Here is a 55,267-nt window from a genome sequence, read left to right as displayed (position 1 = left end):
GCCAGAGCCAGCGCAGCAAACTTACCAAACTTCAGCATTTCCATCGTGAAACTCCTAATGAACCCCAGTGTGTTAAGTAAAACGTGTAGCGCCGCATCAGTTCAGGTAAGGGGACCAGGACGGTTCTCTGACTTCGCCTTGAGCGGTAGGAAGCGGGAGCCTCACGCGTCCGTTGAGAGAGACGAGCATCAAGACTCCCCGGCCCTGCTGGCGGGTGGCGTAGATTAGCATGGTGCCGTTGGGCGCAACAGTGGGTGACTCATCAAGACTGGTCTCTGTGAGAATTTTTACACTGCCACGCTGCAAATCCTGCGCCGCCACTTTGAAGTTGGTGAAACCGTCCTGACGATGAATCATGACCAGGGTCTTTTCATCGGCGGAAAGTTTCGGGTTGGCGTTGTAGTTGCCCACGAACGTCACACGCTCGGCACTGCCGCTGCCAATGGTGGTTTTGTAGATCTGTGGCTTGCCGCCACGGTCCGACGTGAAGTACAGCGTCGAGCCATCCTTACCGAAGAACGGCTCGGTATCGATGGCCGGGCTGTTGGTGACGCGGGTCATCTGACGCGAACCCATGTCCATCACGTAGATCTCGGGGTTGCCGTCGCGCGACAGCACGAAGGCCAGGCGGTTGCCATCCGGCGACCAGGCTGGCGCGCCATTGAGACCTTCGAAGTTGGTGATCTGCTCACGACGCCCCGTATCGATGTGCTGGACGAAGATACGCGGGCGACGCTGCTCGAAGGACACATACGCGATGCGCTTGCCATCCGGTGCAAAACGCGGCGACAGGATCGGCTCGCGCGATTGCAGCAAGGTCACGGCGCGCGCGCCGTCATAGTCAGATCGTTGCAAAGTGTAACGAGTGCTGTTGGTGGAGAAGCGCTCGGCCGTCACATAGAGCATGCGGGTGGAGAATGCGCCCTTGATGCCGGTGAGTTTTTCGAACGACTGGTCGGCGATGTAGTGGGACATATCGCGCAGTTGGTCGACGCTGCCGGAAACGCTGCCGGTCAGCACCTGTTGCTCGGTAGCAACGTTGAACAGCGCATATTGCACCTGCAGGCGACCGCCCGATGGCACGATGCTGCCGACCATCACGTACTGGGCACCCAGCGCTTTCCAGTCACGGAAGATCACTTCGCTGGCCTGACTCGGCTGGCTGATCATGTTCTGGCGCGGGATCGGCGAGTAATAACCTGAGTTGCGCAGGTCGTTACTGATGATGTCAGCCATGTCCTCAGGCAACACGCTACCGCCCTGCAGACCGAAAGGCACCACGGCAATCGGCGTGGCTCGATCGCTGCCACTGGTTACCAGGATGTTCTTTTCTTCTGCATTGGCCATCCCTGCTGCGCAGCAGAGAACGACCAGCAGTCCTCTAAGAAGGTTAATCACAAGGCTAGGTCCTCAGGTGTGAATGTCATCTTGAATGAACGATAAGGATTGAATTCGCTCGGTTTCAAACCCTGCATCTCGGTCAAACGACCAATGTTTTTGACTGCCGCAACCGCGGAAGCGTCGAACGGCCCATCGCCGCTGGAGCGGGCAACGGTGACCGTCGTAACGGTGCCATCCGGCAACATGCCAATCTGCAGGACTACCGTCATGTTCTTGCGCGCCGACGGGGGTCGAGCCCAGCCTTCGGCTGCACGGGCGCGAATCAGGTCGTCGAAGTCGCCGGCCACCTGGTCACCCTGCTCGTCCGCCAGAGCCTGCTGACGCTCGGTAGTGTCGGACAACAGCTCGGCCAGTGCCTGTGCTTTCTTGTCTTCCGCCGCCTTGCGCGCTGCTTCTGTAGCCTTTTTCTTGGCTGCATCGGCGGCTGCTTTCTTCTTGGCGTCCTCTGCTGCTTTTTTCTTCGCTTCTTCAGCGACAGCGGCTTTCTTCTTCGCGTCCTCGGCAGCCTTCTTCTTGGCATCCTCGGCCGCTTGTTTCTTGGCTTCTTCTGCCGCCGCCTTCTTGGCCTCTTCTTCAGCCTTTTTCTTGGCTTCGTCTTCGGCTTTCTTCTTGGCGATATCAGCCAGTTGCTTCTCTTCAGCCTTCTTCGCTTCTTCGGCCTTTTTCGCAGACTCGGCTTTCTTCGCTTCGTCAGCCTTCTTGGCCTCATCGGCTTTCTTGGCCTCTGCGGCCTCGCGCGCCTCTTCGGCTTTTTGAGCAGCCTCTTCTTTCTTTTGTTCCGCAGCTTTCACAGCTTCCTGCTTCAGTTGCTCGACCTTCTTCTGCTCCATCTGCTCTTCTTCGGTCTGGCGCGAAGCCGTTTTCTTCGCTTCCCCGGCAATCTTCTGATTGGTCTGGGTGGTGGCCTGACTCTTCGATTTCAGCTGGTACAGGGTTGCCTGAACGATAGGCTTGGACGGCGGCAACTCAGGCGTGAACGCAAAACTGACGAACAGCATGCCGAACACCAGAACGTGCAGCGCGACGGCCCAGACGCTGGGCCAGAAGTAACTTTCCGAGGCGGATGGCTCTCGCTGTTGCATCAGGGCGCCTCGGTAATCAGGCCAACGTTACCGACACCGGCCTTCTGCAACCCGCCCATGGCGCCCATGACCGCGCCGTAGTCGACGGACTTGTCGCCACGGATGAAGACCTGGGTCTGTTTGCCCTGATCGCGCCCGGCAGCGATGATCTTGGTCACCGCGTCGGTCATTTGCGGCAAGGCCATGGCCTTGTCCATTTGCTTTTCGGTGTCGACTTCGCTGCCAAGGTTCCAGAAGTAGGTCTTGTCAGCCTTGATCGAAATGGTCAGAACCTGAACGTTGTTGTCCTGCGGCAAGGCTTCGCTGGAAACCTTGGGCAGGTCGACCTTCACGCCCTGGTTAAGCATCGGTGCGGTCACCATGAAGATGACCAGCAGTACCAACATCACATCGATGTAGGGCACCACGTTCATCTCGGCGACCGGCTTGCGTTTTTGACGAACTCGAGCCATGGGGTTTTACCTGATCACTCTTCGCTGGTGTGCACTTTACGGTGCAGGATGGCCTGGAACTCGTCGGCGAACGTGTAGTAGCGGCCGATCAGCACTTCACTGCGTGCAGCGAAACGGTTGTAGGCGATAACCGCAGGAATTGCCGCGAACAGGCCGATGGCGGTAGCGATCAGCGCTTCGGCGATACCCGGTGCAACCGTGGCCAGGGTGGCCTGTTGCGCGGTCGCCAGACCGCGGAAGGAGTTCATGATCCCCCAGACGGTACCGAACAGGCCGATGTAGGGGCTGGTCGAACCGACAGTGGCGAGGAATGGCAGGCTCTGCTCGAGCTTCTCTTCCTCACGGGAGATCGCTACGCGCATGGCACGACCGACACCTTCCATTACCGCGTCAGGGTCGACACCAGGCTGCTGACGCAGACGGGAAAACTCCTTGAAGCCGGCACGGAACACCTGCTCGACGCCCGAATCCGGGTCAGGGTTGCTGCCCGCTTGACGATACAGTTTGGACAGGTCGATACCCGACCAGAAGCGCTCTTCGAAGCTTTCCAGGGCACGACGACCGGCGCGCAGCATGGTGCTGCGCTGAAAAATCATGATCCATGAAGTCACCGATGCGGCAACCAGTACCAGCATGACCAGCTGCACCACAATGCTGGCATTGCTGACCAGGCTCCACATGGAGGTATGGTCGACGACGTTAGCTTCCACGCTTAATCTCCTGCATTTGAATGTATACCCGGGGCACCCGCCTCGATGAAAGCTGCGCGCAGCTCGGAGGGAATGGCTCGGGGTTTGAAAGTATCGGCGCGCACACAGGCCACCAGGAACTGCCCTTCGCAGAGCAGCGTTGCGTCACTTTCGCGCCAGACCTGCTGCACGAAGCGCAGGCTGGCACGATTCAATTCAAGCACTTGCGCGGTGACCCGCAACTCGTCGTCCAGACGGGCCGGCGCGTGATAGCGAGCCTCGGCGGAATGGACCACGAACAGCGTGTTCTGCTGCGCCAGCGACGACTGGGCAAAACCCAGATCGCGCAGCCGTTCGGTGCGGGCCCGTTCCATGAATTTCAGATAATTGACGTAATACACCACGCCACCCGCATCGGTGTCTTCGTAATAGACGCGATAACGATGTGCGAACGGCTCAACCCCATTTTGCGCGCGCATACTCTAGTGCTAACTCCTCAGCTTGCCAATCCGCCCCACCAACTGTTTTTGACGGATTATGTCGTATTGCCAGCGCGCCAGGACCCTGTCCGCGGATAGGACCACAAAAGCAGCCGATAAATCTGTCATTCATCGCTCGGATCAGAAAAATCAGTGCTACCGGATGATTCTGTCATTCGCGTAGGAATATTCAGCCCAAAGTGCAGGTATGCATGTCGAGTAACCACCCTGCCCCGAGGCGTGCGCATGATGTAGCCCTGCTGGATCAGATAAGGCTCAAGCACGTCCTCAATGGTGTGTCGCTCCTCGCTGATCGCCGCCGCCAGGCTGTCCACACCGACCGGACCACCGTCGAATTTCTCGATCATGGTCAGCAACAGACGTCGGTCCTGATGATCGAAGCCACGTTCGTCGACATCCAGCAGGTTCAACGCCATGTCCGCGATGGATTTGGTGATATCGCCCTTCGCGCGCACCTCGGCGTAGTCACGCACACGGCGCAACAAGCGGTTGGCGATACGCGGCGTGCCACGAGCCCGGCGAGCGATCTCGAAAGCACCTTCGTCTTCGATCTCCAGGCCGAGAATCCCGCCCGAGCGACTGACGATAGTTGCCAGATCCGCGTTGTTGTAGAACTCCAGACGCTGGACGATACCGAAGCGGTCACGTAGCGGGTTGGTAAGCATGCCGGCCCGGGTGGTAGCGCCAACCAGGGTGAACGGCGGCAGGTCCAGCTTGATCGACCGCGCCGCCGGTCCTTCGCCGATCATGATGTCCAGTTGAAAGTCCTCCATCGCTGGGTACAGGACTTCTTCGACGATCGGCGATAACCGGTGGATCTCGTCGATAAACAACACATCATGGGGCTCAAGGTTGGTGAGCAACGCCGCCAGATCGCCAGGGCGTTCAAGAATGGGGCCGGAAGTACTTTTGATCGAGACGCCCATTTCCTGGGCAATGATGTTGGCAAGGGTGGTCTTGCCCAGCCCCGGAGGACCGAAGATCAGGGTGTGATCCAGGGACTCGTTGCGGCCACGGGCGGCCTGGATGAACAGGGCCATCTGCTCGCGAACCACCGGCTGACCAATGTACTCGGCCAGCCGCAGCGGACGAATCGCCCGGTCCTGGACCTCTTCGCGGTCGCGGCCGGTAGCAGTTATCAAACGGTCGGCTTCGATCACTTAAATCATCCCCTTGAGACTGCGCCGGATCAGTTCTTCGCTGCTCAGGCCCTTGGCATCCACAGCCGCCACTGCGCGACTGGCCTCTTGAGGTTTATAGCCCAAGGAAATCAGGGCGCTGACCGCGTCGGCCTCGGCGGTGGACGCCACAGGAACAGGCGCAGGCCCATTCGGCACCAGCTGGAACATGCTCGGCACGGTTTCCCAGGCCTTGAAGCGATCCTTGAGTTCGACCAGCAGACGCTCGGCGGTCTTCTTGCCAACCCCTGGCACCTTGACCAATGCCGAAGTGTCCTGGGCTTGAACGCATCGAATCAGGTCGTCCACTTCCAGACCCGACATCAAGGCCAGCGCCAGCTTGGGCCCTACACCATTGAGACGGATCAGCTCACGGAACAGCTCGCGCTCACGTTTTTCATGGAAGCCATACAGCAGGTGGGCATCCTCGCGCACTATCAGATGGGTGTGCAAGGTCACCGTTTCGCCGACCTTGGGCAGCCGGTAGAGCGTTGTCATCGGCACTTCCAGCTCATAGCCAAGGCCGTTGATGTCGATAATCAGGTGCGGCGGCTGCTTTTCAGCGAGGGTGCCGCGTAAACGTCCAATCACGTTCAGGTCCTTTCTCATGGGTGCCGGCAGGGCCGGTCCGGCCTTGCGGCGAATCCGCCAGCCAGCTCGCCATCAGGCGGCCGACGGCGGACGGATCACTTTAAAAGCGTGGATGCTATCAGAGACGCAGGCGTCCGTTGCGGCTGCGCGCGACACCCAGCCCATGAGGAATCAGGCTGGAGCGCGTATGGGCATGACACAAGGCGATCGCCAGGGCATCGGAGGCGTCGATTTGCGGCTTCTGCGTCAGTTTGAGCAGGTGCATGACCATCATCTGCACCTGCTCCTTGTTGGCCCCGCCGGTGCCGGCAACGGCCTGCTTGACCTGGCTGGCGCTGTATTCAGCGATTTCCAGCCCTTCCTCCACCGCAGCCACGATGGCCGCACCGCGCGCCTGACCCAGCTTGAGCGCCGAGTCGGCGTTGCGGGCCATGAACACCCGCTCGATACCCATGGTTACCGGGCCATGCTGGCGAATGATTTCGCGCACGCCGCGGAAAACCACCTGCAAGCGCTCAGGCAACTCGCCGCTGCCGGTGCGGATGCAGCCCGACGCCACGTATTCGCAACCGCGCCCGGAATGACGAATCACTCCATAGCCGGTAATCCGCGATCCGGGGTCGATACCAAGAATCAGAGTCATAACGCCTGCGTGATAAATGGCGCATCAACGCGCCGTGTCCAAAAAACAGAAGCCGGCCCCCTCACAAGCGCTACGCGCCTGCTGACGGGGCCGGCCTCCAATAAAGCCAGGCGCAAACCTCAGCCGAGCTTTTCCATGACCTCGTCAGGAATCTCAGCATTGGAGTAGACGTTCTGCACGTCGTCCAGGTCTTCCAGCATATCGATCAGTTTCAACACTTTCTGCGCACCGTCCAGGTCCAGTTCGGCGCTGGTGGTCGGCTGCATGACGATTTCCGCGTCATCCGCCTTGAAACCTGCGGCCTCCAACGCGCTGCGCACGGCATAGAAGCTGGCGAACGAGGTGAACACGTCGAAAGAACCGTCATCATTACTGACCACGTCATCGGCATCCGCCTCCATAGCCGCTTCCATCAGCGCATCTTCATCGACGCCAGGAGCAAAGCTGATCTGCCCCTTGCGCTCGAACAGATAGGCCACGGAACCATCGGTACCGAGGTTGCCGCCGCATTTGCTGAACGCATGACGAACAGCGGCGGCGGTACGGTTGCGGTTGTCGGTCATGGCTTCAACCATGACTGCCACGCCACCCGGACCATAACCTTCATAGCTGAGTTCTTCGACGTTGTCGGCTTCGGCAGTCCCGGCACCGCGGGCAACTGCCCGATCGATGATGTCGCGACTCATGTTTGCACTCAGCGCCTTGTCCAGGGCCAGGCGCAGACGCGGGTTGGAGGACGGATCGCCACCGCCTTGTTTGGCGGCGACGGTCAGTTCACGAATCCACTTGGTGAAGATCTTGCCTCTCTTGGCATCCTGGCGCTCTTTGCGGTGCTTGATATTCGCCCACTTGGAATGACCCGCCATAACTGACTCCAGAAATCCTTGAAACACCATCACTTCTTTCCACGCGAAGGCAGAAAGAAACCACTAAATCATGTGCCGTAACGCAAAGGCGCATCCAATCGGATGCGCCTCGGTGTCCGCTTACTCAGCCTTCGGCTGTTCGCGCAGACGGATATGCAACTCGCGCAGGGCCTTGGCATCGACCAGGCCAGGTGCCTGGGTCATGACGCACGCAGCGCTCTGGGTTTTCGGGAAGGCGATCACTTCACGGATCGACTGAGCGCCGGTCATTAGCATCACCAGGCGATCAAGGCCGAAGGCCAGGCCGCCGTGAGGCGGAGCACCGAACTTCAGAGCGTCGAGCAGGAAGCCAAATTTCTCTTCCTGTTCTGCCGCCTCGATACCCAACAGACGGAAGACCGCCTGCTGCATTTCCTTGCGGTGGATACGGATCGAACCGCCGCCCAGCTCGGTACCGTTGAGGACCATGTCGTAAGCGCGGGACAGAGCGCCGGCCGGGTTGGCTTCCAGCTCTTCTGGAGTGCACTTCGGCGCGGTGAACGGGTGGTGCAGCGCACTGAAGCTGCCGTCTTCGTTCTCGTCGAACATCGGGAAGTCGACGACCCACATTGGCGCCCACTGGGTGGTGTACAGGTTGAAGTCGCCACCCAGCTTGATACGCAGCGCGCCCAGCGCTTCGCTGACGACCTTGGCCTTGTCGGCACCGAAGAAGACGATGTCGCCGTCGACTGCGCCTACGCGATCAAGAATCACGTTCAGGTTGGCTTCAGGGATGTTCTTGACGATCGGCGACTGCAGACCTTCAACACCCTTGGCGCGCTCGTTGACCTTGATGTACGCCAGGCCACGGGCACCGTAGATGCCGACGAACTTGGTGTACTCGTCGATCTTGCTGCGCGGCATGCTGGCGCCGCCTGGCAGACGCAGGGCGGTAACGCGGCATTTCGGATCGTTTGCAGGGCCGGCGAAGACCTTGAAATCGACATCCTTGAGCTGGTCGGCAACGTCTACCAGCTCCAGCGGGATACGCAGGTCCGGCTTGTCGGAACCGTAGCGGCGCATGGCTTCTTCGTAAGTCATGTGCGGGAACTCGCCGAACTCCAGGTCCAGGACTTCCTTGAACAGCTTGCGGATCATGCTTTCGGTCAGGCCGATGATCTCGGACTCGTCGAGGAAGCTGGTCTCGATGTCGATCTGAGTGAATTCAGGCTGACGGTCGGCACGCAGGTCTTCGTCGCGGAAGCACTTGGCGATCTGGTAGTAACGGTCGAAGCCGGCAACCATCAGCAATTGCTTGAACAACTGCGGCGACTGCGGCAGCGCGAAGAAGCTGCCGGCGTGGGTGCGGCTCGGCACCAGGTAGTCACGCGCGCCTTCAGGCGTGGCACGGGTCAGGATCGGGGTTTCGACGTCGAGGAAACCGTTCTCGTCGAGGAAACGACGGATGCTGGAGGTGATGCGCGAACGCAGACGCAGCTTGTCGGCCATTTCCGGGCGACGCAGGTCGATGAAGCGGTAGCGCAGGCGGGTTTCTTCGCCAACGTCGGAGAATTCGTTCAACGGGAACGGCGGGGTTTCGGCTTCGTTCAGGACTTCCAGCTCGTAGCCGAGCACTTCGATCTGGCCAGAGGCCATGTTCGGGTTGACCGCACCGGCCGGACGCAGGCGCACCTTGCCGGTGATTTTCACCACATATTCGCTGCGCACACGGTCGGCGGCGGCGAAGCTGTCTGCGCGATCCGGATCGAAAACAACCTGAGCCAGGCCTTCGCGGTCACGGATATCGAGGAAAATCACCCCGCCGTGGTCGCGACGACGATGGACCCAGCCGCAAAGGGTAATTTCCTGACCTTCCAGGCTCTCGTTCAGTTGGCCGCAATAGTGGCTGCGCATCATGATGGTGGTTTCGCTTCTCGTCATTCGTGAATTCGTAAAGGCCTTGACGACCCGAAAGGGTCAATAGTGCAAGACCCGGGCAGTTCAGTTCAACTCAGTCGCCACTGCCAGCGAGGTTCTTTTTCGCGCCGGTCTTGAAATCGGTTTCGTACCAGCCGTTGCCACCCAGGCGGAAACCGGGGGCGGACAACACCTTCTTGAGTTCAGGTTTCTGGCAGGCCGGGCAGTCAGTCAGCGGCGCGGCGCTGATCTTCTGGAGAACTTCCATCTGGTGGCTGCAGGACGCACATTGATAGTCGTAAAGAGGCATGAGGCGTTTCTCGTTGATCCCTGCGCGGGCCGCGCCGCACAGTAAAAGGCGGGATTATATATGGTTAGCCGGGGCTGTGCAGCCCGACGCAAGCCCTGCTTTCACCAACGGTAGAAGTCCGCGTCGCGCCCCCGCCCATTCATCTAAAACCTCGCAGGCACGCCCTCCTCTTGCGAAACGCCTTCCCCGTCGAGCAGAAACACCACACAGATCACCCGCACAAGGCCGCTGAAATTTTTCACACCGCCGTGACGCAGGTGCACCTCCCGGTCGACATGGGACAGCACGGAATTGACGGTGCAGTGGTTGGCCCGGGCAATACGCTCAAGCACTAACCAGTAAATCGTCTCGAGACGCAAACAGGTGGCAAAGCCGTTCAACCGCACCGAACGCGATAACGGTTGAGCAAGTTTCATATTGAAGTCCGACTCGAAAGGGTCGATACCGATACGCTGGAGTTCGCCCGCCTGGCGCACTCCATAATTCAAGCGTCGAGACATTGCAATACCACGCTTCAAGGCAGGGAAATGAATACATGCACTACAGTTCTGCATGCCCCCGACATGAAGCGCCGATGAATTATTCAGCACCAGCAGACGCCCGCACTATTGCCGTAGGATTACTCGGCAATAACACGCCATTTGAATAACCAGAGACAATACTTCCCTGCCCGGAAAGTTGAAGATCAACACCATGAAAAAGCCCGGCCTCTTTCAGAAAGAGGCCAGGCTCAGTGCGCCGCCGAGCAAGGCCGGCGACGGCGTGAGGCTTACTGGTTTTCCAGCAGCGAACGCAGCATCCACGCGGTTTTCTCGTGAACCTGCATGCGCTGGGTCAGCAGGTCGGCGGTAGGTTCGTCACTGACTTTGTCGAGCAGCGGGAACAGACCGCGAGCAGTACGCACCACGGCTTCCTGACCTTCGACCAATTGCTTGATCATATCGTCCGCCGAAGGAACACCTTCCGGCTCCTTGATCGAAGAAAGTCGGGCGTAAGTCGAATAGGTACCCGGCGCCGGGAAGCCCAGTGCACGAATACGTTCGGCAATGGAATCCACCGCCAATGCCAGTTCGTTATATTGCTCTTCGAACATCAGGTGCAATGTACGGAAGCTCGGACCGGTGACGTTCCAGTGGAAGTTGTGCGTCTTGAGATAAAGCACATAAGTGTCCGAGAGCAGGTGCGACAGGCCGTCGACAATAGACTTGCGATCTTCTTGACTGATTCCGATATCGATTGCCATATAAAAAATTCCTTCCTCTGATTATCGATTCAACAAGCAACCGCCCCACTGTATCAAGAGTTTTCCCCACGCGCAGCCTTCCGCCCGCGACACAGTGTTGCAGCCCGCGATGGCCGGGCATCCCGCTGATTTGAGAAGCCCGGGGCTTTGCTGTTAAATAGACGGCGTGCCGCCATGGCTGACTGTGAACGCCATGGCGCATAGGCTGGTTCCCCCACGCTTTTGCGCCTATTCATGCACCACGCACCGTGGGCCCAGCTCTTCCTGTGATCCGCCTAATAAGATGCGAGCCAAACCACCATGTTCAAGATCGTCCACCTCTTGACGGGCGCAGCTGCTTTGCTGCTGTCCTTCATTCCAAGCCTCAGGGCCGATATCACGCCCTACCTACAACAACCCGATGCCATTTACCTGGGCCTGTTCGGCCTGCTCAACCTGATCCTCGCCCCGGTCGTGCCGCAGTACTACACGGGTGCACGCCATTATCTGCAGATCGCTGCCAGCCTTCTGTTGGTGCTGGCCGTGGCCCTGCAAGCCCTGGCACTCCTGGCGCTTCCGGAACTGGGCAACCTCGCCGGTCTCGCCAGCGCCCTGCTCGCGGTGGTCCTGCACCTGACCGCCGGCCTCATGAAACAGGCCAGGGCACGCAGCAGCGCCGCCCCTGCCAACTACGACATGAGCAACCGCGATACGGGCACTGTGAAGTGGTTCAACACCTCCAAGGGCTTCGGCTTCATCTCCCGCGACTCGGGTGACGATATCTTCGTGCATTTCCGGGCAATCCGCGGTGAAGGCCACCGCGTCCTGGTCGAAGGCCAGCGCGTCGAGTTCTCGGTGATGAATCGCGACAAAGGCCTGCAGGCTGAAGATGTAATCGCAGCACCTCGCCGCTGACCGCGCACAAAAAAGCCGCGACAACCCGCCAAGGGCTGTCGCGGCTTTTTTGTGTCCGATGGCTTCAGTAGTGCGGCGGAGGCGCTTCCTCTTCGCTGACTTCGTACTGCCCCATGACATCTTCATAACGCTTGAGCAAAGCGGCCATCTGCAGTTGCAACCGCTCGACCACCCGCTGCTGGTCTACCAGCACATCATTCAGGGCCAACAAGGTGTCGTCCTGAAAGGCCACACGGCTTTCCAGCTCCATTACCCGCGCTTCAATGCTCATGGCTCATGCCTCCACAAAACGGAAATCATCGCCCAATACTGCGCCGAGGCGCTGACGCACCTCACTCAGTTGATCAGACGAATATTCAATTGCAGGTTTATTCCCCCAGACCGGCGCCGGCCACGCCACATCGTCCCGCCGACGAACAATCACGTGCATATGCAACTGACTGACGACATTTCCCAACGCAGCAACATTCATCTTGTCGGCAGCAAAACAATGCTTGAGTGTTTCACTCAGGAAATTGGTTTCCTTCCAGAGTTGCTCGCGCTCATTGTCATCCAGTTGAAATACTTCGCTGATGTCGGCTCGACGCGGAACAAGAATAAACCAGGGATAGTTAGCATCCTTACTAAGTAAAAGACGGCAAAGAGGAAAATCTCCCAGCGCATAAGTGTCTTGTTCAAGGCGTGGGTCCAAAGCAAACACAGGGGCAATCTCCTCATCGATCATCGCAATCCGCCTACGCGGACAATGGCAGCAGGATACTCCTGATGACGGTGACGGGCACGAACCGGCCAGCAAAGCACCGAAAAAGCACGGGGTGTCTACGTTTGAGAGTGCACGGAAGCCCCTGGTTCCAAGGGCCGGTAACAGAGCGCTACTTTTCGCACCAAAATGGCGCCTACCGAACCGTATCAGAGCGCCGCTTATCCCCAAACTACCCACTCAGAGCGCCGCGACGGTAACGTCCTGACTTCGAGGTCGATTTTTCATTTATATCGAAAAACTATCTGACCAAGAGCCAAGGGATCTTTCGGCCCCGGTTTTTCGGACGTTTCGCAGCCCTCACGAGAAAAAAGTGAAAATTTCGTCAAAGCCCGGCTAATCTGAGCACGCTTGTTGCATTCACCTTGAGCATGGTCGGCACGCCGCCTGCATAGGCAAGTGGACTGCGACAAATAACAACAGCTGCACGGGCGACCAAGGAGTTTGGGCATCAAGGACTTAGCGCTTGAAGCGCAGTCCCTGGTTAATCCGAAACAGCGCTGGAGTTGTACGACCCGTCTGACTCGGGAAGTAATTTGCGACACGGATATAACTATTTGCGACACGACCATAAAGTTCCCGCAAGGTTCGTTTCGCAAGTATCGCCAACGTCAGTCAGCGTGATATACATTCCGCCGACTCAAACAAGAAAGAGCCGCCCCAATAAAAAAACCAGGTGGGGCAGCAGTAATCTTCCTAAAAACCAAAGGAGCAAATCACGATGCGCGTGATGAAGTGGAGCATGATCGCCCTGGCCGTAGCGGCAGGCACCTCGCAATTGGCAGTAGCATCTTCGCAGGAAGAAGCCAAGGGTTTCGTTGAAGACAGCACCGTGAACCTGAAAACCCGCGCCATGTACATGAACCGTGATTTCAAACATGGTACTGGCAACCGGGTAAATCCCAACAAGGCAAGTGGTTACGAAAACGGCTACAACGAAGACAGTGGCGCTTCGCTACTGGGCGTATTCGAATCGGGCTTTACCCAAGGCACAGTAGGTGTCGGTGCCGATGTGATCGCGATGGGCTCCGTTCGCTTCGACGGCGGCAGCGGTCGCACCAGCAGTACCGCAGGTAACGGCCTTTTCCGTAACGATAGCGATGGCCATCCGGAAGATTCGCAAGGCAAAGCCGGCGCAGCGGTCAAATTCCGCATCTCCGATACCGTGCTGAAATATGGTGACCAGTTCGTCGCCAGCCCTGTCTTCGCTACCGACGACAGCCGCCTGCTACCTGAACTGGCTCGCGGCACTCTGATCACCAGCAAGGAAATCAAAGGCCTGGAGCTGAGTGCAGGTCGCTTTACCTCGCTGAGTTCCCAGACAGGCATGGGCCACGACAGCATCAACGGCCGTAACGCGAAAGGCCTGACAGCCGCTAACATCGCTGGTGCGACCTACGCCTTCACTGACACCTTCACCGGTACCATTGCCGCGTCGGATGTCGAAGAATACTTCAAGAAGCAATACGTCAACCTGAACTTGACCGTTCCATTGAGCGACGAACAAGCGCTGAACTTCGACTTCAACGCCTACCGCTCCAAGGATCAAGGTGAAGCACGCTACGGGGAACTGGACAACAAACTGTGGAGCTTCGCTGGTGCTTATAGCTTGGGCGCCCACAAATTCACCTTGGCCTATCAGCGCTCCAGCGGTGACACCGGCTATAACTACGGCGTCGACGGTAACGGCACTATCTTCGTAGCCAACTCCATCCAGATCTCCGACTTCCTTGGCAAGGAAGAGAAATCCATTCAAGCTCGCTACGACCTGAACATGGCGTCCTACGGGGTACCAGGTCTGAGCTTCATGACCCGCTACATCAAGGGCGACAATATCGAGACCTCCTCGAACACCGAGGGCAAGGAACACGAATGGAACTTCGAGACCAAATACGTCTTGCAAGAAGGTCCGGCCAAAGACCTGTCCCTGCGCGTTCGCTACGCCGTTTACCGTGCCAACGATGCATATGAGGCGGACTACGCTCCAGACAACAACGATCTCCGCCTGATCGTCGAGTACCCACTGAGCATCCTGTAAGCCCTCACGGCCAACGGACCTCAGCATGAAAAAGCCCGGCCTCGCCGGGCTTTTTCCTTTCCGGTGATCCACTTACAGCAGTTTCAGTTTCCTGCGTCCTATACGTCTCGGATTCCCCCCCGTACAATGCGGGGTCATTTCAGTTAAGCAACCGACAACGGCCTATCATGCGCACCAGTCAATATTTGCTCGCCACACAAAAAGAAACCCCTTCCGACGCGGTCGTCATCAGCCACCAGCTCATGCTGCGTGCCGGGATGATCCGCAAGCTCGCCTCCGGCCTTTACACCTGGCTGCCGATGGGCCTGCGAGTCATGCGCAAGGTTGAAGCGGTGGTTCGCGAGGAAATGAATGCCGCTGGCGCCCTGGAAGTGCTGATGCCCGCCATCCAGCCAGCCGAGCTGTGGCAGGAATCCGGTCGCTGGGAGCAGTACGGCCCTGAGCTGCTGCGCCTGAAAGACCGTCACAACCGTGAGTTCTGCGTAGGCCCGACCCACGAAGAAGTCATCACCGATCTGGCCCGCAACGAGCTGAGCAGCTATAAACAGTTGCCGCTGAGCATGTACCAGATCCAGACCAAATTCCGCGACGAAATCCGCCCACGCTTCGGCCTGATGCGCGGCCGCGAATTCATCATGAAGGACGCCTACTCCTTCCATGCCGACCAGGCTTCCCTGCAGGAAACCTACGACCGCATGCACCAGGCGTATTGCAACGTGTTCACCCGTCTGGGCCTGAACTTCCGCCCGGTGCAGGCCGACACCGGCTCGATCGGTGGCAGCTACTCCCACGAGTTCCACGTGCTGGCCGAGTCCGGTGAAGACGATGTGATCTTCAGCGACAGCTCCGACTACGCCGCCAACATCGAGAAAGCCGAGGCTGTCCCACGGGAAACCGTGCGCCCGGCGCCAACCGAAGCGCTGCGTCTGGCCGACACCCCTGACACCAAGACCATCGCCGCACTGGTCGAAGGCTTTGGCGTTCCGATCGAGCGCACCATCAAGACCCTGATCGTCCACGCGGCGGAAGAAGGCAAGCTGATCGCGCTGGTCGTTCGTGGCGACCACGAACTCAACGAAATCAAGGCAACCAAACTGCCTCAGGTGGCCGACCCCCTGGTCATGGCCAACGAAGCCGAACTGCGCGACGCCATCGGCGCCGGTGCTGGCTCGCTCGGCCCGCTGAACCTGCCGCTGCCTTGCGTCATCGACCGTTCGGTCGCCCTGATGAGCGACTTCGCCATCGGCGCCAACATCGACGACAAGCACTACTTCGGCGTCAACTGGGAACGCGACCTGCCGGTTCCTGAAGTGGCAGACCTGCGCAACGTGGTCGAAGGCGACCCGAGCCCGGACGGCCAGGGCACCCTGCAGATCAAGCGCGGCATCGAAGTCGGCCATATCTTCCAGCTCGGCACCAAATACAGCGAAGCGCTGAAGTGCCAGGTTCTGGGCGAGAACGGCAAGCCGGTCACCCTGACCATGGGTTGCTATGGCATCGGCGTTTCCCGCGTGGTCGCTGCGGCAATCGAGCAGAACTATGACGACAAAGGCATCATCTGGAGCGACGCCCTTGCGCCGTTCCAGATCGCCCTGGTACCGCTGCGCTATGAGACCGAGGAAGTCCGTGCGGCTACCGACAAGCTCTATGCCGAACTGACCGCCGCCGGTTTCGAAGTGCTGCTGGATGACCGTGACAAGAAGACCAGCCCCGGCATCAAGTTCGCCGACATGGAATTGATCGGCATCCCGCACCGCATCGTCATCAGCGATCGCGGCCTGGCCGAAGGCAACCTGGAGTACAAGCATCGCACTGAAAGCGAAGCCCAATCCTTGCCTGTAGCCGAGGTCGTATCGTTCCTGCAAGCCCGCATTCGTCGCTGATAGCCAACGCAAGAGTAGCCATGTTCAGACGAAGTACCTTAACCCTCGGGGGCGCCGCCTTGTGCGGCGCCGTGCTCCTGAGCGGCTGCGCCAACCAGATGTCCCAGCGCAGCGAGCACGAGGAACGCATCGAGCGCAAGTTGCTCGAGCACAGCCTGCAGATCGATGTGGGGGAACCCGAGGTACTCGAGTTGCCGCAACGCCGTGTGCGCATCCACGAACAGAAGAACTTCGAAGTGACTGAATTCGAAGTGACCCGACGTTACGATCGCTACACGCCGTACCAACCCTGGCGCGAAATCTACGAGATTCCGCTGGGCGCGGTGGCGGTGGTCGCCGGTGTCGGTGCCAACGTGGTGAACGTCTTTGCCCTCGGCAGCCTGCCCGACAGCATCACCCATGACTGGCTCAGCTACGGTTTTGCTGGGCTTAACCCGTTCATGAACACGCAGTCCAACGGCCGCGCCCAGCAAAACCTGGCCGGTATCGACGAAGTGCAGAAGGAAAAGCGCCAGGAATACACCAGCCTGCCTTGGGGCGAACGCCCGGTGGAGGTCAAGGCCGGCAAGATGGTTCATGAGCTGACCACCGACCGTAACGGTGTCCTGCGCCTGAACCTGCTGGACAGCCCGTTCAGCGAGCAGAACCTCACCCATATCGGCACGCTGCATCTGTCGGTGTCCGATGAAGACAATCCGGTTCGCGCCGATGCCAGCTTGCTGGTCAGCAGTACGCTGCGTAGCAAACTGACGGAAGCCCATGACCTGATCTTCGATGACCTCGAAGATGACGACGTCAACCAGTGGGTACACCGCGTCAAGCGGCTCTCCGAGCTGGGGCTGGAAGAAGAAGCCAGCGAACTGGAGCAGAGCCTGATCGAGCTGACCCGCAACGATCCGGAACTGCAACAGGAGTTTCTGCAAGCGCTGACCAAGAACGCCGGCCGCCTGGTTGCGGATCCTGGGGCACATTGATCAGCTCGCCACCTGCAAAAAAGCACCGCAAGTCGGTTATCTCAGTCAGTTAAACCTGTTGAGACCCTTCGCGAGCAAGCTCGCTCCTACACTGTAGGAGCGAGCTTGCTCGCGAAGGGCTGCAAAGCAGCCCCAGTAGGGTTAACTGAATGGCCTTGCCGCAAGTCGGTGCTTTTTTTCATTCAGGGCGCAGGAAACAATTCCAACTGCTCGTGCGCACCGCGCAAATCCTGAAGCCGCACACCAATGCCCAGCAACCTGACAGGCCGCCCGCCCCGGGCAAACGCCTGACTGAGCAACTGCTGGTAACTTTCCAGGTCCCGCCCTGCCCCGGCCTGTTCAAGTGTGGTCTGGCTGAAATCATGGAATTTGACCTTCACGAACGGTTTGCCAGGCCGATAGCTGCTATCGATGCGCGCCATCCGGCCGTTCAGCGACTCGAGCAACTCCGGTAATTTCTCCAGGCAACTGGCCAGATCAGGCAGATCATGGTCGTAGGTGTTTTCCACACTGACAGACTGACGCCGGCTGTCGTTCTGCACCGGCCGCTCATCGAGCCCACGCGCCAGGTTATAAAGCCGCTCGCCAAAACCGCCGAACTCCCGCACCAGCGCCAGGCGCTCCCACTGCCGAAGCTCCTCGCAGGTGACGATGCCCAGGCGGTGCAGCTTGTCGGAGGTGACCTTGCCGACGCCATGCAGCTTGTTCACCGGCAGCACGGAAACGAAATCCTCCACCTCTGCCGGCGTAATGACGAATAGCCCGTTGGGCTTGCGCCAGTCGCTGGCAATCTTGGCGAGGAACTTGTTCGGCGCGACCCCCGCCGAGACGGTGATATGCAGGCGCTGCGAAATCTTGCGGCGGATATCCTGGGCGATCAGCGTGCCCGAACCGGAACAGCGCTGGCTTTCGGTGACATCGAGGTAAGCCTCGTCCAGGGACAAGGGCTCGATCAGGTCGGTGTATTCGCGAAAGACGTTATGGATTTCCCGCGATGCTTCTTTATAAGCATCCATCCGCGGCTTGACGATCAACAGGTCGGGGCAAAGGCTCAAGGCGTGTCGCGACGACATCGCCGAGCGCACCCCGAAAGCGCGCGCCTCATAGTTGCAGGTCGCAATGACGCCACGGCGGTCCGCCGATCCGCCCACCGCCAGCGGCCGCCCGGCCAGACGCGGGTCGTCACGCATCTCGATAGCCGCGTAGAAGCAATCGCAGTCGATATGGATGATCTTGCGCTGAAGCATGGACGACCGTTGGTAAGGAAAATTCGTACGCGCAGTATCTCACTCGACCTTGCCCTTCGCATCTAAACCTCCGCACAGCCCCTGAATAGCGCGGTCTGCTCGCTGCAAATGACCGTCAAGTCACTTGCCAGGAATGCTAACCATTTGAAGAAAAAAGGATTTCTTAAAATTATTGATTGACAGGGAATCGTATCCCTGTAGAATCCGCCCCACAGACGCGGGATGGAGCAGTCTGGTAGCTCGTCGGGCTCATAACCCGAAGGTCGTCGGTTCAAATCCGGCTCCCGCAACCAAGTTAAAGAAAAAGGCCACTCGCAAGAGTGGCCTTTTTCTTTGTCTGATTTTTAGGCTCTAGCAGGAATTTCTTGAAAATCAATAATTAAGCATTGACAGTAAACCGCCACACTGTAGAATGCGCCCCACAGACGCGGGATGGAGCAGTCTGGTAGCTCGTCGGGCTCATAACCCGAAGGTCGTCGGTTCAAATCCGGCTCCCGCAACCAAACATAGAAAGGCCACTTGAAAGAGTGGCCTTTTTTGTATGCGCGGAAAAAACTGCCCGCCCTTCTTCCCTGCCCGGCGGCAATGTGAAACTTCTTTAACTATCATGACCCGCACGGATTCGCCTGAACGCTAGTAATATTCAGGCACTATTTTTCCATAGGGATTGGTAACTTGACCGGATACTCCCATCCTGTCGCGCACAATCCCCGAGGTGATTGATGCGCCCAACCGCTGAAGCTGAACCCCACGTGACTGCCGCCCAACCCATCGCACCCCATCGGCTGCGCTGGCTGGAGCTGTTGAGCAAGTATCGCCAGCCCATCGGCCTAGGGGTAACGCTGCTTTTATTTGGCGTTGCGCTAATCGCCTGTCGGCATCTGCTCAGTGAGCTGGATATCTACGCACTGCACGATTCGCTGCTGAGCATTCCCACACCCGCACTGGGCGGGGCCTTCCTGGCCACCGTCGCGGGCTTCGTGATTTTGCTCGGCTACGAGTGGTCCGCCAGCCGCTTTGCCGGCGTCAAGCTACCCCCATCAAGCCTGGCCATGGGCGGCTTCTGCGCGTTCGCCATTGGTAATGCCATCGGGCTGTCGCTGTTGTCCGGTGGCTCGGTGCGCTATCGCTTGTACGCTCGTCAGGGTATCGGTGCCGCCGAGGTGGCGCGCATGACCCTGTTCGCCAGCCTGTCGCTGGGTTGTGCATTGCCCCCACTGGCTGCACTGGCAACCCTGAGCGACCTGGCCTCCGCCTCATCGGCCCTGCGCTTGCCGCAAACCCTGCTGGGCGGTATCGCCATTGCCGTCCTCGTCCTTAGCGCGGCCTTGGCCTACGGCCTGTATCGACGCCGCCTGCCAGAACAGCCCTACACCGACGTCCTGCTGACTCGCATCGGTCGCCGCACCCTGCGCCTGCCCGGCGCCCGCCTGACCCTGCTGCAACTGTTCATCACCGCACTCGACGTCGCCGCGGCCGCTACCGTGCTTTACCTGCTGTTGCCAGAAGCGCCGCCCTTTGGTGCATTCCTGCTGGTGTACCTGCTGGCGCTGGCCGCCGGCGTGCTGAGCCACGTCCCTGGTGGTGTCGGGGTATTCGAAGCGATTCTGCTGGCAGCCTTCGCCAATCAACTGGGTGCCGCGCCCCTTGCCGCCGCCTTGCTCCTGTACCGCCTGATCTACGTGTTGCTGCCAATGCTGGTGGCCTGCGTGGTGCTGCTTGTCAGCGAGGCCCGCCGGTTCATCTTTGCCCAGCAGGCCATCAAGGTCGCCTCGGGGCTGGCTGCTCCGGTGCTCGCGGTGCTGGTGTTCCTGTCTGGCGTCGTGCTGCTGTTTTCCGGTGCCACTCCGGAGATCGACACCCGCCTGGAACACCTCGGCTTCCTGATTCCTCATCGTTTGATCGACGCGTCCCACTTCATCGCCAGCCTGGTCGGCGTGCTCTGCCTGCTGCTCGCTCAAGGTCTGCGCCGGCGCCTGTCTGCGGCCTGGATTCTGACCACCGTTCTGTTGCTGGTGGGCGCCCTGTTGTCCCTGCTCAAAGGCTTCGACTGGGAAGAGGCCAGCCTGCTGACCCTCACCGCCTGCCTGCTGGCGGTGTTCCGTCGCTCGTTCTACCGCCCCAGCCGCTTGCTGGAACTGCCGTTCTCGCCGGTCTATCTGGTTGCCAGTGCCTGCGTGGTCGGTGCTTCGATCTGGCTGTTGCTGTTCGCCTACCAGGATGTGCCTTACAGCAATCAACTCTGGTGGCAATTCACCCTCGATGCGGACGCCCCGCGCGGCCTGCGCTCGGCGCTAGGCAGCGCGGTACTGCTCGTGGTGGTCGCCCTGACCTGGCTGCTGCGCACCGCGCGGCCGGTGATCCATCTGCCCAACGAGGAAGAACTGCAACGTGCCAACCGCATCTTGCTGGCATCGGATCAGCCCGACGGCGGCCTGGCCCTGACCGGCGACAAGGCGCTGCTGTTCCACCCTGACGATGACGCCTTCCTGATGTACGCTCGCCGCGGCCGCAGCCTGGTTGCGCTGTACGATCCGATCGGGCCGGCCCAGCGCCGTGCCGAAATGATCTGGCAGTTCCGCGACCTCTGCGATATTCACCATGCACGTCCGGTGTTCTATCAGGTCCGCGCCGAGAACCTGCCCTTCTATATGGACATCGGCCTGAGCGCGATCAAGCTGGGTGAGGAAGCCAGGGTCAACCTGCTGCGCTTCGACCTGGACGCCAAGGGCAAGGAAATGAAGGACCTGCGCTACACCTGGAACCGCGGCGGACGGGACGGCCTGAGCCTGGAAATCCATGAGCCCGGTCAGGCACCGCTGGAAGAACTGAAGCTCATTTCCGACGCCTGGCTGACCGGCAAGAACGTGCGCGAAAAAGGTTTCTCCCTCGGTCGCTTCAGCGAAGACTATCTGCAACACTTCCGCATCGCCCTGATCCGCTTCGAAGGCAAGCCGGTGGCATTCGCCAACCTGCTGGAGACACACAGCCGCGAACTGGCCAGCCTCGACCTTATGCGCGCCCATCCCGACGCGCCGAAACTGACCATGGAATTCATGATGGTCGGTCTGATCCAGCACTATAAACAGCATGGATATGCGCGCTTCAGCCTCGGCATGGTGCCCTTGTCGGGCCTGCAGCCACGACGCGGCGCACCACTGACCCAGCGCCTGGGTTCGATGGTGTTCCATCGCGGCGAGCAGCTCTACAACTTCCAGGGCCTGCGCCGCTTCAAAGACAAATTCCAGCCCGACTGGGAACCCCGTTACATGGCCGTCCCCGCCGGACTTGATCCGCTGGTGGCACTGGCCGACACTGCCGCCCTGATCGCGGGCGGTCTTACTGGATTGGTGAAACGCTGATGATTCGACGCTACTGGTTTTACCTGCTCGGTGCCCTGATGGTGGCGCTGCTCGCAGCCGCTGTTGGCTTCTGGTTGTGGACCCGCCCGGCTCCAGAGGCTCATGTAGAACACCTGACCCTTAGCGATGGCAGCAGCCTGGTTCGCGCCACGCCAGGCGCCCAGGCCAAGGCCCGCGTGGTCATCGCTTCGCCGCAAGACCAACTGTTGAGCGACAAGCAACTGCTGGACCTGAGCCAGAGTGGCGAAGCCCAACTGGTGCAAGTCACCCTGCCGCCCGCCGACTGCAACCTTCAACAGCAGGCACTGCAACTGGCCCAGCAACAACTCAACGGCGCACCGACCCTGGTCGCCGGTATCGGCCCGGGGGCGAACCTCGCCTGGGACTGGCTGGCCGGACAGAAGGATGACAAGGCCCAGGCCATTTCCGTGGACTTCACCCTGGAACGCGCGGGCTGCAAGCTTCAATCAGCCACGTCCGCACCGCACGGCCACTGGAACGTGGCGTGGAACGACAACCCGGATGATGCCAGTGCCGCCTTCGTGCGCAACCAGGCCAACGCCGAAACCAGCATCAGCGACTACGACATCCATCTCCCGCAGGTGCTCAAGGCACAGTTGACCCAGGCGCTGGTGGGCGAAGACGGCAATGCCATGAGCATTCCCGTTGTTGAAGTCCCGGCGGGCCAAACCACCGACACCGTGACCCTGTTCCTGTCCGGTGACGGCGGCTGGCGTGACCTGGACCGCGATGTCGCCGGCGAGATGGCCAAGCTGGGCTATCCGGTGGTCGGCATCGACACCCTGCGTTACTACTGGCAGCACAAGACGCCTGAGCAAAGCGCTGTCGACCTGTCGGAACTGATGCAGCACTACCGTCAGAAATGGGGCACCAAACGCTTCGTATTGACCGGTTACTCGTTCGGCGCCGATGTCCTGCCGGCGATCTACAACCGCCTGCCGGTCGAGGACCAGAAGCGTATCGACGCCGTCATCCTGCTGGCATTCGCCCGTAGCGGCAGTTTCGAGATCGAAGTTGAAGGCTGGCTCGGCAACGCCGGCAAAGAGGCCCCGACCGGGCCGGAAATGGCGAAGATGCCTGCCGGGAAAGTGCTCTGCGTTTACGGTGTGGAAGAAACCGACGAAAGCGGCTGCACCGACACCACCGCAGTGGGCGAGAAACTCAAGCTGCCGGGCGGCCATCACTTCGATGAAAACTACCCAGCGCTGGCACGCAAGCTGATTGGTGAAATCGAGAGCCGCCAGGGGAAGACCAGCGTGGCGGAGCAGAACTGAGATAAGTGTTGGCGGGGCCGGCTTACGGCCCCGCCTGGATCAAATCTCGACCTGTGTCCCCAATTCGATCACCCGGTTCAGCGGCAAGTTGAAGAATCGCAGGTTACCGTTGGCATTCTTCAGCAGGAACGCGAACAGGTTCCCGCGCCAACGCGCCATGCCTTCCAGGCGCGAGGCGATCACCGTCTCCCGGCTGAGGAAGTAGGTGGTGCGCATCGGACTGAAATCCAGCTCTTCAAGGTGGCACAACCTCAAGGCCGCCGGCACGTCCGGCTCGTCCATGAAGCCGAAGTGCAACAGCACCCGGAAGAACCCGTCACCGTAAGCCTCGACTTCAAAGCGCTCCTGCTCCGGCACCCGCGGCCGATCCTCACTGACCACCGTCAACAACACCACCTGGCTATGCAGCACCTGGTTGTGCAGCAGGTTGTGCAACAGCGCGTGAGGCACGGCATCCGCCCGTGCAGTGAGGAACACTGCGGTGCCCTCGACCCGATGCGGCGGCTGCACGCGAATACTGCTGATGAAGATCGGCAGCGGCAGCCCGCCTTCGTCGATGCGCTCGACAAGAATCTGCTTGCCGCGCTTCCAGGTGCTCATCAACAGCAGCAACACGCTTCCCGCCAATACCGGGAAGGCACCGCCTTGCAGGACCTTGGGCAGGTTGGCGGCGAAAAACAGCCCGTCCACGAACAGGAAGCCCAACAGGATCGGTACCGCCAGCAAAGGTGGCCATTTCCACAGCAGCAGCATCACCGTCGAAACCAGCAGCGTAGTCATCAGCATGGTGCCAGTCACCGCCACGCCATAGGCCGCGGCCAGCGCACCGGAGGATTCGAAACCGATCACCAGCAACACCACGGCAACCATCAGCGTCCAGTTCACCGCGCCGATGTAGATCTGGCCCTGCTCGTCGCTGGAGGTGTGCTGAATCTGCATCCGCGGGATATAGCCGAGCTGGATGGCCTGCCGAGTCAAGGAGAAGGCCCCGGAAATGACCGCCTGGGAGGCGATCACCGTGGCCAGGGTGGACAACGCAATCAACGGCAGCAACGCCCAGCCCGGCGCCAGCAGATAGAACGGGTTACGCGCCGCGTCGGGGTTCTGCAGCAGCAATCCGCCCTGACCGAAGTAATTGAGCACCAACGCCGGCAGTACCAGGGCAAACCAGGCGCGGGCAATCGGTTTACGGCCGAAGTGGCCCATGTCCGCATACAGCGCCTCGGCGCCCGTCAGCGCCAGCACCACCGCCCCAAGGATCGCTACGCCCATGCCCGGATGGACAATGAAGAAGCGCACGGCCCAGACCGGGTTGAACGCCTTGAGCACTTCCGGGCTTTGCGAAATGCCATGCAGGCCAAGGGCCGCGAGCACCAGAAACCAGGCCACCATGACCGGCCCGAAGAGGATGCCGATCTTCGCCGTACCGTGTTTCTGCACCAGAAACAACGCCACCAGTACGACCAGGGCGATTGGCACCACCCAGTGATCGATGCCGTCGAAGGCCAGCTCCATCCCCTCCACCGCCGACAGTACCGATACCGCCGGCGTGATCATGCTGTCACCGTAGAACAGCGCGGCGCCGATCAGGCCACAGACCACCATCATCGCCCGCAACTTCGGGTACGGCGCCGACGCCCTCGCGGCCAGCGCCGTAAGCGCCATGATGCCGCCCTCGCCCTGGTTGTCGGCGCGCAGGATGAACGTCACGTACTTGATCGAAACCACCCAGATCAGCGACCAGGCGATCAGCGAGAGAATCCCCAACACACCATCATGGTTGACCGGCACCCCGTAACCGCCGGTAAAGACTTCCTTGAGGGTATAGAGCGGGCTGGTACCGATATCGCCGTAGACCACCCCGACAGCAGCTACCAGCAGGCCCAGCGATTTTGTTGCGCCATGCCCCGCCCCGGCTTCACTGTTAGCCTGAACCATCAACCACTCCCGCATGCAAGAACCGCAGACCGGTAAATTTCGCGCCAGACGCTATTATTTTTGCTGCTGGCTGAACCTTGGCGTCGGTGTCTGACATTGACGCCAACGCAATGCCGCGAAGCATAGCGCAGCGTTCGTCGCTTTTCTGCTGGTCAAGCGCGTTGTCGCTCGCTAGAATTGCGCACTTTTTGACCAGAGGCGCCCCAGAGCGCCCAGCAGGGTTGCCCACCCTATCCCCGCGGCAGCCCCTCTACACCGAGGTTAACCATGTCCACGACCGCTACTCCTTCCGTGCCAAAGGTAGGATTTGTCTCACTCGGGTGCCCGAAGGCTCTCGTTGATTCCGAGCGCATCCTGACCCAATTGCGCATGGAAGGTTACGAAGTCGTGCCTACCTATCAGGATGCTGATGTGGTGGTGGTCAACACCTGTGGCTTCATCGACTCGGCCAAGGCCGAGTCCCTGGAAGTGATCGGCGAAGCCATCAAGGAAAACGGCAAGGTCATCGTCACCGGCTGCATGGGTGTCGAGGAAGGCAATATCCGTGACGTGCACCCGAGCGTGCTGGCCGTTACCGGCCCGCAGCAGTACGAGCAGGTGGTCAACGCCGTGCACGAAGTCGTGCCGCCCCGCCAGGACCACAACCCGCTGATCGACCTGGTGCCGCCGCAAGGCGTCAAGCTGACCCCCCGCCACTACGCTTACCTGAAGATTTCCGAAGGCTGCAACCACAGTTGCAGCTTCTGCATCATCCCGTCGATGCGCGGCAAGCTGGTCAGCCGTCCGGTCGGCGAAGTGCTGAGCGAAGCCGAGCGCCTGGTCAAGGCCGGCGTCAAGGAGATCCTGGTGATTTCTCAGGACACCAGCGCCTATGGCGTCGACGTCAAGTACAAGACCGACTTCTGGAACGGCCGCCCGGTCAAGACCCGCATGCTGGAACTGTGTGAAGCCCTCAGCAGCCTGGGCGCCTGGGTCCGTCTGCACTATGTCTACCCGTACCCGAACGTCGATGACGTGATCCCGTTGATGGCCGCCGGCAAGATCCTGCCGTACCTCGACATTCCGTTCCAGCACGCCAGCCCGAAAGTGCTGAAGTCGATGAAACGCCCGGCGTTCGAAGACAAGACCCTGGCGCGGATCAAGAAATGGCGCGAGCAGTGCCCGGAACTGATCATCCGCTCCACCTTCATCGTCGGCTTCCCCGGCGAGACCGAAGAAGACTTCCAGTACCTGCTGGACTGGCTCACCGAAGCACAGCTTGACCGCGTCGGCTGCTTCCAGTATTCGCCGGTGGAAGGCGCGCCCGCCAACGACCTGGGCCTGGACGAAGTCCCGGACGAGATCAAGCAGGCACGCTGGGACCGCTTCATGGAGCACCAGCAGGCGATCAGTACCGCTCGTCTGCAACTGCGCATCGGCCGGGAGATCGAAGTGCTGATCGACGAAGTCGAGGAGCAAGGTTCGGTCGGTCGCAGCTTCTTCGACGCACCGGAAATCGACGGTAACGTGTTCATCGATGGTGACCACGGCTTCAAGCCGGGCGACAAGGTCCGTTGCCGCGTGGTCGATGCCGACGAATACGACCTGTGGGCTGAGCCTATCTAAGGCACCCCGCGACGGTCAGCGCCCTCACAGGAACCCAAAGCCCCTCCACGGGGCTTTGTTTTTTCCGGACCGGTCGCATCTCCTCACGGGCGGTTACAATGACCGCCATTCCCTCGCACCACGGCCTCTGCTCATGTCTGAAACCACTCGTCTTTCCAAATGCCTCATCGCCCTCATCGGCTGTTCCCGCCGCGAGGCCGAGCTTTATATCGGCGGAGGCTGGGTCACAGTGGATGGCCAGGTCATCGATGAACCCCAATTCCAGGTCGACGGACAGACCGTCGCCCTGCTCCCCGGCGCCACCACCGAACCTCTGGAAGCCGTCACCCTGCTGCTGCACCAGGAGGCCGGACAGGATTCGCAGAGTGGCTGCCTGAGCATGACCGCCGAGACCCTTTCCGAAGCCCACTCCGCAGGCCGCCGCGCACTGCGCGGACATTTCGCCCGCCTGACCTGCCTCGCCGAGCTGCAACCAGGCGCCAGCGGACTCCAGGTGTACAGCCAGGACTGGCGGACCGTACGCAAGGTCACGGTGGACCTCAATCGCCTGGAACAGGAATACGTGGTGGAAGTCAGCGGCCAGATCATCCAGCACGGCCTCGAGCGACTGAACCGCGGTTTCAACTGGAAAGGCCACGAACTGCCGAAGATCAAGGCGAGCTGGCAGAACGAGACCCGCCTGCGCATGGTGTTGAAGAACCCCGCCTCCGGCCTGATCGACCTGCTCTGCCGCAGTGTCGGCCTGCAGGTGGTCAGCATGCGCCGCATCCGTGTGGGCGGCGTGTCCATGAGCAAACTGCCAGCCGGGCAGTGGCGCTATCTGGACAGCAAAGAAAAATTCTAAGCCTCGCCACGCTGGCGAAGCTCCCGATCAGGACACTTCACATGATTCACAACGATGTACTGCGCAGCCTGCGCTACCTGCTGGACATTTCCGACACGAAAGTGGCCCAGATCACTCGCAGCAACGGCTTCAAGGTCAGCGACGCAGAGATTTCCAGCTACCTGAAAAAGGACGAGGACGAAGGCTTCGTCCACTGCCCCGACGAGGCGATGGCGCACTTCCTCGACGGCCTGGTGGTGTTCCGCCGCGGTCGCGATGAAAGCCGCCCGCCGCTGCCGATCGAACTGCCGGTGAGCAACAACGTCATCCTGAAAAAACTGCGGGTGGCGTTCGAACTCAAGGAAGACGATATGCACGCCATCCTCAAGGCCGCTGACTTCCCGGTGTCCAAGCCGGAGCTGAGCGCCCTGTTCCGCAAGGTCGGGCACAACAACTACCGCCCTTGCGGCGACCAGTTGCTGCGCAACTTCCTCAAGGGCCTGACCCTGCGGATCCGTGGCTGAGCCCATGCACTACAACGTCTCGCCCGTCGGCTTCGTCCGCTCCTGCTTCAAGGAGAAGTTCGCCATTCCGCGTCAGCCTCAACTGGCGCCCGCGGCGCGGGGCGTGCTGGAACTGGTGCCGCCGTTCGATACCGGTGACGCCGTCGCAGGACTGGAGCAGAGCAGCCATGTGTGGCTGCTGTTCCTGTTCCACCAGGCGCTGGAAGACAAACCACGCCTGAAGGTGCGTCCACCGCGACTGGGCGGCAACACCTCGATGGGCGTTTTCGCCACCCGGGCCACTCACCGGCCCAATGGGATTGGCCAGTCGGTGGTCAGGCTGGAGAAAGTCGAGCCGGGTCGGCTTCTGCTTTCGGGAATCGACCTGCTGGACGGCACGCCAGTGCTGGATATCAAGCCCTACGTGCCGTACGCCGACAGCGTCGCCGAGGCCAGCAACACCATGGCCAGCGCCCCGCCTCCTGCGATCGACGTGGAATGGAGCGAAAGCGCCCTGCCCCAGGCTCACAGCCATGCCCAACGTCTCGGCGAGCCGCTGGTTGAGCTGATTGAGCAGTGCCTGGCCCAGGATCCGCGCCCGGCCTATCAGGTGCCGCCCGCAGAGCGGGTGTATGGCGTGAAGTTCTGGGATGTGCAGGTGCGCTGGCACTACCCGCAGCCGGAGCGTATCCGGGTGCTGGAAGTGGTGGCCGACTAGCTCCCGCTTTTCGACAGGCAAAAAAAAACGCAGGCCGCAAGGCCTGCGTTTTTCATGGTGCGTAACGCTTACTTCTCGACGAAGGCGCGCTCGATCAGGTAGTCGCCCGGCTCACGCATACGCGCGGAGATCTTCAGGCCGAAGCTGTCCAGCACTTCGCTGGTTTCGTCGAGCATGCTCGGGCTACCGCAGATCATCGCACGGTCGTCCTGCGGGTTGATCGGTGGCAGACCGATGTCGCTGAACAGCTTGCCGCTGCGCATCAGGTCGGTCAGACGGCCCTGGTTCTCGAACGGCTCGCGGGTAACGGTTGGGTAGTAGATCAGTTTTTCGCGCAGCGCCTCGCCGAAGAACTCGTTCTGTGGCAGGTGCTCGGTGATGAACTCGCGGTAGGCGACTTCGTTCACGTAACGCACGCCGTGAACCAGGATCACTTTCTCGAAGCGCTCGTAGGTTTCAGGGTCCTGGATGACGCTCATGAACGGCGCCAGGCCAGTACCGGTGCTGAGCAGGTACAGGTGCTTGCCAGGATTCAGGTCGTCGAGCACCAGCGTGCCGGTAGGCTTTTTGCTGATGATGACCTCATCGCCTTCCTTCAGGTGCTGCAACTGCGAAGTCAGCGGGCCATCCGGCACCTTGATGCTGAAGAACTCCAGATGCTCTTCCCAGTTCGGGCTGGCGATGGAGTAAGCGCGCATGAGCGGGCGGCCATTAGGCTGCTGCAGGCCGATCATCACGAACTGACCGTTCTCGAAGCGCAGGCCCGGGTCGCGGGTGCACTTGAAGCTGAACAGGGTGTCGTTCCAGTGGTGCACACTGAGGACACGTTCGTGGTTCATGTTGCTCATGTAGGGGGCTCCTGAAAAAAACGCAGCGCTAAACCGTGAGCGCGATTGCGCGATAGTTTAGTGCGGAGGACAATATCTGTTAACTGAATTATCAAGATATGTCTTATCGGTTATATAGATATGCGATTTACACTTCGTCAGCTTCAGGTCTTCGTGGCCGTTGCACAGCATCAAAGCGTGTCTCGCGCGGCCAATATCCTGGCCCTTTCGCAGTCGGCCGCCAGTACATCCATTACCGAACTCGAGCGGCAATCCAGTTGCCAATTGTTCGACCGCGCCGGCAAGCGTCTGAGCCTCAACGCCTTGGGCCATCAGTTGTTGCCCCAGGCGGTGGCGCTGCTCGACCAGGCCAAGGAAATCGAAGACCTGCTCAACGGCAAGTCCGGTTTCGGCTCGCTGGCGGTGGGCGCAACGCTGACCATCGGCAACTACCTGGCGACGCTGCTGATCGGCAGCTTCATGCAGGTCCACCCGGAAAGCCAGGTCAAACTGCATGTGCAGAACACTGCACATATCGTGCATCAGGTCGCTCATTACGAAATTGATCTGGGTCTAATCGAGGGTGACTGCAATCACCCTGACCTGGAAGTCCAGCCGTGGGTGGCGGACGAACTGGTGGTGTTCTGCGCCCCGCAGCATCCGCTGGCCCAGCGCGGCCAGGCCAGCCTCGAGGAACTGACCCGGGAAGCCTGGATTCTCCGCGAGGAAGGCTCCGGCACGCGCCTGACCTTCGACCAGGCCATGCGTCATCACCGCTCGATTCTCAATATCCGCCTGGAGCTGGAACACACCGAAGCCATCAAGCGCGCGGTGGAGTCCGGGCTGGGCATCGGCTGCATTTCCCGCCTCGCGCTGCGTGATGCCTTCCGCCGCGGCAGCCTGGTGGCGGTCGAAACGCCGGACCTGGACTTGGCGCGGCAGTTCTACTTCATCTGGCACAAGCAGAAGTATCAGACTTCAGCCATGCGAGAGTTCCTGGAACTGTGCCGGACCTTTACCGCCGGGGTAAAACGCAGCGACGAGATCGTGCTGCCGAGTATTGCCTAGAGAAGAATGACGCCCCAGGTCACTGCGACCATGGTCAGCGCTACCAGTTGCGCGGCGCTGCCCATGTCCTTGGCGTTTTTCGACAGCGGGTGGCGATCGAGAGAAATGCGGTCGATGGCAGCCTCTACCGCCGAATTGAGCAGTTCGACAATCAGCCCCAACAAGCAGACCGCGATCAAGATCGCCCGCTCGGCGCGACTGACATCCAGCCAGAACGCCAGCGGCACGAGGATCACGTTCAGCAGCACCAGCTGACGAAACGCCGCTTCGCCGGAAAATGCCGCACGCAACCCGTCCAGGGAATAACCCGCAGCATTGAAGATACGTTTGAGGCCGGTCTGGCCCTTGAAAGGAGACATAGAGTGCCGTTCGAACTGTTGGGAAGCGGTGCAGGCTAGTACACCGCGGGTCAAAAAACCGTGAAGGCCAATGGCCTCATCCGGCGGAAACGGATTCAAGTTGTTGCAGAAGCAACGCCGCCTGGGTCCGCGTGCGGACGCCGAGCTTGCGGAAAATAGCGGTGACGTGCGCCTTGATGGTCGCCTCCGACACGCTCAGTTCATACGCGATCTGCTTGTTCAGCAGCCCTTCACAGACCATGGTCAGCACCCGGAACTGCTGTGGCGTGAGGCTGGCCAGACCTTCGCTGGCGGCCTTGGCCTCAGCGGAAACATCGACCTTCTCGAACGCCTGCGGCGGCCACCAGACCTCGCCGTCGAGCACCTTGCGCACCGCGTCCTGGATGGACTCCAGCGGGCTGGACTTGGGAATGAAGCCGCTGGCACCGAACTCGCGCGACTTGACCACGACGGAGGCTTCCTCCTGGGCCGAGACCATGACAACCGGGATCTGCGGGTACTGCCCACGCAGCAGCACAAGGCCCGAGAAGCCATAGGCACCGGGCATGTTCAGGTCGAGCAAAACCAGGTCCCAGTCGGATTTTTCAGTGAGGCGGGTTTCCAGTTCGGCGATGCTGGCGGCTTCCACCAGACGGATATCGGGCCCTAGCCCCAGGGTCACGGCCTGGCGCAAGGCGCTGCGAAAAAGAGGGTGGTCATCGGCAATCAGGATTTCGTATGTGGCCATCGATCTAATGATCCTGTTCTGTGCAGGTGCCGGGAGAGGCCGGAACCTGTCGGAGCAACTCAAGGCGACAGCGGCAATGCCGTACGCCAAAAAGGCACAGCGGGGCCAGTGAATACAGCATTCAAGCCCTCGACGTGCCCGAATCGGCGCCAAGGATGACGAGGCGGGACGGGGTGGTCAAGTTCGCCCCCGGCTCATTCTGGTGCCGACTCCATCATTATGAAGCAAAGCGTAACACTTGCCCCTTGGACTATAGGAAGGGCTTGAGACGCTGATGGACGGCGTCGTCCAGATCCAGCGGCAATTGGAACTTGGCCCCCAGGTAGTGAGCGCTGAACACGTCCAGGTAGGCGTCCAGCGCTTGCGCCGCAGCCTGATCGCCTGCCAGCTCAAGGCACATCGCCGCCACTTCGGCGGTGCAGAAGTGGTCGTCACGCTTGGAGCGGCGCAGCCGATAGCGGGAAATCTGCTCCGGTTGCAGGCTCAGCACCGGGAAACGGTCCAGATACGGGCTCTTGCGAAACATCTTGCGCGCTTCCGTCCAGGTCGCATCCAGCAGGATGAACAGCGGACGCTTGCCCTCCCCCGGCTCGACACCGGTCACCACCCGTTGCGACTCGACAAACTCTCCCGGGAAGACGATGTAAGGCTGCCATTGCGGGTGGTCAAGCAGCGCCAGCAGGTCCTGTTCGACGACAGTGCGTTGCCAGCCGAACGCCGTGGTATCGGCGATCACATCGGCGATCAGCCAACCGGTATTGGTCGGCTTGAGGGGCTCGGTGTCGTGCATCAGCAGGCACACGGCCGACTCGGCGGCGGTCCGAGGACGCCAGGCGCACAGGCAGTAATCGGCGATTACCCGGCAATCCGCACAGCGCGGCGCCCGCGCCCCACGAGCAACAAAGGGTTTGATACTGCGGGACAGGCGCTCAGTACGCAGGCGCGATACGGCGTGGCTCATGACGGGATACGGCGAGAACAGATGAGGGAAAGCACAGCACAGACTCGGCGGGGCGAAAGGCGCGAAGTTTACGGCACAACGGCTTTGCCGTGCAGGGAATTGTCCTACTCCACTATAATCCCGCACCTATTGATGGCTGCCACTGCCTGCACCCGGTGAGGGAACACGGCGTGCGGATGCAGGTCAAAGCGCCAGTTACCGAATCTGGAGAAATGAATGCTGCGTTTTATCGCCCCTACCCTGGGCTTGCTGCTGGTCCTGCCTCTTGCCGCCAATGCCGCGTCCAAGCAGGAATATGAATTGACCCAAATGCTGGAGAAGGTTGCCCAAGACAGCAGCGTCGGTACCCCACGGGCCATCAACGAAGACATTCTTGACCAAGGCTACACCGTCCACGGGCCGCAACTGATCAACCACCTCAGTGTGCGGGCAAGCCACGCTCAGCAGATGCGCGCCAACCCTGACAAAGTGCGTGATCAGTTGGGTTCCAGTGTTTGCAGCAATACCGGTTATCGCCAATTGCTGGCACGCGGCGCTGTGCTGACTTATCAGTTCACCGAGTACAAGACCAATCGCCCGGTAGCGACCGAGAACTTCAATGCGCAGAGCTGTGGGCTCAATGGCAAGAAGAAAAAGTGATGGTGCCGCGCCAGGCTCTGTGTGAGATGTATTCGAGCGAAGGTCAGGCAAGGCGAAAACAGGCGAGGAAGCGGAGTTTACTGGTTGTAAATGAGCATTCCGAGCCTGTTTTCAACGCAGCATGACCGAGTTCGGATGCATATCGCACAGAGCCTACATCAACTGGCTGCTTTCGCGCCTTTGTTCCTCGTCAGCGCGCAACTCTGCTACCAGCGCCTGCAGGTAGCGAGAGCGCCGCTCTCCTCCTGAAAGCCTGCGCAGGCATTCCTCTTCAAGGCTCAGGTTGTTTGCCTGGGCCGACCCTTGCAGAAGTCGAAACAACTGGCTGTCGATTTCAAGAATGACGCGTTGGACTCTTTGCATTAGCAGCCTCCCTGCGATGCACTCGTCGCTATTGATCAGTTAACCAGACAAGTCGGAAGATTGGATCCCATCTGACGAGCGGTCCCGCACTGATTGCGAAAGCGAATAAAACGATTATCTGTCATGACCTTATGCGCACATGTTGATCCAAGCGCAAACACACCGCAGGGTCTAGATTGATTACAAATACCTTTCATCTTTCGGACAGGTAAAGGGTCGTCCGAGACGGTTGTGTTGCACTTGCCAGGATGACAAGCAAAGGGATCGAAATCATCACTGCGACGAGACCTTTCAAGGTCCACTGCAACGCCGGGGCCATCCAGCCCCGGCCTGCGCAGCCAGCGACTCAAGTAGTGTCGCGGCCAGGTCCCGATCCTGATCTGGTCTGAGGTTTTGCTGCAGAAAGGAGACGTTTGAATGCCTTACAAACCTAACGAGCTGCTCGCCAGCCACTTCAAGAATGAGGGAATCGACCTCGAACATATCGACCAGCAATTGAATCTGGTCGCTGCCAACAGCCCGAACCTGCCGCTGTACCGGGACATGATGCTCACCGTGTTGCGCATGGCCCACGACGATAGCAACCGCTGGAACGCCAAGATCACCCTCCAGGCCCTCCGCGAACTCGACCATGCCTTCCGCGTGCTGGAACAGTACAAAGGGCAACGCAAGGTAACGGTATTCGGCTCGGCACGAACGCCTGTCGAACATCCGATCTACGCTCTGGCCCGCGAGCTGGGCGCGACCCTGGCCCGCTCCGAACTGATGGTCATTACCGGCGCCGGGGGCGGCATCATGGCAGCAGCGCACGAGGGCGCCGGCGTAGAGCACAGCCTCGGCTTCAACATCACCCTGCCCTTCGAGCAACATGCCAACGCGACGGTCGACGGCACCGACAAGCTGCTGCCGTTCCACTTTTTCTTCATTCGCAAGCTGTTTTTCGTCAAGGAGGCCGATGCTCTGGTGCTCTGCCCTGGTGGCTTCGGCACGCTGGACGAAGCACTGGAAGTCCTGACGCTGATCCAGACCGGCAAGAGCCCGCTGGTTCCGGTGGTGTTGCTGGATGCACCAGGAGGCACCTTCTGGCAAGACGCGCTGAACTTCATTACCCGACAACTGGAAGAGAACCGCTACATCCTGCCAAGCGACCTGAAACTGGTGCGTCTGGTGCACAGCGCCGATCAGGCTGTCGAGGAAATCAACCAGTTCTACCGCAACTACCACTCCAGCCGCTGGCTGAAAAACCAGTTCGTCCTGCGCATGCAGCATCCGTTGAGTGAGGCCGCTGTAGAGGATATCGAGAACGGTTTTGCCCATCTGCGACTGAGCGGTAACTTCGTCCAGCACGCCTACACAGGCGAGGACCAGGACGATGTCCAGTTCAGCCATCTGCACCGACTTGTGTTTGCATTCAATGGCCGCGACCAGGGTCGGCTACGAGAGCTGGTGGACTTCATCAACCTGCCGGAAAACTGGGCCAACGGCCAACCGTCCTCACAAGTGACTCAGCGCACGCGGAAACCGCTCAAGGTCACCTGAAACAGATCAATCGTCCAGGCTTCGGCCGCTCAACAAGCGGCCGACCATCTCCATCGAAAAACCGCGATAGACCAGAAAACGGGTTTGCTTCGCGCGCTCCCGCGGGTCGGCCGGTAACTGCCCGGCAAACTTGCGCCGCCAGACATCGCTCAACTGCGACTGCCAGTCGATACCTGCCTCACGTAGCGCCTGCTCCACATCAGCCCGTGGCAGGCCACGCTGGGTCAGTTCTTCGCGGATACGCGCCGGGCCATAACCCGAACGACCACGGGAACTGATGAAACTTTCCAGATAGCGGGATTCGCTTAGCAGCCCCTCATCCGCCAGGCGGTTGAGTTCGTGCTCGATCATTTCAGGAGAAGCACCGCGCTGGCGCAGCTTGCGTGCCAGCTCGGCACGACCGTGCTCGCGGCGTGCGAGCAGGTCCATAGCCGTCCGCCTTACGGCGACGGGGGTATCGAGTACGACGGACATAAGCGCGGGATCAGAAGTCGGCGTCAGCGTCGGCCAGGTCTTCAGCGGAAGCTTGCGCAGCAGCAGTTTTACCTGCAGCGTCAACAGCACTGGTGTTCAGCAACTTGTCACGAATCTGCTTCTCGAGGGCCGCACCGATTTCCGGGTTGTCCTGCAGGAACTTGGCGGAGTTGGCCTTGCCCTGACCGATCTTGCTGCCTTGGTAGCTGTACCAGGCACCGGATTTCTCCAGGAAGCCATGCAGCACACCCAGGTCGATGATTTCGCCGTTAAGGTAAATACCCTTGCCGTAGAGGATCTGGAATTCAGCCTGACGGAACGGCGGGGCAACCTTGTTCTTGACGATCTTGACGCGGGTTTCGCTACCAACCACTTCGTCGCCCTCCTTCACCGCGCCAGTACGGCGGATGTCGAGACGGACCGAAGCGTAGAACTTCAGGGCGTTACCACCGGTGGTGGTTTCCGGGCTGCCGAACATCACGCCGATCTTCATGCGGATTTGGTTGATGAAGATGACCAGGCAGTTGGCGTTCTTGATGTTACCGGTGATCTTGCGCAGCGCCTGGGACATCAGGCGAGCTTGCAGGCCGACGTGCATGTCGCCCATTTCGCCTTCGATCTCGGCCTTGGGCACCAGGGCTGCCACGGAGTCGACGATGATGACGTCAACGGCATTGGAGCGCACCAGCATGTCGGTGATTTCCAGGGCCTGCTCACCGGTGTCTGGCTGCGAGACCAGCAGGTCGTCGACATTGACGCCCAGCTTGCCAGCGTATTCAGGGTCCAGCGCGTGCTCGGCGTCGACGAAGGCGCAGGTGGCGCCCATTTTTTGCGCCTGGGCAATCACCGACAGGGTCAGCGTGGTTTTACCGGACGACTCCGGACCATAGATTTCAACGATACGGCCTCGTGGCAGGCCGCCGATGCCAAGGGCAATGTCCAGGCCCAGCGAGCCAGTGGAGATGGCTGGGATCGCCTGGCGCTCGTGGTCGCCCATGCGCATGACCGCGCCTTTACCGAATTGACGTTCGATCTGACCCAGGGCCGCAGCCAAGGCACGCTTCTTGTTGTCGTCCATTGAAGTCCTCACGTAATCGATAGGGCCTGACGGCCAGAAACAACTGTATAAGTAGCCAGTATTATTCCACAGGGATTTATTTCCGCCTACCCCCGACTCGCGATTTACTCGGCGCCAAGATGTAACAAGCCCTCTAGCGCGGCGATTACCGTTTGTCGGCGTACCTGTTCGCGGTCTCCGTCGAAGTGCCGGCGCTCGCTGAAAACGCGTCCCGCGTCTCCCCAGGCCAGCCAGACGGTGCCCACCGGTTTCGCCGCCGAACCGCCATCAGGCCCGGCCACGCCACTCACCGCCACGGCAAAACGCGCCCCGCTCGCCGCCTGGGCACCACGGACCATCGCCTCGACCACTTCCTGGCTCACTGCGCCGACCTGACCGAACAGCACCTCCGGCACCTGCAACTGCCGGGTCTTCTGGGCGTTGGAATAGGTTACGTAACCGGCCTCGAACCAGGCCGAACTGCCGGGGATGCGGGTGATTGCCTCGGCGATGCCGCCTCCGGTGCAGGATTCGGCGGTGGTCACTTGGGCATTGAAACGACGCAGATGTTCCCCCAGCCGGGCGGAAAGAGCGGTGATCGGGTCCATGACGGGCTCCTTGGAAAAACTGGCGCCTACCCTACACCAGTCAGAACGCCAGCGCCCGCACGTACGTCTGACAGGCGCGTAAGGCGATCAGTCCTTCGTCACCGTCGGCGACGACGGCGACAATTCGTTGAGCATGCGCCGGGTCAAGTCGGGCTCGCGTGGGGTCATGAACCACGCCGCCGGCACCGGAGGCGGCTGGCACAGAGGGGGCGGCGTCACTGGCGATGAGGACTGACAGCCGCAGATCAGCAGTAGCCAGCCGGTCACGCAGGCGTGCCTGAGCCTGTTGGGCATCGGTAAGCTCCTTGGAATGGGTCTGGTCGAGGGATCGCAAACGCTGCTCCAGCGCCAGCCGCTGTTGCCGCTCGTCCTGCAACCGCACGTTGGCGGTCTCCGCCAGTTGCTGGCGTTCACGGGCATACTCGCCCTCCTGCACCGCCAGTCGCTGGCCGTAGCGCCAGGTCTGGACCTGCCAGGTCAGCGCCGCAACCGTGAGGAGCAACAGCCACAGCCCGATGGAACGCCCCGTGCTCAACACAGCACCTCACGGGCTCGGGCCCAGAGTTTCAGACGGTCCTCCAGACCATTGAGGCCGCCGTTGATATGTCGGGTAATGCGATTGAACTCGCCACGGTCCGCCAGTTGATTGAGCCCCCGCGAGTGCCAGAACCAGGCCGCCGACTCAGCAGCCCACTGTGGTTCTTCGAGCATCTGCGGCTTCGCCAGCAGGCGCTCGTCTTCGAACAGCGCCATGCTGCACGCGCGGTAGTTGTTGCGCCCGGTGATCTGGATCAGACCGCGGCCGCAGTAACGCTGGCCATCGCCGTCCGGCTCGGGGGTGTTGCCCAGACGCAGCGCCAGGTTGCCAGTGTCGTAGCGGGCCAGGTACTGGTCGCTGCCCAGTTCTTTCACGTAGCGCAGTTGGCCGGACTCATGGCCGATCTGGGCGAGAAAGGCGGCCATGCGGCGTGGGGTGTCGATGCCCCAGTGCGCCATCGCGGCGTTCAGGGCAGGAACGAAAACGCCCGCTGTCGGGCGGGCGTTTGGATAAATGCGGAAGAGTTCGGTTTCATTCAGATTCATTTCTGGCCCTCGCGCTGCTCGACCTTGAGCGATTTGGTTTGACTGGACTTCTGGCTCTTCGCCTTGGCCTTGCCTTGTTTGCCGCCGTTGCATTGCACGGAGGTATCCCAGCCAGTGGCGGTGAAGAGCTGGGTCACGGTGTCGATCAAGTACTCGCCATCGAGCCCATCCTTGAAACCCTCCACCCGAATCGTTCTTTCCGCGAACACATCGGTACGCCCGCTCATCTCCAGATTCACGGTCGCAGTACTACGGTTGAACTCTGCCAACCGGGCCTTGGCGGCCTGCTCGGCAGCAGATTTGTTCGGATAGACATGCCTGTCGACAAAAACCGCGTTGTTGTCCACGGACTTGTCGTCGTTCTTCTGCTCAACCACCTTCTGCTCCCCCGTCTTGCTGTCCTGGTGCCGGGTCTGCACCGTTCCGTGGGAGCCGCGATCCTTAAGATGAAACTTCCAGCGCCGAACGTCCCGCGGCATAACCGTGACAACACCCAACGCCTTGCCAGTGCCGCTCACTCCGCCCTGACGGGGCAGAACCAATAAGCCGCCATCACCAATCTTTGCGGTGCAGTCGTATTGCCGCGCCAGACGGGTGATGAAATTGATATCCGACTCATTGAACTGATCGACCCGCGGAACAACGGTGGCCACCGGACACTGAGGTTGCCAGCCGTTGCGCGCGGCGATATCCCTGACAATTTGCTGCAAGGGCACATTCTCCCAACTACCACTGCGGATACTCTTGCCCGTTCCGCGCATATCGCAGGCTTTACCGCGAAGCTCCATAACGGCAGGCGGACCATTCAGGTCGATTTCATCGACGATGTACCGCCCCAACCGGGTCAGCTCCTGACCGGCATAGCCAAGGTAGACCTCCAGCTCCGCGCCGCGCGCAGGCAAGGCCAGGGCGCTGTCACGGTCGTCGATTTTCAGTTCGAAGTCATCGGATTCCATGCCCGCTTTGTCGGTCGTGCGCATCAGCAACAGGCGATCGTTGATCAACGCGGTGATGTCCTTGCCATCGGCAACGATACGAAACACAGGTTGCATGATTCAGGCTCCAGAAAAGACAAGCCCCGCACATGGCGGGGCCTGATGGTGCAAACGAGGGTTCAGTCCCACAGCAACACCGTCGTGGAGGTGGCCGTGAGCAACTCGGGCAGCCTGATCAGCACACCGGCACGAAGCGGCTGCTCCTCGCCGGAAAGTCCCGGATTGGCATCCAGCACCGCCTCGAGGCTGCCATTCAAATGACCGTAATAGTGATGACAGAGGGTATCGAGCTGATCCCCTTCAGACGTTCTGCATATCGTCGCCATAACTCACGAGCTCCAATGTGAAAGCCTGTTTTCCCGGAATGCCACCCGCCAACAGGTTGTTCTGAGTTTCAGCCACGCTGGTCAGGCACCATGTCCCGAGAATTTCCCCATAGCCGGTACTCAGGCTCAGCGGTTTCAACTGCTGACCGATGCTGCGTAACCGCTCTATTTGACCGATCCCCCCTTTCAAGGTCGGGAACACCACCCCGTCAATCGTGATCTTGTCATCCCCTTGGCCGACCGCCTGCTGCGCCTTACTGCGCGAAAGGCGCTCTTGTCCCGCCCAGGTGAAGACCTTGGTCCGTTTCAATTGATGAAACGCAGCGGTATCGAGGTTGAAGTAGAAGGCTTCGGACTCTGCCTGCAACGGTTGCAGAATCAGGAGATGAGGATAGGGTTTGACCGCTTCCTCGGGTGGTGTCGTCTGCGGCGCAAATCCGCCGGTAGGCAGGATTGCGCCCAGGGACGGGCTGATTTTCCCGGCTACCCGGTTAATTGCGGTGGCGGCCTTGGAGGCCTGGTCCGAAAAGGTTTCCAGGCGCCCTTGCACCTCGCTGATGACTGTCACCGCCTGGCTGTACTTGGCGGCGACCTCACCGACTGCCGAATGCGCCACCTCGATGGCGCGCATGGTGCGTTGAAGTTTCTTGCCAATGATTTCACCCACGAAGGGCAGATTTTCCAGCTCGGTGGCTGCACCGGTGATATCGCTGACGGCGCCATTCAAAGGCCCCAGCATTTCATCGGCGCTACGCCGTCCGGCCTCACCCGCGGCTACCAGCGAGCGCAGGCTGGATTGCATTGATTCCATGTAGGCCATGGGTTTTCCTCAGGCATAGCCATAGAGATCGTCAGTGCGGTCATACATCTGGCCGCCTGCGTTCGCCTGGGCTGCAAATCCATTGAACATCCGCTGGATTTCCGGCTGCAAAACGCGGACGAGTTCGGCAGGATCGGTAACGCTACCCTGGACATTGATGGCGATATTGGGCGAGACAGCGAAGTGCTGTGGCGTGGTGGCTGTGATCGACAAAGGTGTGGAGGAGCCAGGCTCCGGCAAGGCAAGTACCGCAGGAGCAGTGCCCGCCAAGGACCGGGCGACATCACCGCTTTCCAAGGGCGCTACTCGTTGAGCCTGAAGGGCATGCTCGCCGCCGTACTGCCCCAACGCCGCGCGAGAACTATCGATCGCCGCGCTCCGAAGAGGAATTACCGGCGCCAGAGTAGGAGCCCCCTGACCTGAACGGGAAGTCGCGCCACCCGTTTCGCCGGAGTTCTTCAGCAGAAGGGCTCCGGGCATGGGTGCCTTGGTCACCGTGAGCAGCTTTCCTGCATCGGCTCCAGGCAGTTCCGCAAGAGGTGGTGTGACGCTGACCTCTTTCTCGCTGCCCTCTCCCCAGGTTTCATAAATCTTGCGGCCGGCGAGCTTTCCAAGCTGACCGCCAATGTAACCTCCGGCCATCGCTCCCACCGGCCCCAGCATCGCACCTAGCAGGCCAAAAGCGAGCGCACCGGCGGCCTCGCCATAGCCCTCGCTCTTTTCTTTGGCAGATTCGGCGTTCTGGTAGGTATCGGCAGCACTAAGTGCGCTGCCTACCACCGCCACAAAAGCACCGCCCGCCCTTGCCCTTGGGGAGACTTTCGAGGGACGCAGCGCGTCCGGAACAAGCGTCCCGACCTTGGCCGCGGCTTGCTTCGTACGCGCCCTGATCCCTGGCTTGTCACCCGAAGCATCGACAGGCGGATCGAAGATCGTCTTGGTAGCATCAGAAAGGACTCTGCTTTGCGGCCCAAAGACCGCTTTCGCAGCGCCAAGCAAGACTTTGCCTTTGGCAATGGCCGCGAGCGCGGTCAGCAGGGCGGCGCCCGCTACAACGGCCCCAGCCAGGACCGTTACAACGACACTTAACTTCTCGACGGCGGCGCCAAGAGTATTGGCACCTTTAGTCATGAAGCTCGTCCAGTGCGAGTAAATCGGCGCGAGTGCGTCGCCTACTGCAATCGACACACCCTCATAGGATGACTCACGCTCTTTCTGCTTCCACTCCAGGGTTTGTCGACGGCCCTCCAGCTTGTCTTCAATGTAGTTAGGACCAGGACCACCAGTTTTCCCGGGCATAAATTCTTGGCCATACCGGCCAAGATCGGCCGCACTGCTCCCGCCCTCGCGCTTGTACTCGAGAAAGAGCGCCTTGGATGCACTGAGCACATCATTGTAGTTGCCGGTCTTCTTCGACACCTGCTGAATAATCGCGGCTAAACGGACAGCATCTGCAGGAGCGCCTCCAACTTGAGGAAGCAACCGTGTGATTGCTTCCGCAGTATTGGTGAGACCGAACGTTCCTCCGCCAGCCTGACCAATGATCTGGTTCAGCAAACGCTCAAGCTCATCAGCCCCCTGGCCATTGGACAGGGTGCGGAAAAGGCCTGCGGTAACACCTTCGTCCACCTGTTGACTGTCGGTGAAGCGGGCTGCAAGTCGCCCTTCCGGTACCAGCTCGTCCAGATCCATGCCTGCGTTGAACATGCTCAAGAGCTGGCTGGATGCCTCGGTTTTGCTCAGGCTTGTCCCATAGGTCATCCTGGCAATTTGCGTCTCGACCTTCTCCCGCTGCGCCGCCCATCTCTTCGGGTCTTTCTCCCCTTGGAGCACCAGCTTGCTGATGATCCCTTCATAGTTCGCGAACCGATCGACCGAACTACTCGCAGACTTCAGTACAGTCCGCGAAGTATCGGAAATCTTTCCGCGAGCCGAATTCTCCGTTGGCTGACCAGAAGCAGGTAATCGAGCAGCCCCCATCGCCTTGCCAAGGTCATCATATGCCTTGGTCAACATGGGCAATATGTCTTTCTGCTCGGACAATTTCTTGCCAATGTCACCCAGCGCCGTCTGCCATTTCCCGGCTGACTCCGCAGCAGTGTCGTTGGCCGTCTTGAATGCCGTCGCCAAAGGCAAAGCACTCTGGGTAGTCAACCTCAAGGCCTCGCCAATTCGAACAGCAAACGATTCGAGCTGACCTATCTGCTGCTCGATCTGGCTGAAAACCTGCCCCAAGGCAGGATCAACGGCTCCTCCGATCCTTACCTCAACTATCAGTTCGCCCGCCATAAGTTCCTCCCTGCGCGCAAACCCGACTCACTCTGTGAGCCACCAGACCATGTCGCTGTACGACATGGTCATGATTTCGGCGGCAGAGAAGTTCAGCTCTTTCGCGAGCCGCTTCGCTGCCGCCTTGTGCCTTGAGGGATCAAAGCTCGTCGTCTTGCACCAAGCGAAAATAGCCGGCCTGCAAACGGCTGTAGTCTTTCAGCGTCAGCCCCTCCAGGTCCTTGGTGCCGACTTCTGCAAGGGAAGCGAACAGGTTCAGCTCCCGGGTTTCGTCGTCGGCGCCGCCGGACTGCGCGGCACGCAGGTCACGTACAGTGGGCGCGCGCAGCGACAGGCTATCGACCTGCACGCCATTGGCTTCGGTTGGACGGCTGAGTTTGACCACGACACGGTCAGCACTCACGGTCAGCCAGGCAGGAATTTTCGTTGCTTGCGTCATACGAGCTTGTCCTTATCTCAGAGGCCCAGGGCCGAACGTTGGGCGGCGAGTTGGTCGACGCCGTTGATGACGCGCTTCATGCCCAGCGGGTCGATTTCGTACATCAGTCGGCCATCGATTTCGAGCTTGTAGTAGGTCAGGGAAACAACGTGAGTGGTCTCGGGTTTCTCGGACGCTTTCCAGTCGCCCATTTCCACTTCCTTGAGCATGCCGCGCAGGGTAACCACCACAGGGGTGATGGCGCCCTTCAGGCCTTTGAAGGCACCGCGGAAGGTGCCGTTGAAACCGGAGCTATCGGCCAGGCCGAAGAACTTCAGCGCTTCGCGGCGAATACCGGTGGTTTTGAAGGAGGCACTCAGTGCCTCCATGCCCTGGTCGATCTCGATGGCGGTGTCCATGCCACCGAGGCGTTGGGTTTCGACCTTGATGGCGAGCTTGGGCAGGGTCAGGCTGGTGACGTCGCCCTGGAAGCTTACGCCGTCGACGAACAGGTTCAGGTTGGCGAGGGTTTGCGGAATCATTGCCATGGGTAGTGCTCCTTAAGCGGCTTGGTCGAGGACTTCGGTCAACCACTGGTTGGTGACCTCGACACGGAAGTTGGGGTTTTCTGCAGGCGGGACGTCGGTGAAGCGGATGTTCCAGTACACCTTGCCCTGCTCCAACTGGCTGGCAGTGTTGAGTTCAGGGTCGGCGTAGACCTCGAAGTTGATGATCGCGCCCTGGGCTTTCAGGTCGCGCATGAAGTTCTCCAGGCCCTCGGTCACGTCCTTGACGTAGGTCGCGGTGATCGAGCGGTCCACCGCCCATTTGTGGCCGTAGAGGATCGCGTCCATGACGATGTCCATGGTCCGCACACGGGTAACGAAGGCCCATTTCGGATCGCTGGACAGGGTGCGGTTGCCCCATAGGCGGAAGCCGTCATCACGGATGATGGTGGTGATGTTGGCGTTGTTCAGCAGGTTGGCGCGGCAGGTCTCGTCGCCGTCGAGGAATTCCACTGGGCGGGTGGTGCCGGTGATGCCGACGAATTCCTTGTTCGACGGCGAGGCCCAGAAGCCGTACTCGCTGTCGGTCCAGGCGAACAGGCCGGCAACCCAGGCCGACGCGGGTGCATCGACAGTGGCGTCAGCACCGGTGTCCCAGTACTTCACGCCCGGATCGACCAGGAAGGCACGCTTGGCACCGAAGTTCTCGGCGTAGGCCAGGGCGGCCTCGTCGGTGGTGTTCGGGCCGTCGATGATGGCCAGGCCGCGCAGCTTGTCGGCCAGGGCGACCAGGGCGGTGCCCACGGCCTGGGTGGCGCTGTGTTTCGGGGTCACCAGCAAACGTGGTTGGGCGTTGAAACGGCTCTTGCCGTCGAGCAGCGCCTGCAGGCCGGTGCGCTTGCCGTCGGCGAGCACGCCACCGATGATCGCCGAAGTCTGTTCGGCGGCGTCGGTCAGCTTGGCCACGCCGCAAGCGACGATAACCGCCTTGGCCCGGGCATAGATCGCCTGGCACGCCTTGGTGATGGCCGCATCGGCGCCAAACGCCGCGATGGCTTCACGCTCGCTGGTGATCAGCACCAGGTCATTGGCCTTGGCAGTGGCGGTCGGACCTTCGGTGAAGGTGTCCACCAGGCCGATGATGGAAGAGGAAGGCAGCGCAATGCTGCGCGAACCGGTGTCAACGTTGGTTACGGTAACGCCGTGGAAGAATCCACTCATTGGTATTTCTCCAGATATGAGAAGGCCCCGTCAGTGCGGGGCCTTCATGGGTTGAGCAAAAGAAAGTTCCCGGCAGGGCCGGGCTAAAAATTTAATTATTCATGACAAACATCAGCGTCGAGCATAGATGGTGATTCTATCTTTACTGCCGCCTGACGAAATAAACGCTCCCGCCGCGTTGGAGTACTTGACGGAAATAGTCGTACCGGCCGAAAGGTCGCCAATTGAAATAGATCCATTGCAATATATTGCATTGGCGCCAAACTCATCAAAAACAGCACCATTCACATAGACCTGAACGGAGGATGCTGGAGACGGCTGAGAACACTTGAGGGAAATATTTAACCCCACACTCTTCAGGCCGCCTTCGGGGACAGTGAACACTCCATCAGACAAGTTGTAACATTCGAAAAAATGTGAATTTTCAGGAATAGCCGGCACACTTTTAAAAATGAGTTCTGACACACCGGAGTTTAACGCTGCACCAGCCAGGTATCCAGCATCAAATATCTTCTGATAGGGGAAGATAGCAATTCCACCGGTGCTTCCAGCTAAGCCTCGCTGCCAGTTATCATCGAATGCTACTGGGTCAATGTAATACTCTACAGGCCCTTGCCACGAAGCGAGCTTTGAAGTATTCGTGTTACCACGGAAAAAATTATTTGTACTATCGATAATTACTTTTCCGTTAAAATCCGCCGTACCTTGAAAAGATGTCCCAGAGTAAGTGTGATAGCCACGGCATCCTGACATTCTGAGCCCGCCACTGCCAGATCTGACCGACGGAACAGATCTCGGATTGTAAGCAAGGAACATAATACTTGCATTTTCGACTGACGTACCTTGAACAATGATGTCCCCATACGAATTGAAGCCAGTAGGAGACTCCAGCGGGCAAGAAAGAAAGCCAAACCCGGTATTGACTGCTGGCATCAAGCTCTCACCTGAATTGATTACCAGAACCGAGCCATATACGCATGCAATGACATGTGTTTTTGAAGCAAGCGTCTCTAGACCATGGCTAACAAGTTGATAGCTTGCTACCTCAATTACCGCCTGCGCACCAATCACAACAATAGGCTGCGGCGTATTGTAAGTGTAACCATTATGGACAACGATTTCCGACAACAAGTTTTCAGGCGCCGAAAAATCTCCAAACTGCCAACCTATCGTCGCATTGATGACGCTGAACCCAAGCGAGTGAAGCGAGCAGGTTTTTGAACCTGAAGCCCAGACCTTTACTGCGGATTGTATATTCTCCCTAGACTCCCCATCAATATATAGGCCTGGCCTTGCAACAATCGAGGTGCAGTTTTTTATTTCAAGAACGGATGTTGCGATCGCACTACGACTGCGAATACCACCTGAGCCCTGAATAACTAAACCATTTACGTCCTCAATGAGGAAAACATCACGAGCCCCATAGGTCTTATTGAGGTTTAACGGAACCCGCCTAGTGACCGCTTCATTGAGGGCCAGGTACAATGCATCAAGATCGTCAGTGACCGCATCCCCAACAGCACCAAAGTCATCGGGCGATACACCAAAATTGTTCAGCGTCAAATTAGCACTGCGCGATAAAACCTTCGCCTCTGGCTCAGGCGAACCACCAACTCCACTTGTGCCAACAAAAATTTCGGTATTTTTCGTCATACTTACCCCAAGAAGAAGACATGATTAATCAGCCCTCAATAAGAACCTTCAGTAGAGCATCATTCAAGGCCAATTCCGGGCACATCAACGACAGCCAGACGGCGTAGAAATGCATTATCATCTACTGATTACTATCGCCCCAAAAAAAGCACTGCCTGGCGTATATTCAAAATATTAGCGATATGAGGCCGGCGGGAACGACAAAGCTTAATTGAGTGAGATTTACTATAAAACGGGACATGAAAACACTTTAACTAATGGCCAATCGCGCAAAGCTTCCTTCCAATCCAACAATTCAGCTAACTTCAGGAAGGTCAAGGAAGTCACCAGCAACCTCATCCACCGGAATCACTTGCTTCTCGATGGCGGTAATGGAGTTTTACGGCTGGACGGCACCCGCGATACGGACTTTTAGTTGATATGTTCGATTATCCAGGAAGGGGCGATCGGACGCTGCTCGGCATCCGGGAATGCCTCGGATTGAGGCCAATCACGCAGTTCCTGGAGATAGGCCAGTAACTGGCTGAATTGCTCATTGCTCAGGGTGGTGACTGTCTGCAGTTCCTGTTGGTCGCGATGGCGTTCGCGGAGCCATTTGATGCGCTCCAGTTCGCTGTTCCGCCAGGCACGCTCTACAGCAGGTAGGTCAACGATCACGGCGTGCGGGTGCTTGGCGATGTTGCCTTCATCGTCGACCCGCCAGACGCCATCGACTTCCTGGATAGTTTGATTCCACAAGTCCTCCGAAACCGCAACGGCGTCCTCGGGGATCGTGTGAAGATTTTCGATCAGGCGTGCCTTCAACACCCCTTGATCGTCGAACGTGATGAATCTTGTCATGTGTTAACTCCCAATCGCGAACCAGCGAGCAGCTACGGACTGATCCGATCTGGCGTTCTCGAACGAGACCAAAAGACCAGAGGCGTCATAAACGTTTGATGCAACACCGCTGCTGCGCGGTTCGGATGTTCCTACGTTGCTGGTGGTGACGAACAATGCGCCAGAGGGGAACTGAATGGGGTAGGCGAAATAAGCGGTCGTTGTTCCAATGGTATTGACGAGTTGCGCCGAAGTGGCGCCCCATTGCAGGATCAATCCGCCCAGCCACTTCGGTAGAACCACATAACCGTTACCGCCAACAAGCATGCGAAAACCCCAGCGCAACTTGAAGGGTGTAACGACGTTGGTATCGGTGCTTCCGGCATCAACTTCTGCCTGACTCGCAACTTGACCAACCAGCAAAGGCAACCCGTTCCATTTCAGCTTGCCAACAGAGTCCATCACCAACTTGCCAGCGATGTTACCTAACCAATGGAACCCGATTCCCGGCGCAAACATTTCGCGGGTTTCCGTCCCACCCACTTCTCCGGCCTCACGCAAGATGAGTGCACCAGAGGCGTAGGTTCCGGTTGGTTCTCCGGTAGTCGGCGAGGAGAGCACTGGCTGCTGCATACTAACGCTACCTACCGCCAGCGCCTTGTCCTTGTCCGCTTTTTTGGCAAATAGGGACTGAAGCTGATCGATCGTAAAGGTGTCAGTGATTCCATAACCAGCCAGCGTTGTAGCCCTGTCCGCCTTCTCAGTGGGCCTGAAATTTCCTGCGTGCCAAACCTCCCGGACAGGACCAAACTTTCCTTCAGCCCTACATGTGCGGATAAGCATGACCGGTTCGGCAGTTCCTTGGGTAAAAGCAACTTGCGCCGTGTAGCCTCGGTCAGAGTAAGGAAGATTCAACAGGCTGACGTAGTTTCTCAGCGTATTTTCACCAGCCCCAACGTAGTAGAAACCGCCAGGCAGCCCTACCGTATCTGCATTTGCTACAGGTGCCGAACTGGAACCAAGACCGACCTCTCCACGCTTTATCCCGTCGGCGATACCGTAACCATCCAACGTGGTCGGGTTGGAACCATTGACCACTACGCCGCGGTTATTGACTTCGACTTTTGTAAAGGTCCCCGCCTGCCGAGTAGGTGGCAACACAGTCATGATCACCGTCTCGATGTAATCCCGCGTCGCCAGCACCACCGCAGGATCAATCTTCAACTGCACATTGGCCGTACTGGTCACGATCAGGTTCAACCGCACCACCTGCGTCTTGCCAGTCCCCTGGCTCAGCAGCGGTTTGAAGCTCGGCGCACAGTTGGCCACCGCGACCAGGTCGCCAGCGGCATCGTAGAGACCAATTTCGCGAATCCACCAACCACCCTCATCCGGCGGAATCACCTGCTCGGCAATGATGATGCTGGCGTTTTTCGGATCGACAGTGAGCTGATTCAGCGGCGCACGACGCCGCTCATTGATCAGCTTGGTCTGAGTGCGCGACGGCACCGGGTCGGTATTGTTGGCATCGCCCACGCCCATCTGGGCGAAGGTCCAGGGCACGCCCAAAGCATTCGCGTTGGCCTGTTTGGCCTCCCCCACCGCAGTGAGGATCGCGAAGAACTGGCTGTTCTGGTCAGTCATGAGTAAACGTCCAGGGTTTCGATTTGATGGTCACGGCCGATGAAGCCGTGGTTGCCGCGCACCTCGATGTCTCGAAGGATGGGCGGGTAAATGTCGATGTCGTCGCCTTCGCTCAGGCCCAGGGCAACGCGTAGGTAGCCCTTGGTATCAAGGGCAATGGCCAAGCCGATGAGGTGCCGGCTGACAGGCCGGGCATCGTCGATCAGGGCGGTTAGCTCCTCGTAGGTCTCTTCGCTGATGCCGCTTTCGGACACGCCGATCTTCAGCGAGAACGTCCCCGGCACGCCTTGCGGCACGGTGTTGAACCACTCGGCCACTTCAATCAGGTAACCGAAGGGCTCGACCACCCGGCGCAACGCACTGAGGGTGCCCTTGCGGGCATGCACGTCGAACGAGGAACGGATCACCGCGCGCTTGACCGGATCGGACCAACTGTCATTCCAGCGGTCCACCGACCAGGCCCAGGCCAGTTGGTGCAACAGGTGCGACGGGCAAGTGTCGGGGTTGTACAGCACACGCAGCGGGATCTCGGGAGCGTCGGTCGATGCCGCCTCGATGGCCCGCTCCAGCAATGTGCTGTTGATAGGCAGGAGGCTAGTCATGTCAGCCTCCCAGCTTTAGATCGAAGCCGGTACACCATGCCGCTTGCGCCTTGCTCGGGCGGATATCGGTCCAGCCTGTCAGCTCGACCCGGGCCACGCCGCTGATGTGCAATTGTGCGTCGATGGCCGAGCGCGGCACCTCAACACCCAAACGCCGCCGCGGATTGATCCAGGCCTGCAAGCGGCGCCGACACTCGGCCAAGGTCGCCTCGTTCTCCGGACCGTTGCCGACCATGTGCAGCACGGCGTTGATCTGGTACGGCAGGATTTCGGCGCTGCGAACATTCAGGCGGTCGGCCACGGGCCGAACATCGTCCGCGTTCAAATGCGCCGTCACCTGTGCCAGCAGCTCAGCGCTGGCGACACCCCAGCCGTCAAGGCTCAGCACCGTGACATCCACGACCGCCGGCGAAGAACTCTCCGCCGTAGCATCGGCCACCATTCCCGCGGCATTACGAGCATGGAGGATGTAACTGTTGCGCGGGCCCGCGGTGGTCAGCCCTTCGTAAACCAGTTGAATACGCTCACGCAGCGCGTCGTCTTCTTCAAGAATGCGTTCGGTCGGCGGTACGCTGTTGGGATCCGCCTCCTGCACCACCAAACGTTGCAAACGAACGTTAGCCGCCAGTTGGTCGAGATCGCTGCCAATGGCATAGGCCAGCAGCAACGCCTTGGCCGCATCATTGACCCGAGCCCGGTTGAGCAGGGTCCGATAGGCGCCGACTTCCAACAGCTTGGTCACCGGGTCGCTTTCCAACTGCGCGTTCCAGCTCTCGCCCATGTGCGCCTTGAAGGCCGCCAGGTCGCCTTGGAAGATGTCCTCGAAATCCAGATCTTCCAACACCTGCGGCGCGGGCAGCGCCGAGAGTTCGATACCACTCATGCCGTCACCTCCAGGATCTGGCTATCGCCCAGGTATTGTCCGGTGAGTTGCAGGCTCACTTGCCCGTTCACCACTGACAGCACCCGGACCCGCTCCAGTTTCAGGCGTGGTTCCCAGCGCACCAGGGCACGGGCTACTTCGGCCTGTACCGCGCTTTTCCAGCCCTCGTTGACCGGCAGGTCGACGAAGCGCCGCAGCTTGCTGCCGTAGTCCGGACGCATGCGCCGGCTACCCAGCGGCGTGCCGAGGATGTCTTCGATGGACTGCCGCAAATGTGCAATGCCGGATAACGGCTGACCGGTCCGGCGATCCATTCCGATCATCGCGTCACTCCCGTAGGTCAGCACTCGACAGGCAGTGGACATACGGAAGGCCGGTGTCGACTGCGATGTTGTGATTCAGGTTCGCCATGGCGTTCTCCTTGGCATAAAAAAGCCCGCGTCGGCGGGCAGGTTTCAGTGCTTGTGGTTCGGGGTGTTGCCGGCGGTGTCGATGATCGCGCCGCCGCCGTGGATGTCCCCTGTTACCTGCAGCGCTCCGTTGATCCGCACCGGGCCATTCAAGGTCATGTTGGCGGCGGTCAGTTCGATTGCATCAGGCGTGGCCACCAGCGTGCTGCCGCCGACCTTGAGGGTGAGGGTTCCGCGCGGCAGGTCGATGCTGTAGCTGCTCGCCTGCCAGTCATAAATCAGTGAGCCACCGTCGTCGAAGCGCCAGACTTCGACGTGTTCGCGGTTGTCCGGTTGATCGCCGGCGTTGCCATAAAGGCCGGGAACGAAGGTGCCCTGCGCCGGCTCGCCGCTAGGGCTGATGAGCACGCCCTGTTCATTGATGCTCGGCGCACGCCAGTGGCGCGCCTTGCCGGCGGCCTGGCTGTGCCAGCGAACCCAGGCGCTGGTCCAGCCGGCGCCATCGGAAACCCGTACGCGGGCCGCGGCCAGGTCCACCGCCACCACCCGGCAAGGAATCAACAAGGCGGAAATCATCCGGTCATGCATGGCGCTTGCGTAGCTCATGCGAAATCCTCCGGCGCCTTGTAGTCCCCTTCCTTGCCAGGACCACTGTCCGGGTCGAAAGCAAATACCAAAGATCCTGGCGGTTGATTCGGCCAGAGCCATTGGGCTTCACCCAAGTGCAGCACCTGCTGCCATTGCAGCACCCAAATTGCCGTCGGCAAATCCGTCGCTTGCGGCAAGGCCTGGATGGCACTGGCCTCTTCGACGAAATCGATGCCCCAATATTGTTTGCGCAGCAGCACCATCAGTTGCGCAGCCAGCGCGGTGCTTTCCAGCGCCGCATCCGGGCGATGGACATCGACGGCGATGCGCGCCTCGAATGTCGCGACGATGCACGAGTGGCCATCGCCCGGATCAGTGCTCGGCCTCAAGGCGGTGATGGTGTGGAACAGCGCGGGCAGTGTCGTGTCCTGCTGCACTGTGGAGTAGCTGCCGACAGTCTCGAGCTGCGGCATGGCAGCCTTGATGGTCGCGGTGATGGCCTCATGTAGCCTGCTCAGTTCGCTCACGGTCTCTCCTTACTGTCGTTGCCTGCTTGTCCGTTCGGCTGCTCCAGGCCCAGTCGCTTCGCAGCCCAGCGTTCGTATAGGCCAATGGCCACGTCCGCACCGCCGACCGCGGTCAGGCAACCGAAGGCGCTGGCCGCCCAGATCGAAAGGCCACTGGCATAAAGCAACATCACCGTCGATACACCGCAGACCATGCAGGCTCCCGACCGCAGCGCCAACCGCCTGAACAGCGCTCCGCCGCGGGCACCGGCCCTGTCTGCTCGCCACATCTCACCGGAGACTCCGCCCAGCAACGCCAGGACAATCACCAGCCAGATCGGCATTTCCAGCAACGTCTGTTGCTCGCTTGTCACGGTCCTGCCTCCTTTGTTCTTCCCGCACAGCGACGGGCCGGACGGGGATGGGACCGAGTTGTCACTCGGCATTCCAAAAAGCCCGGTGCATCCAGGCTTTTCAGTAATGCGTTGTCGAAACGCCTGCCACGACTGGTGTGCAGGGCGCCTCCGCTTCAGATTGTTCCTCCGACCGCGGCCACCTGCCCGCCGGATAACTGCTTACGGTGCTTTACGCTGCACACCCGGGTCAGTTGCCAACCCTCTGAACAGTTGAGGCCTGTTCATCGCTGCCTGTCTCGCCGCCGGTGTCTGACCGGCTTGAGACAAACTCTATGCACGGATGCATATACAGTCAATGCATTTTTGGAAATATTTGCACTGATGGATTTGCACTAACGCATCAAATCCCCGCCCGCATTGGTCGCGAAGGGTTTTCGACAGGCGAAAAAAAACCCGCCGAAGCGGGTTTTGGGTGATGCCGGATAGGATTCAGCGGGCGTACATACCCCACCAGAACACATGACCGAGGATGGCGATCTGCTCTTCCTGCATCTGCTGGAAGCTGTAGTCCTCGTCAGGATGCTCGTCGCGGTTGAAGCTGCGCAGGCGAATACCGGTGGGCAAGCGGTAGAGCTGCTTCACCCGCAACTGCCCATTGTGATTGATCGCATAAAGGTCACCGTCGACGATGTCGCCGATGGAGCTCTTACCAGTGTTGACCCCCACCGTGGCGCCATCGCGCAATACCGGCAGCATGCTGTTGCCACGCACCGTCACGCACTTGGCATGATCGAACTGCACGCCGTTGTGACGCAGGCTGCGCTTACCGAAACGCAAACGCGCGCGCTCGCTTTCTTCGATGACGAATCTTCCTGATCCTGCTGCCAACTCGACCTCACGAAGAAAAGGAACGGAAACCTCGTCGTCCTCGACGGGGGTTTCATCGTCCCACAGGCTGATATCGCGCAATTCGGCATGATCGACAGACAGGCCCGGCTCGCGGCTGTCGCCCAGGTCGACACGACCGCGTAGCTGGTCAGTGCTCACGCCGAAATACTCGGCGATTTTCGACACATGCTTGTCCGAAGGATCGACGATCTTCTCGCCGAGAATCCGCGACAGCGTGGATTGGGGCACGCCGGTTCGCCGGTGCAACTCCGTGGCGGAGATCCCGTGGCGGTCCAGCAGTGATTTAAGGACGGTGGCTACATTGCGCTTTTGCATGGAACGCATACTGCCGAGGGTCAACAGGAAAAGCAATGCGAATATGCATTGGTCGTTCAACCTGAAAGACACGCACGCCCTTGTGCCTGCGAGAATTTGACATACCCCCGTCTCAGCGTCGCAGGAGAAATCCCTGTAGTATTAGCGCCCTTCACTACCTTCCAAAAGACACCCGCTGTAAGGCCTTGAATGTCTGATCTCTCCGCACACACCCCGATGATGCAGCAATACTGGAAGCTGAAAAATCAGCATCCCGAACAGCTGATGTTCTACCGCATGGGCGACTTCTACGAGATCTTCTACGAAGACGCGAAGAAAGCCGCAAAACTCCTGGATATCACCCTGACCGCCCGCGGTCAGTCGGCCGGGCAGTCGATTCCCATGTGCGGCATCCCCTTCCACTCGCTCGAAGGCTATCTGGCCAAGCTGGTGAAGCTGGGCGAGTCGGTGGTGATCTGCGAGCAGATCGGCGACCCGGCCACCAGCAAGGGCCCGGTGGAACGCCAGGTGGTGCGGATCATCACGCCCGGAACGATCAGTGATGAAGCACTGCTGGATGAGCGCCGCGACAACCTGATCGCCGCCGTTCTCGGCGATGAGCGACTGTTTGGCCTGGCGGTGCTGGACATCACCAGCGGTAACTTCACGGTGCAAGAGCTCAAAGGCTGGGAAAACCTGCTGGCCGAGCTGGAGCGGATCAACCCGGTGGAGCTGCTGATCCCGGACGATTGGCCGCAAGGTCTGCCCGCCGAGAAACGCCGTGGCTCACGCCGCCGCGCTCCGTGGGATTTCGACCGTGATTCAGCCCGCAAAAGCCTTTGCCAGCAGTTCTCGACCCAGGACCTTAAAGGCTTCGGTTGCGACAAGCTGACCCTGGCGATCGGCGCCGCCGGCTGCCTGCTGGGCTACGCCAAGGAAACCCAGCGCACCGCCCTGCCCCACCTGCGCAGCCTCAAGCATGAGCGCCTGGATGACACCGTTATCCTCGATGGCGCCAGCCGGCGCAACCTGGAGCTGGACGTCAACCTCGCTGGTGGACGCGACAACACCCTGCAATCGGTGATCGATCGCTGCCAGACCGCCATGGGTAGCCGTCTGCTGACCCGTTGGCTGAACCGACCGCTGCGCGACCTTAAAGTCCTGCAAGCACGCCAAGGTTCGATTCGCTGCCTGCTCGACAGCTATCGCTTCGAACGGCTGCAACCTCAGTTGAAAGACATCGGCGATATCGAGCGGATTCTCGCCCGTATCGGCCTGCGCAACGCTCGACCGCGCGACCTGGCACGCCTGCGTGATGCACTCGGCGCCCTGCCCGAGCTACAGAACGCCATGGCCGAGCTGGAAGCGCCGCATCTGGCCCGCCTGGCAGCCATCGCCGGGACTTATCCGGAACTGGCCGATCTGCTGGAAA

Annotated in this window: 59 protein-coding genes and 2 tRNA genes (2 of these 61 only partly in view); 16 read left to right on the top strand and 45 right to left on the bottom strand. The window is 59.8% G+C overall.

Features of this window, described 5'->3' with window-relative positions; all coding sequences use genetic code 11:
• From pal to NTD82_RS13780, 14 genes are all read right to left on the bottom strand, one after another.
• Positions 1-44, bottom strand: the 5' portion of a protein-coding gene (pal, locus tag NTD82_RS13845) for a peptidoglycan-associated lipoprotein Pal (protein ID WP_042121796.1). Its footprint begins 454 nt before the window's first position; 44 of the gene's 498 nt are visible here — the first part of the coding sequence; its start codon is at positions 42-44; the stop codon falls past the left edge of the window.
• A 52-nt stretch (positions 45-96) separates the two neighbouring features.
• Positions 97-1,347, bottom strand: coding sequence for a Tol-Pal system beta propeller repeat protein TolB (gene tolB / locus NTD82_RS13840; protein WP_225422431.1), 1,251 nt, complete (start codon positions 1,345-1,347; stop codon positions 97-99).
• 47 nt (positions 1,348-1,394) lie between these two features.
• Entirely contained in the window at positions 1,395-2,486 is a 1,092-nt protein-coding gene (gene tolA / locus NTD82_RS13835; protein ID WP_095154004.1) for a cell envelope integrity protein TolA, read from the bottom strand.
• The gene (gene tolR / locus NTD82_RS13830) at positions 2,483-2,935 is read right to left on the bottom strand and encodes a protein TolR (RefSeq protein WP_262129097.1); all 453 of its coding nucleotides are present in this window, start codon (positions 2,933-2,935) and stop codon (positions 2,483-2,485) included. Before tolR ends, tolA begins: the two co-directional genes overlap by 4 nt.
• 14 nt (positions 2,936-2,949) lie before the next feature.
• Positions 2,950-3,645, bottom strand: a complete 696-nt coding sequence (tolQ, locus tag NTD82_RS13825) for a protein TolQ (protein WP_095154006.1) — start codon at positions 3,643-3,645, stop codon at positions 2,950-2,952.
• A 2-nt stretch (positions 3,646-3,647) separates the two neighbouring features.
• Positions 3,648-4,103 carry a tol-pal system-associated acyl-CoA thioesterase gene (gene ybgC / locus NTD82_RS13820; protein ID WP_110968380.1) on the bottom strand — a complete coding sequence of 152 codons (456 nt, stop codon included), beginning with the start codon at positions 4,101-4,103 and terminating at the stop codon, positions 3,648-3,650.
• 125 nt (positions 4,104-4,228) lie between these two features.
• A complete protein-coding gene (gene ruvB / locus NTD82_RS13815; protein WP_095154007.1) occupies positions 4,229-5,284 on the bottom strand; it encodes a Holliday junction branch migration DNA helicase RuvB in 1,056 nt (351 codons plus the stop codon).
• Positions 5,285-5,893, bottom strand: coding sequence for a Holliday junction branch migration protein RuvA (gene ruvA / locus NTD82_RS13810; RefSeq protein ID WP_095154008.1), 609 nt, complete (start codon positions 5,891-5,893; stop codon positions 5,285-5,287).
• A gap of 118 nt (positions 5,894-6,011) precedes the next feature.
• Positions 6,012-6,536: a crossover junction endodeoxyribonuclease RuvC gene (gene ruvC / locus NTD82_RS13805; protein WP_095154009.1), complete on the bottom strand. Its 525-nt coding sequence runs from the start codon at positions 6,534-6,536 to the stop codon at positions 6,012-6,014.
• A gap of 119 nt (positions 6,537-6,655) precedes the next feature.
• Entirely contained in the window at positions 6,656-7,402 is a 747-nt protein-coding gene (locus NTD82_RS13800) for a YebC/PmpR family DNA-binding transcriptional regulator (protein ID WP_095154010.1), read from the bottom strand.
• Between the two features lie 120 nt (positions 7,403-7,522).
• Positions 7,523-9,298 (bottom strand): aspartate--tRNA ligase, encoded by a 1,776-nt coding sequence (gene aspS, locus NTD82_RS13795; RefSeq protein ID WP_175651927.1) that lies wholly within the window; start codon positions 9,296-9,298, stop codon positions 7,523-7,525.
• Between the two features lie 94 nt (positions 9,299-9,392).
• The gene (locus tag NTD82_RS13790) at positions 9,393-9,608 is read right to left on the bottom strand and encodes an FmdB family zinc ribbon protein (protein ID WP_095154011.1); all 216 of its coding nucleotides are present in this window, start codon (positions 9,606-9,608) and stop codon (positions 9,393-9,395) included.
• A gap of 143 nt (positions 9,609-9,751) precedes the next feature.
• Positions 9,752-10,108: a ribbon-helix-helix domain-containing protein gene (locus NTD82_RS13785; protein WP_262129094.1), complete on the bottom strand. Its 357-nt coding sequence runs from the start codon at positions 10,106-10,108 to the stop codon at positions 9,752-9,754.
• Positions 10,109-10,377: 269 nt separating this feature from the next.
• On the bottom strand, positions 10,378-10,851 hold the full coding sequence (locus NTD82_RS13780; RefSeq protein ID WP_095154013.1) for a Dps family protein: 474 nt from the start codon (positions 10,849-10,851) through the stop codon (positions 10,378-10,380).
• Positions 10,852-11,151: 300 nt separating this feature from the next.
• On the opposite strand from NTD82_RS13780, the gene NTD82_RS29130 reads away from it, so the two are divergent.
• On the top strand, positions 11,152-11,745 hold the full coding sequence (locus NTD82_RS29130; RefSeq protein ID WP_095154014.1) for a cold-shock protein: 594 nt from the start codon (positions 11,152-11,154) through the stop codon (positions 11,743-11,745).
• Between the two features lie 64 nt (positions 11,746-11,809).
• On the opposite strand, the gene NTD82_RS13770 is transcribed toward NTD82_RS29130, so the two are convergent.
• The gene (locus NTD82_RS13770; protein ID WP_262129093.1) at positions 11,810-12,016 is read right to left on the bottom strand and encodes a SlyX family protein; all 207 of its coding nucleotides are present in this window, start codon (positions 12,014-12,016) and stop codon (positions 11,810-11,812) included.
• 3 nt (positions 12,017-12,019) lie between these two features.
• Positions 12,020-12,445 (bottom strand): HIT family protein, encoded by a 426-nt coding sequence (locus NTD82_RS13765; protein WP_262129211.1) that lies wholly within the window; start codon positions 12,443-12,445, stop codon positions 12,020-12,022.
• 781 nt (positions 12,446-13,226) lie between these two features.
• Between NTD82_RS13765 and NTD82_RS13760 the strand changes: the two genes are divergently transcribed.
• From NTD82_RS13760 to NTD82_RS13750, 3 genes are all read left to right on the top strand, one after another.
• A complete protein-coding gene (locus tag NTD82_RS13760; protein WP_262129092.1) occupies positions 13,227-14,543 on the top strand; it encodes an OprD family porin in 1,317 nt (438 codons plus the stop codon).
• A gap of 167 nt (positions 14,544-14,710) precedes the next feature.
• A complete protein-coding gene (locus tag NTD82_RS13755; protein ID WP_262129091.1) occupies positions 14,711-16,426 on the top strand; it encodes a proline--tRNA ligase in 1,716 nt (571 codons plus the stop codon).
• A 20-nt stretch (positions 16,427-16,446) separates the two neighbouring features.
• Positions 16,447-17,400 (top strand): hypothetical protein, encoded by a 954-nt coding sequence (locus tag NTD82_RS13750; protein ID WP_095154018.1) that lies wholly within the window; start codon positions 16,447-16,449, stop codon positions 17,398-17,400.
• A 182-nt stretch (positions 17,401-17,582) separates the two neighbouring features.
• Here NTD82_RS13750 and dinB read toward each other — a convergent pair whose 3' ends face one another.
• A complete protein-coding gene (dinB, locus tag NTD82_RS13745; protein ID WP_262129090.1) occupies positions 17,583-18,647 on the bottom strand; it encodes a DNA polymerase IV in 1,065 nt (354 codons plus the stop codon).
• A 216-nt stretch (positions 18,648-18,863) separates the two neighbouring features.
• On the opposite strand from dinB, the gene NTD82_RS13740 reads away from it, so the two are divergent.
• The 4 genes from NTD82_RS13740 (at position 18,864) to NTD82_RS13725 (ending at position 23,304) form a co-directional block, all read left to right on the top strand.
• Positions 18,864-18,940: transfer RNA gene (locus NTD82_RS13740), tRNA-Met, on the top strand.
• Between the two features lie 133 nt (positions 18,941-19,073).
• Positions 19,074-19,150 (top strand) — tRNA-Met (locus tag NTD82_RS13735).
• Positions 19,151-19,369: 219 nt separating this feature from the next.
• Complete coding sequence (gene mprF, locus NTD82_RS13730) at positions 19,370-22,009, top strand: bifunctional lysylphosphatidylglycerol flippase/synthetase MprF (protein WP_262129089.1); 2,640 nt, start codon at positions 19,370-19,372, stop codon at positions 22,007-22,009.
• Positions 22,009-23,304: a virulence factor family protein gene (locus NTD82_RS13725; protein ID WP_095154021.1), complete on the top strand. Its 1,296-nt coding sequence runs from the start codon at positions 22,009-22,011 to the stop codon at positions 23,302-23,304. The genes mprF and NTD82_RS13725 overlap by 1 nt, the downstream gene beginning before the upstream one ends.
• 39 nt (positions 23,305-23,343) lie before the next feature.
• Here the strand turns inward: NTD82_RS13725 and NTD82_RS13720 are convergent, their stop codons facing one another.
• Positions 23,344-25,242, bottom strand: a complete 1,899-nt coding sequence (locus NTD82_RS13720; protein ID WP_095154022.1) for a potassium transporter Kup — start codon at positions 25,240-25,242, stop codon at positions 23,344-23,346.
• Positions 25,243-25,509: 267 nt separating this feature from the next.
• On the opposite strand from NTD82_RS13720, the gene rimO reads away from it, so the two are divergent.
• From rimO to tsaA, 4 genes are all read left to right on the top strand, one after another.
• Complete coding sequence (rimO, locus tag NTD82_RS13715) at positions 25,510-26,847, top strand: 30S ribosomal protein S12 methylthiotransferase RimO (RefSeq protein WP_110968366.1); 1,338 nt, start codon at positions 25,510-25,512, stop codon at positions 26,845-26,847.
• A 133-nt stretch (positions 26,848-26,980) separates the two neighbouring features.
• Entirely contained in the window at positions 26,981-27,691 is a 711-nt protein-coding gene (locus NTD82_RS13710) for an rRNA pseudouridine synthase (RefSeq protein WP_095154024.1), read from the top strand.
• A gap of 41 nt (positions 27,692-27,732) precedes the next feature.
• Positions 27,733-28,194, top strand: a complete 462-nt coding sequence (locus NTD82_RS13705) for a DUF1456 family protein (RefSeq protein WP_095154025.1) — start codon at positions 27,733-27,735, stop codon at positions 28,192-28,194.
• 4 nt (positions 28,195-28,198) lie between these two features.
• Complete coding sequence (gene tsaA, locus NTD82_RS13700; protein WP_262129088.1) at positions 28,199-28,891, top strand: tRNA (N6-threonylcarbamoyladenosine(37)-N6)-methyltransferase TrmO; 693 nt, start codon at positions 28,199-28,201, stop codon at positions 28,889-28,891.
• 68 nt (positions 28,892-28,959) lie between these two features.
• Here tsaA and fpr read toward each other — a convergent pair whose 3' ends face one another.
• A complete protein-coding gene (gene fpr, locus NTD82_RS13695; RefSeq protein ID WP_095154027.1) occupies positions 28,960-29,739 on the bottom strand; it encodes a ferredoxin-NADP reductase in 780 nt (259 codons plus the stop codon).
• A gap of 120 nt (positions 29,740-29,859) precedes the next feature.
• Between fpr and NTD82_RS13690 the strand changes: the two genes are divergently transcribed.
• On the top strand, positions 29,860-30,786 hold the full coding sequence (locus tag NTD82_RS13690; protein ID WP_095154028.1) for a LysR family transcriptional regulator: 927 nt from the start codon (positions 29,860-29,862) through the stop codon (positions 30,784-30,786).
• Here the strand turns inward: NTD82_RS13690 and NTD82_RS13685 are convergent.
• The 3 genes from NTD82_RS13685 to NTD82_RS13675 all read right to left on the bottom strand — a co-directional run bounded on the left by NTD82_RS13685 (position 30,783) and on the right by NTD82_RS13675 (position 32,833).
• Positions 30,783-31,145 (bottom strand): diacylglycerol kinase, encoded by a 363-nt coding sequence (locus NTD82_RS13685; protein ID WP_095154029.1) that lies wholly within the window; start codon positions 31,143-31,145, stop codon positions 30,783-30,785. The genes NTD82_RS13690 and NTD82_RS13685 overlap by 4 nt on opposite strands.
• A gap of 76 nt (positions 31,146-31,221) precedes the next feature.
• Entirely contained in the window at positions 31,222-31,872 is a 651-nt protein-coding gene (erdR, locus tag NTD82_RS13680) for a response regulator transcription factor ErdR (RefSeq protein ID WP_095154030.1), read from the bottom strand.
• A gap of 250 nt (positions 31,873-32,122) precedes the next feature.
• Entirely contained in the window at positions 32,123-32,833 is a 711-nt protein-coding gene (locus NTD82_RS13675) for a tRNA-uridine aminocarboxypropyltransferase (protein WP_095154031.1), read from the bottom strand.
• Positions 32,834-33,049: 216 nt separating this feature from the next.
• On the opposite strand from NTD82_RS13675, the gene NTD82_RS13670 reads away from it, so the two are divergent.
• Positions 33,050-33,472, top strand: coding sequence for a quorum-sensing-regulated virulence factor family protein (locus NTD82_RS13670; protein WP_095154032.1), 423 nt, complete (start codon positions 33,050-33,052; stop codon positions 33,470-33,472).
• Between the two features lie 153 nt (positions 33,473-33,625).
• Here NTD82_RS13670 and NTD82_RS13665 read toward each other — a convergent pair whose 3' ends face one another.
• A complete protein-coding gene (locus tag NTD82_RS13665; RefSeq protein ID WP_095154033.1) occupies positions 33,626-33,835 on the bottom strand; it encodes a hypothetical protein in 210 nt (69 codons plus the stop codon).
• A gap of 417 nt (positions 33,836-34,252) precedes the next feature.
• Between NTD82_RS13665 and NTD82_RS13660 the strand changes: the two genes are divergently transcribed.
• Complete coding sequence (locus NTD82_RS13660; protein WP_262129087.1) at positions 34,253-35,374, top strand: LOG family protein; 1,122 nt, start codon at positions 34,253-34,255, stop codon at positions 35,372-35,374.
• 6 nt (positions 35,375-35,380) lie between these two features.
• On the opposite strand, the gene recX is transcribed toward NTD82_RS13660, so the two are convergent.
• The 22 genes from recX to NTD82_RS13550 all read right to left on the bottom strand — a co-directional run bounded on the left by recX (position 35,381) and on the right by NTD82_RS13550 (position 53,865).
• On the bottom strand, positions 35,381-35,848 hold the full coding sequence (gene recX, locus NTD82_RS13655; RefSeq protein WP_095154035.1) for a recombination regulator RecX: 468 nt from the start codon (positions 35,846-35,848) through the stop codon (positions 35,381-35,383).
• 10 nt (positions 35,849-35,858) lie between these two features.
• Entirely contained in the window at positions 35,859-36,926 is a 1,068-nt protein-coding gene (recA, locus tag NTD82_RS13650) for a recombinase RecA (protein WP_095154036.1), read from the bottom strand.
• A 104-nt stretch (positions 36,927-37,030) separates the two neighbouring features.
• Positions 37,031-37,513 carry a CinA family protein gene (locus tag NTD82_RS13645; RefSeq protein WP_095154037.1) on the bottom strand — a complete coding sequence of 161 codons (483 nt, stop codon included), beginning with the start codon at positions 37,511-37,513 and terminating at the stop codon, positions 37,031-37,033.
• 40 nt (positions 37,514-37,553) lie between these two features.
• Positions 37,554-38,048: a lysis protein gene (locus NTD82_RS13640; protein WP_262129086.1), complete on the bottom strand. Its 495-nt coding sequence runs from the start codon at positions 38,046-38,048 to the stop codon at positions 37,554-37,556.
• Positions 38,045-38,596 (bottom strand): glycoside hydrolase family 19 protein, encoded by a 552-nt coding sequence (locus tag NTD82_RS13635; protein ID WP_095154039.1) that lies wholly within the window; start codon positions 38,594-38,596, stop codon positions 38,045-38,047. The genes NTD82_RS13640 and NTD82_RS13635 overlap by 4 nt, the downstream gene beginning before the upstream one ends.
• Positions 38,593-39,648 carry a phage late control D family protein gene (locus NTD82_RS13630; RefSeq protein ID WP_262129085.1) on the bottom strand — a complete coding sequence of 352 codons (1,056 nt, stop codon included), beginning with the start codon at positions 39,646-39,648 and terminating at the stop codon, positions 38,593-38,595. The genes NTD82_RS13635 and NTD82_RS13630 overlap by 4 nt, the downstream gene beginning before the upstream one ends.
• Before the next feature lie 62 nt (positions 39,649-39,710).
• A complete protein-coding gene (locus NTD82_RS13625; protein WP_095154041.1) occupies positions 39,711-39,917 on the bottom strand; it encodes a tail protein X in 207 nt (68 codons plus the stop codon).
• Positions 39,892-40,737: a phage tail protein gene (locus NTD82_RS13620; protein ID WP_262129084.1), complete on the bottom strand. Its 846-nt coding sequence runs from the start codon at positions 40,735-40,737 to the stop codon at positions 39,892-39,894. The genes NTD82_RS13625 and NTD82_RS13620 overlap by 26 nt, the downstream gene beginning before the upstream one ends.
• 9 nt (positions 40,738-40,746) lie before the next feature.
• The gene (locus NTD82_RS13615; protein ID WP_262129083.1) at positions 40,747-43,026 is read right to left on the bottom strand and encodes a hypothetical protein; all 2,280 of its coding nucleotides are present in this window, start codon (positions 43,024-43,026) and stop codon (positions 40,747-40,749) included.
• 139 nt (positions 43,027-43,165) lie between these two features.
• Complete coding sequence (locus tag NTD82_RS13610) at positions 43,166-43,465, bottom strand: phage tail assembly protein (protein ID WP_095154044.1); 300 nt, start codon at positions 43,463-43,465, stop codon at positions 43,166-43,168.
• 17 nt (positions 43,466-43,482) lie between these two features.
• Positions 43,483-43,992: a phage major tail tube protein gene (locus NTD82_RS13605; RefSeq protein ID WP_262129082.1), complete on the bottom strand. Its 510-nt coding sequence runs from the start codon at positions 43,990-43,992 to the stop codon at positions 43,483-43,485.
• 12 nt (positions 43,993-44,004) lie between these two features.
• Complete coding sequence (locus NTD82_RS13600) at positions 44,005-45,171, bottom strand: phage tail sheath family protein (protein WP_110968349.1); 1,167 nt, start codon at positions 45,169-45,171, stop codon at positions 44,005-44,007.
• Positions 45,172-45,282: 111 nt separating this feature from the next.
• Complete coding sequence (locus NTD82_RS13595) at positions 45,283-46,824, bottom strand: hypothetical protein (RefSeq protein WP_262129081.1); 1,542 nt, start codon at positions 46,822-46,824, stop codon at positions 45,283-45,285.
• 411 nt (positions 46,825-47,235) lie between these two features.
• The gene (locus NTD82_RS13590; protein WP_262129079.1) at positions 47,236-47,664 is read right to left on the bottom strand and encodes a phage tail assembly chaperone; all 429 of its coding nucleotides are present in this window, start codon (positions 47,662-47,664) and stop codon (positions 47,236-47,238) included.
• A gap of 3 nt (positions 47,665-47,667) precedes the next feature.
• Positions 47,668-49,287, bottom strand: a complete 1,620-nt coding sequence (locus NTD82_RS13585; protein ID WP_262129078.1) for a phage tail protein — start codon at positions 49,285-49,287, stop codon at positions 47,668-47,670.
• Positions 49,284-49,889: a phage tail protein I gene (locus NTD82_RS13580; RefSeq protein ID WP_262129077.1), complete on the bottom strand. Its 606-nt coding sequence runs from the start codon at positions 49,887-49,889 to the stop codon at positions 49,284-49,286. The genes NTD82_RS13585 and NTD82_RS13580 overlap by 4 nt, the downstream gene beginning before the upstream one ends.
• A 1-nt stretch (position 49,890) precedes the next feature.
• Positions 49,891-50,772, bottom strand: a complete 882-nt coding sequence (locus tag NTD82_RS13575; RefSeq protein WP_262129076.1) for a baseplate J/gp47 family protein — start codon at positions 50,770-50,772, stop codon at positions 49,891-49,893.
• On the bottom strand, positions 50,769-51,095 hold the full coding sequence (locus NTD82_RS13570; protein WP_095154049.1) for a GPW/gp25 family protein: 327 nt from the start codon (positions 51,093-51,095) through the stop codon (positions 50,769-50,771). Before NTD82_RS13570 ends, NTD82_RS13575 begins: the two co-directional genes overlap by 4 nt.
• Positions 51,096-51,227: 132 nt before the next feature.
• Positions 51,228-51,788: a phage baseplate assembly protein V gene (locus NTD82_RS13565; RefSeq protein ID WP_262129075.1), complete on the bottom strand. Its 561-nt coding sequence runs from the start codon at positions 51,786-51,788 to the stop codon at positions 51,228-51,230.
• Positions 51,785-52,297 (bottom strand): hypothetical protein, encoded by a 513-nt coding sequence (locus tag NTD82_RS13560; RefSeq protein WP_262129074.1) that lies wholly within the window; start codon positions 52,295-52,297, stop codon positions 51,785-51,787. The genes NTD82_RS13565 and NTD82_RS13560 overlap by 4 nt, the downstream gene beginning before the upstream one ends.
• A complete protein-coding gene (locus NTD82_RS13555; protein ID WP_095154052.1) occupies positions 52,294-52,650 on the bottom strand; it encodes a phage holin family protein in 357 nt (118 codons plus the stop codon). The genes NTD82_RS13560 and NTD82_RS13555 overlap by 4 nt, the downstream gene beginning before the upstream one ends.
• 471 nt (positions 52,651-53,121) lie before the next feature.
• Positions 53,122-53,865: a helix-turn-helix transcriptional regulator gene (locus tag NTD82_RS13550; protein ID WP_095154352.1), complete on the bottom strand. Its 744-nt coding sequence runs from the start codon at positions 53,863-53,865 to the stop codon at positions 53,122-53,124.
• Between the two features lie 180 nt (positions 53,866-54,045).
• Here NTD82_RS13550 and mutS point away from each other — a divergent pair, with 180 nt between their 5' ends.
• On the top strand, positions 54,046-55,267 hold the 5' end (the start) of the coding sequence (mutS, locus tag NTD82_RS13545; RefSeq protein WP_095154053.1) for a DNA mismatch repair protein MutS. It continues 1,352 nt past the right edge of the window; the window shows 1,222 of its 2,574 coding nt (coding positions 1-1,222); its start codon is at positions 54,046-54,048; the stop codon falls past the right edge of the window.

The organism is Pseudomonas sp. 5P_5.1_Bac1 (assembly GCF_025466015.1).
In the GTDB taxonomy this organism is placed as follows: domain Bacteria; phylum Pseudomonadota; class Gammaproteobacteria; order Pseudomonadales; family Pseudomonadaceae; genus Aquipseudomonas.
Note: the sequence above shows the minus strand (reverse complement) of the source record. Positions and strands in the feature narration are given on the sequence as shown.

What these genes read in the sequence shown, in the direction of transcription:
- NTD82_RS13675 (WP_095154031.1), bottom strand. Translation starts at nt 32,833, where the DNA reads ATGAGCCACGCCGTATCGCGCCTGCGTACTGAGCGCCTGTCCCGCAGT.
- NTD82_RS13780 (WP_095154013.1), bottom strand. Translation starts at nt 10,851, where the DNA reads ATGGCAATCGATATCGGAATCAGTCAAGAAGATCGCAAGTCTATTGTC.
- tsaA (WP_262129088.1), top strand. Translation starts at nt 28,199, where the DNA reads ATGCACTACAACGTCTCGCCCGTCGGCTTCGTCCGCTCCTGCTTCAAG.
- NTD82_RS13720 (WP_095154022.1), bottom strand. Translation starts at nt 25,242, where the DNA reads ATGGTTCAGGCTAACAGTGAAGCCGGGGCGGGGCATGGCGCAACAAAA.
- tolR (WP_262129097.1), bottom strand. Translation starts at nt 2,935, where the DNA reads ATGGCTCGAGTTCGTCAAAAACGCAAGCCGGTCGCCGAGATGAACGTG.
- NTD82_RS13755 (WP_262129091.1), top strand. Translation starts at nt 14,711, where the DNA reads ATGCGCACCAGTCAATATTTGCTCGCCACACAAAAAGAAACCCCTTCC.
- NTD82_RS13685 (WP_095154029.1), bottom strand. Translation starts at nt 31,145, where the DNA reads ATGTCTCCTTTCAAGGGCCAGACCGGCCTCAAACGTATCTTCAATGCT.
- fpr (WP_095154027.1), bottom strand. Translation starts at nt 29,739, where the DNA reads ATGAGCAACATGAACCACGAACGTGTCCTCAGTGTGCACCACTGGAAC.
- NTD82_RS29130 (WP_095154014.1), top strand. Translation starts at nt 11,152, where the DNA reads ATGTTCAAGATCGTCCACCTCTTGACGGGCGCAGCTGCTTTGCTGCTG.
- NTD82_RS13615 (WP_262129083.1), bottom strand. Translation starts at nt 43,026, where the DNA reads ATGGCGGGCGAACTGATAGTTGAGGTAAGGATCGGAGGAGCCGTTGAT.
- NTD82_RS13750 (WP_095154018.1), top strand. Translation starts at nt 16,447, where the DNA reads ATGTTCAGACGAAGTACCTTAACCCTCGGGGGCGCCGCCTTGTGCGGC.
- erdR (WP_095154030.1), bottom strand. Translation starts at nt 31,872, where the DNA reads ATGGCCACATACGAAATCCTGATTGCCGATGACCACCCTCTTTTTCGC.
- NTD82_RS13670 (WP_095154032.1), top strand. Translation starts at nt 33,050, where the DNA reads ATGCTGCGTTTTATCGCCCCTACCCTGGGCTTGCTGCTGGTCCTGCCT.
- NTD82_RS13575 (WP_262129076.1), bottom strand. Translation starts at nt 50,772, where the DNA reads ATGAGTGGTATCGAACTCTCGGCGCTGCCCGCGCCGCAGGTGTTGGAA.
- recX (WP_095154035.1), bottom strand. Translation starts at nt 35,848, where the DNA reads ATGTCCGTCGTACTCGATACCCCCGTCGCCGTAAGGCGGACGGCTATG.
- NTD82_RS13785 (WP_262129094.1), bottom strand. Translation starts at nt 10,108, where the DNA reads ATGTCTCGACGCTTGAATTATGGAGTGCGCCAGGCGGGCGAACTCCAG.
- aspS (WP_175651927.1), bottom strand. Translation starts at nt 9,298, where the DNA reads ATGATGCGCAGCCACTATTGCGGCCAACTGAACGAGAGCCTGGAAGGT.
- NTD82_RS13620 (WP_262129084.1), bottom strand. Translation starts at nt 40,737, where the DNA reads ATGGCCTACATGGAATCAATGCAATCCAGCCTGCGCTCGCTGGTAGCC.
- NTD82_RS13565 (WP_262129075.1), bottom strand. Translation starts at nt 51,788, where the DNA reads ATGAGCTACGCAAGCGCCATGCATGACCGGATGATTTCCGCCTTGTTG.
- NTD82_RS13725 (WP_095154021.1), top strand. Translation starts at nt 22,009, where the DNA reads ATGATTCGACGCTACTGGTTTTACCTGCTCGGTGCCCTGATGGTGGCG.
- NTD82_RS13790 (WP_095154011.1), bottom strand. Translation starts at nt 9,608, where the DNA reads ATGCCTCTTTACGACTATCAATGTGCGTCCTGCAGCCACCAGATGGAA.
- NTD82_RS13585 (WP_262129078.1), bottom strand. Translation starts at nt 49,287, where the DNA reads ATGACTGACCAGAACAGCCAGTTCTTCGCGATCCTCACTGCGGTGGGG.
- NTD82_RS13610 (WP_095154044.1), bottom strand. Translation starts at nt 43,465, where the DNA reads ATGACGCAAGCAACGAAAATTCCTGCCTGGCTGACCGTGAGTGCTGAC.
- NTD82_RS13625 (WP_095154041.1), bottom strand. Translation starts at nt 39,917, where the DNA reads ATGGCGACGATATGCAGAACGTCTGAAGGGGATCAGCTCGATACCCTC.
- NTD82_RS13710 (WP_095154024.1), top strand. Translation starts at nt 26,981, where the DNA reads ATGTCTGAAACCACTCGTCTTTCCAAATGCCTCATCGCCCTCATCGGC.
- dinB (WP_262129090.1), bottom strand. Translation starts at nt 18,647, where the DNA reads ATGCTTCAGCGCAAGATCATCCATATCGACTGCGATTGCTTCTACGCG.
- tolB (WP_225422431.1), bottom strand. Translation starts at nt 1,347, where the DNA reads ATGGCCAATGCAGAAGAAAAGAACATCCTGGTAACCAGTGGCAGCGAT.
- NTD82_RS13645 (WP_095154037.1), bottom strand. Translation starts at nt 37,513, where the DNA reads ATGGACCCGATCACCGCTCTTTCCGCCCGGCTGGGGGAACATCTGCGT.
- ruvC (WP_095154009.1), bottom strand. Translation starts at nt 6,536, where the DNA reads ATGACTCTGATTCTTGGTATCGACCCCGGATCGCGGATTACCGGCTAT.
- NTD82_RS13770 (WP_262129093.1), bottom strand. Translation starts at nt 12,016, where the DNA reads ATGAGCATTGAAGCGCGGGTAATGGAGCTGGAAAGCCGTGTGGCCTTT.
- NTD82_RS13800 (WP_095154010.1), bottom strand. Translation starts at nt 7,402, where the DNA reads ATGGCGGGTCATTCCAAGTGGGCGAATATCAAGCACCGCAAAGAGCGC.
- NTD82_RS13705 (WP_095154025.1), top strand. Translation starts at nt 27,733, where the DNA reads ATGATTCACAACGATGTACTGCGCAGCCTGCGCTACCTGCTGGACATT.
- NTD82_RS13550 (WP_095154352.1), bottom strand. Translation starts at nt 53,865, where the DNA reads ATGCGTTCCATGCAAAAGCGCAATGTAGCCACCGTCCTTAAATCACTG.
- NTD82_RS13665 (WP_095154033.1), bottom strand. Translation starts at nt 33,835, where the DNA reads ATGCAAAGAGTCCAACGCGTCATTCTTGAAATCGACAGCCAGTTGTTT.
- NTD82_RS13595 (WP_262129081.1), bottom strand. Translation starts at nt 46,824, where the DNA reads ATGACGAAAAATACCGAAATTTTTGTTGGCACAAGTGGAGTTGGTGGT.
- NTD82_RS13570 (WP_095154049.1), bottom strand. Translation starts at nt 51,095, where the DNA reads ATGATCGGAATGGATCGCCGGACCGGTCAGCCGTTATCCGGCATTGCA.
- NTD82_RS13760 (WP_262129092.1), top strand. Translation starts at nt 13,227, where the DNA reads ATGCGCGTGATGAAGTGGAGCATGATCGCCCTGGCCGTAGCGGCAGGC.
- rimO (WP_110968366.1), top strand. Translation starts at nt 25,510, where the DNA reads ATGTCCACGACCGCTACTCCTTCCGTGCCAAAGGTAGGATTTGTCTCA.
- NTD82_RS13690 (WP_095154028.1), top strand. Translation starts at nt 29,860, where the DNA reads ATGCGATTTACACTTCGTCAGCTTCAGGTCTTCGTGGCCGTTGCACAG.
- NTD82_RS13590 (WP_262129079.1), bottom strand. Translation starts at nt 47,664, where the DNA reads ATGACAAGATTCATCACGTTCGACGATCAAGGGGTGTTGAAGGCACGC.
- ybgC (WP_110968380.1), bottom strand. Translation starts at nt 4,103, where the DNA reads ATGCGCGCGCAAAATGGGGTTGAGCCGTTCGCACATCGTTATCGCGTC.
- recA (WP_095154036.1), bottom strand. Translation starts at nt 36,926, where the DNA reads ATGGACGACAACAAGAAGCGTGCCTTGGCTGCGGCCCTGGGTCAGATC.
- NTD82_RS13660 (WP_262129087.1), top strand. Translation starts at nt 34,253, where the DNA reads ATGCCTTACAAACCTAACGAGCTGCTCGCCAGCCACTTCAAGAATGAG.
- NTD82_RS13580 (WP_262129077.1), bottom strand. Translation starts at nt 49,889, where the DNA reads ATGACTAGCCTCCTGCCTATCAACAGCACATTGCTGGAGCGGGCCATC.
- NTD82_RS13600 (WP_110968349.1), bottom strand. Translation starts at nt 45,171, where the DNA reads ATGAGTGGATTCTTCCACGGCGTTACCGTAACCAACGTTGACACCGGT.
- NTD82_RS13605 (WP_262129082.1), bottom strand. Translation starts at nt 43,992, where the DNA reads ATGGCAATGATTCCGCAAACCCTCGCCAACCTGAACCTGTTCGTCGAC.
- NTD82_RS13630 (WP_262129085.1), bottom strand. Translation starts at nt 39,648, where the DNA reads ATGCAACCTGTGTTTCGTATCGTTGCCGATGGCAAGGACATCACCGCG.
- NTD82_RS13635 (WP_095154039.1), bottom strand. Translation starts at nt 38,596, where the DNA reads ATGAATCTGAATGAAACCGAACTCTTCCGCATTTATCCAAACGCCCGC.
- mprF (WP_262129089.1), top strand. Translation starts at nt 19,370, where the DNA reads ATGCGCCCAACCGCTGAAGCTGAACCCCACGTGACTGCCGCCCAACCC.